General features: G+C 66.5%; 53 protein-coding genes, 1 tRNA gene and 1 pseudogene (2 of these 55 cut by a window edge). 37 read left to right on the forward strand and 18 right to left on the reverse strand.

Going from position 1 to position 57,494, the window contains the following annotated elements; all coding sequences use genetic code 11:
* The 5 genes in view from SK854_RS14180 to SK854_RS14200 are tightly spaced (each overlapping or abutting the next) and all read left to right on the forward strand, a layout consistent with a single transcriptional unit that may run on beyond the window.
* Positions 1-311: the end of an SAF domain-containing protein gene (locus tag SK854_RS14180; protein WP_319975537.1), read on the forward strand. The gene continues 400 nt to the left of window position 1, outside the view; only the last 311 of its 711 coding nucleotides appear in the window; the start codon falls outside the window, past its left edge; it ends in the stop codon at positions 309-311.
* The gene (locus SK854_RS14185) at positions 311-1,153 is read left to right on the forward strand and encodes a chromosome partitioning protein (RefSeq protein ID WP_319975538.1); all 843 of its coding nucleotides are present in this window, start codon (positions 311-313) and stop codon (positions 1,151-1,153) included. The genes SK854_RS14180 and SK854_RS14185 overlap by 1 nt, the downstream gene beginning before the upstream one ends.
* Positions 1,150-2,601, forward strand: a complete 1,452-nt coding sequence (locus SK854_RS14190; protein ID WP_319975539.1) for a CpaF family protein — start codon at positions 1,150-1,152, stop codon at positions 2,599-2,601. Before SK854_RS14185 ends, SK854_RS14190 begins: the two co-directional genes overlap by 4 nt.
* Entirely contained in the window at positions 2,598-3,521 is a 924-nt protein-coding gene (locus SK854_RS14195) for a type II secretion system F family protein (RefSeq protein WP_319975540.1), read from the forward strand. The genes SK854_RS14190 and SK854_RS14195 overlap by 4 nt, the downstream gene beginning before the upstream one ends.
* Positions 3,518-4,411: a type II secretion system F family protein gene (locus SK854_RS14200; protein ID WP_319975541.1), complete on the forward strand. Its 894-nt coding sequence runs from the start codon at positions 3,518-3,520 to the stop codon at positions 4,409-4,411. The genes SK854_RS14195 and SK854_RS14200 overlap by 4 nt, the downstream gene beginning before the upstream one ends.
* A 71-nt stretch (positions 4,412-4,482) precedes the next feature.
* Here the strand turns inward: SK854_RS14200 and SK854_RS14205 are convergent, their stop codons facing one another.
* The 3 genes from SK854_RS14205 to SK854_RS14215 form a co-directional block, all read right to left on the reverse strand.
* The gene (locus SK854_RS14205; RefSeq protein ID WP_319975542.1) at positions 4,483-5,802 is read right to left on the reverse strand and encodes a hypothetical protein; all 1,320 of its coding nucleotides are present in this window, start codon (positions 5,800-5,802) and stop codon (positions 4,483-4,485) included.
* Positions 5,803-6,185: 383 nt separating this feature from the next.
* The gene (locus SK854_RS14210) at positions 6,186-6,506 is read right to left on the reverse strand and encodes a helix-turn-helix domain-containing protein (RefSeq protein WP_319975543.1); all 321 of its coding nucleotides are present in this window, start codon (positions 6,504-6,506) and stop codon (positions 6,186-6,188) included.
* A gap of 4 nt (positions 6,507-6,510) precedes the next feature.
* Positions 6,511-7,596, reverse strand: coding sequence for a tyrosine-type recombinase/integrase (locus SK854_RS14215; RefSeq protein ID WP_319975544.1), 1,086 nt, complete (start codon positions 7,594-7,596; stop codon positions 6,511-6,513).
* Positions 7,597-7,805: 209 nt separating this feature from the next.
* On the opposite strand from SK854_RS14215, the gene SK854_RS14220 reads away from it, so the two are divergent.
* From SK854_RS14220 to SK854_RS14305, 18 genes are all read left to right on the forward strand, one after another.
* Positions 7,806-7,991 (forward strand): hypothetical protein, encoded by a 186-nt coding sequence (locus tag SK854_RS14220; RefSeq protein WP_319975545.1) that lies wholly within the window; start codon positions 7,806-7,808, stop codon positions 7,989-7,991.
* 215 nt (positions 7,992-8,206) lie between these two features.
* Positions 8,207-8,875: a TnsA-like heteromeric transposase endonuclease subunit gene (locus SK854_RS14225; protein WP_319975546.1), complete on the forward strand. Its 669-nt coding sequence runs from the start codon at positions 8,207-8,209 to the stop codon at positions 8,873-8,875.
* Positions 8,872-11,043 carry a Mu transposase C-terminal domain-containing protein gene (locus SK854_RS14230; RefSeq protein WP_319975547.1) on the forward strand — a complete coding sequence of 724 codons (2,172 nt, stop codon included), beginning with the start codon at positions 8,872-8,874 and terminating at the stop codon, positions 11,041-11,043. Before SK854_RS14225 ends, SK854_RS14230 begins: the two co-directional genes overlap by 4 nt.
* Positions 11,040-12,203, forward strand: a complete 1,164-nt coding sequence (locus SK854_RS14235; protein WP_319975548.1) for an ATP-binding protein — start codon at positions 11,040-11,042, stop codon at positions 12,201-12,203. Before SK854_RS14230 ends, SK854_RS14235 begins: the two co-directional genes overlap by 4 nt.
* Before the next feature lie 409 nt (positions 12,204-12,612).
* Positions 12,613-14,964: a LysR family transcriptional regulator gene (locus tag SK854_RS14240; RefSeq protein WP_319975549.1), complete on the forward strand. Its 2,352-nt coding sequence runs from the start codon at positions 12,613-12,615 to the stop codon at positions 14,962-14,964.
* A 171-nt stretch (positions 14,965-15,135) separates the two neighbouring features.
* Positions 15,136-15,576 carry a TadE/TadG family type IV pilus assembly protein gene (locus SK854_RS14245; protein WP_319975550.1) on the forward strand — a complete coding sequence of 147 codons (441 nt, stop codon included), beginning with the start codon at positions 15,136-15,138 and terminating at the stop codon, positions 15,574-15,576.
* Entirely contained in the window at positions 15,573-16,067 is a 495-nt protein-coding gene (locus SK854_RS14250) for a TadE/TadG family type IV pilus assembly protein (protein WP_319975551.1), read from the forward strand. Before SK854_RS14245 ends, SK854_RS14250 begins: the two co-directional genes overlap by 4 nt.
* A gap of 29 nt (positions 16,068-16,096) precedes the next feature.
* Complete coding sequence (locus SK854_RS14255) at positions 16,097-16,519, forward strand: pilus assembly protein TadG-related protein (RefSeq protein ID WP_406601777.1); 423 nt, start codon at positions 16,097-16,099, stop codon at positions 16,517-16,519.
* A 52-nt stretch (positions 16,520-16,571) separates the two neighbouring features.
* The gene (locus SK854_RS14260; RefSeq protein ID WP_319975553.1) at positions 16,572-17,009 is read left to right on the forward strand and encodes a hypothetical protein; all 438 of its coding nucleotides are present in this window, start codon (positions 16,572-16,574) and stop codon (positions 17,007-17,009) included.
* A 100-nt stretch (positions 17,010-17,109) separates the two neighbouring features.
* On the forward strand, positions 17,110-20,037 hold the full coding sequence (locus SK854_RS14265) for a hypothetical protein (RefSeq protein ID WP_319975554.1): 2,928 nt from the start codon (positions 17,110-17,112) through the stop codon (positions 20,035-20,037).
* A 1,895-nt stretch (positions 20,038-21,932) separates the two neighbouring features.
* Positions 21,933-22,322, forward strand: a complete 390-nt coding sequence (locus SK854_RS14270; RefSeq protein ID WP_319975555.1) for a hypothetical protein — start codon at positions 21,933-21,935, stop codon at positions 22,320-22,322.
* A 14-nt stretch (positions 22,323-22,336) separates the two neighbouring features.
* The gene (locus SK854_RS14275) at positions 22,337-22,624 is read left to right on the forward strand and encodes a hypothetical protein (protein ID WP_319975556.1); all 288 of its coding nucleotides are present in this window, start codon (positions 22,337-22,339) and stop codon (positions 22,622-22,624) included.
* Positions 22,625-22,679: 55 nt separating this feature from the next.
* Positions 22,680-23,453, forward strand: a complete 774-nt coding sequence (locus SK854_RS14280) for a DUF7178 family protein (protein WP_319975557.1) — start codon at positions 22,680-22,682, stop codon at positions 23,451-23,453.
* A 546-nt stretch (positions 23,454-23,999) separates the two neighbouring features.
* Positions 24,000-24,872, forward strand: coding sequence for a hypothetical protein (locus SK854_RS14285; protein ID WP_319975558.1), 873 nt, complete (start codon positions 24,000-24,002; stop codon positions 24,870-24,872).
* A 120-nt stretch (positions 24,873-24,992) separates the two neighbouring features.
* Positions 24,993-25,421, forward strand: a complete 429-nt coding sequence (locus SK854_RS14290; protein WP_319975559.1) for a hypothetical protein — start codon at positions 24,993-24,995, stop codon at positions 25,419-25,421.
* A 144-nt stretch (positions 25,422-25,565) separates the two neighbouring features.
* Positions 25,566-26,153 (forward strand): hypothetical protein, encoded by a 588-nt coding sequence (locus tag SK854_RS14295; protein ID WP_319975560.1) that lies wholly within the window; start codon positions 25,566-25,568, stop codon positions 26,151-26,153.
* 30 nt (positions 26,154-26,183) lie between these two features.
* Positions 26,184-26,741: a hypothetical protein gene (locus SK854_RS14300; protein ID WP_319975561.1), complete on the forward strand. Its 558-nt coding sequence runs from the start codon at positions 26,184-26,186 to the stop codon at positions 26,739-26,741.
* 5 nt (positions 26,742-26,746) lie between these two features.
* Positions 26,747-27,562: a hypothetical protein gene (locus SK854_RS14305; RefSeq protein WP_319975562.1), complete on the forward strand. Its 816-nt coding sequence runs from the start codon at positions 26,747-26,749 to the stop codon at positions 27,560-27,562.
* On the opposite strand, the gene SK854_RS14310 is transcribed toward SK854_RS14305, so the two are convergent.
* Positions 27,559-28,185: a hypothetical protein gene (locus SK854_RS14310; RefSeq protein WP_319975563.1), complete on the reverse strand. Its 627-nt coding sequence runs from the start codon at positions 28,183-28,185 to the stop codon at positions 27,559-27,561. The two genes, SK854_RS14305 and SK854_RS14310, sit on opposite strands and share 4 nt — an antisense overlap.
* A gap of 32 nt (positions 28,186-28,217) precedes the next feature.
* On the opposite strand from SK854_RS14310, the gene SK854_RS14315 reads away from it, so the two are divergent.
* The 4 genes from SK854_RS14315 to SK854_RS14330 all read left to right on the forward strand — a co-directional run bounded on the left by SK854_RS14315 (position 28,218) and on the right by SK854_RS14330 (position 31,205).
* A complete protein-coding gene (locus tag SK854_RS14315) occupies positions 28,218-29,018 on the forward strand; it encodes a hypothetical protein (RefSeq protein ID WP_319975564.1) in 801 nt (266 codons plus the stop codon).
* 67 nt (positions 29,019-29,085) lie between these two features.
* Entirely contained in the window at positions 29,086-29,967 is an 882-nt protein-coding gene (dprA, locus tag SK854_RS14320; protein WP_319975565.1) for a DNA-processing protein DprA, read from the forward strand.
* The gene (locus tag SK854_RS14325) at positions 29,964-30,731 is read left to right on the forward strand and encodes a M48 family metallopeptidase (protein WP_319975566.1); all 768 of its coding nucleotides are present in this window, start codon (positions 29,964-29,966) and stop codon (positions 30,729-30,731) included. Before dprA ends, SK854_RS14325 begins: the two co-directional genes overlap by 4 nt.
* Positions 30,732-30,926: 195 nt before the next feature.
* The gene (locus tag SK854_RS14330; RefSeq protein WP_319975567.1) at positions 30,927-31,205 is read left to right on the forward strand and encodes a hypothetical protein; all 279 of its coding nucleotides are present in this window, start codon (positions 30,927-30,929) and stop codon (positions 31,203-31,205) included.
* A gap of 63 nt (positions 31,206-31,268) precedes the next feature.
* On the opposite strand, the gene SK854_RS14335 is transcribed toward SK854_RS14330, so the two are convergent.
* The 10 genes from SK854_RS14335 to SK854_RS14380 all read right to left on the reverse strand — a co-directional run bounded on the left by SK854_RS14335 (position 31,269) and on the right by SK854_RS14380 (position 43,779).
* A complete protein-coding gene (locus tag SK854_RS14335) occupies positions 31,269-32,198 on the reverse strand; it encodes a M23 family metallopeptidase (protein ID WP_319975568.1) in 930 nt (309 codons plus the stop codon).
* Positions 32,199-32,468: 270 nt separating this feature from the next.
* A complete protein-coding gene (locus tag SK854_RS14340; RefSeq protein WP_319975569.1) occupies positions 32,469-32,594 on the reverse strand; it encodes a hypothetical protein in 126 nt (41 codons plus the stop codon).
* A gap of 3 nt (positions 32,595-32,597) precedes the next feature.
* The gene (locus SK854_RS14345; protein WP_406601774.1) at positions 32,598-33,638 is read right to left on the reverse strand and encodes a replication-relaxation family protein; all 1,041 of its coding nucleotides are present in this window, start codon (positions 33,636-33,638) and stop codon (positions 32,598-32,600) included.
* 112 nt (positions 33,639-33,750) lie between these two features.
* Positions 33,751-36,282, reverse strand: coding sequence for a type IV secretory system conjugative DNA transfer family protein (locus SK854_RS14350; RefSeq protein WP_406601775.1), 2,532 nt, complete (start codon positions 36,280-36,282; stop codon positions 33,751-33,753).
* A gap of 52 nt (positions 36,283-36,334) precedes the next feature.
* Positions 36,335-37,171 (reverse strand): GP88 family protein, encoded by an 837-nt coding sequence (locus tag SK854_RS14355; RefSeq protein ID WP_319975571.1) that lies wholly within the window; start codon positions 37,169-37,171, stop codon positions 36,335-36,337.
* A 63-nt stretch (positions 37,172-37,234) separates the two neighbouring features.
* Positions 37,235-39,139, reverse strand: a complete 1,905-nt coding sequence (locus SK854_RS14360) for a VirB4 family type IV secretion system protein (RefSeq protein ID WP_319975572.1) — start codon at positions 39,137-39,139, stop codon at positions 37,235-37,237.
* Positions 39,136-40,320: a PrgI family protein gene (locus SK854_RS14365; RefSeq protein WP_319975573.1), complete on the reverse strand. Its 1,185-nt coding sequence runs from the start codon at positions 40,318-40,320 to the stop codon at positions 39,136-39,138. Before SK854_RS14365 ends, SK854_RS14360 begins: the two co-directional genes overlap by 4 nt.
* Positions 40,317-41,804, reverse strand: a complete 1,488-nt coding sequence (locus SK854_RS14370) for a hypothetical protein (RefSeq protein WP_319975574.1) — start codon at positions 41,802-41,804, stop codon at positions 40,317-40,319. The genes SK854_RS14365 and SK854_RS14370 overlap by 4 nt, the downstream gene beginning before the upstream one ends.
* A gap of 503 nt (positions 41,805-42,307) precedes the next feature.
* Positions 42,308-42,811 carry a pilin gene (locus SK854_RS14375; RefSeq protein WP_319975575.1) on the reverse strand — a complete coding sequence of 168 codons (504 nt, stop codon included), beginning with the start codon at positions 42,809-42,811 and terminating at the stop codon, positions 42,308-42,310.
* Complete coding sequence (locus SK854_RS14380; RefSeq protein ID WP_319975576.1) at positions 42,802-43,779, reverse strand: hypothetical protein; 978 nt, start codon at positions 43,777-43,779, stop codon at positions 42,802-42,804. The genes SK854_RS14375 and SK854_RS14380 overlap by 10 nt, the downstream gene beginning before the upstream one ends.
* 526 nt (positions 43,780-44,305) lie before the next feature.
* On the opposite strand from SK854_RS14380, the gene SK854_RS14385 reads away from it, so the two are divergent.
* From SK854_RS14385 to SK854_RS14405, 5 genes are all read left to right on the forward strand, one after another.
* Positions 44,306-45,286: a hypothetical protein gene (locus tag SK854_RS14385; RefSeq protein ID WP_319975577.1), complete on the forward strand. Its 981-nt coding sequence runs from the start codon at positions 44,306-44,308 to the stop codon at positions 45,284-45,286.
* Positions 45,279-46,229 carry a DNA methylase gene (locus tag SK854_RS14390; RefSeq protein WP_319975578.1) on the forward strand — a complete coding sequence of 317 codons (951 nt, stop codon included), beginning with the start codon at positions 45,279-45,281 and terminating at the stop codon, positions 46,227-46,229. Before SK854_RS14385 ends, SK854_RS14390 begins: the two co-directional genes overlap by 8 nt.
* A gap of 101 nt (positions 46,230-46,330) precedes the next feature.
* Entirely contained in the window at positions 46,331-47,035 is a 705-nt protein-coding gene (locus SK854_RS14395) for a recombinase family protein (protein WP_319975579.1), read from the forward strand.
* Positions 47,032-47,553, forward strand: a complete 522-nt coding sequence (locus tag SK854_RS14400) for a VUT family protein (protein WP_319975580.1) — start codon at positions 47,032-47,034, stop codon at positions 47,551-47,553. Before SK854_RS14395 ends, SK854_RS14400 begins: the two co-directional genes overlap by 4 nt.
* Positions 47,550-48,362, forward strand: coding sequence for a deazapurine DNA modification protein DpdA family protein (locus SK854_RS14405; RefSeq protein ID WP_319975581.1), 813 nt, complete (start codon positions 47,550-47,552; stop codon positions 48,360-48,362). Before SK854_RS14400 ends, SK854_RS14405 begins: the two co-directional genes overlap by 4 nt.
* Positions 48,363-48,366: 4 nt before the next feature.
* Here the strand turns inward: SK854_RS14405 and SK854_RS14410 are convergent, their stop codons facing one another.
* Positions 48,367-48,714 (reverse strand): helix-turn-helix domain-containing protein, encoded by a 348-nt coding sequence (locus SK854_RS14410; protein ID WP_319975582.1) that lies wholly within the window; start codon positions 48,712-48,714, stop codon positions 48,367-48,369.
* Between the two features lie 159 nt (positions 48,715-48,873).
* Between SK854_RS14410 and SK854_RS14415 the strand changes: the two genes are divergently transcribed.
* The 3 genes and pseudogenes from SK854_RS14415 to SK854_RS48235 form a co-directional block, all read left to right on the forward strand.
* Positions 48,874-49,326 carry a hypothetical protein gene (locus SK854_RS14415; RefSeq protein WP_319975583.1) on the forward strand — a complete coding sequence of 151 codons (453 nt, stop codon included), beginning with the start codon at positions 48,874-48,876 and terminating at the stop codon, positions 49,324-49,326.
* A gap of 55 nt (positions 49,327-49,381) precedes the next feature.
* A complete protein-coding gene (locus SK854_RS14420; RefSeq protein ID WP_319975584.1) occupies positions 49,382-49,516 on the forward strand; it encodes a hypothetical protein in 135 nt (44 codons plus the stop codon).
* Positions 49,468-50,481: pseudogene (locus SK854_RS48235) on the forward strand (recombinase family protein); the annotation flags it as partial. The gene SK854_RS14420 and the pseudogene SK854_RS48235, both read left to right, overlap by 49 nt.
* Positions 50,482-50,547: 66 nt before the next feature.
* Here the strand turns inward: SK854_RS48235 and SK854_RS14430 are convergent.
* Both SK854_RS14430 and SK854_RS14435 read right to left on the reverse strand, forming a co-directional pair.
* Positions 50,548-51,300 (reverse strand): hypothetical protein, encoded by a 753-nt coding sequence (locus SK854_RS14430; protein ID WP_319975586.1) that lies wholly within the window; start codon positions 51,298-51,300, stop codon positions 50,548-50,550.
* A gap of 19 nt (positions 51,301-51,319) precedes the next feature.
* Positions 51,320-51,391 (reverse strand) — tRNA-Arg (locus SK854_RS14435).
* 149 nt (positions 51,392-51,540) lie between these two features.
* On the opposite strand from SK854_RS14435, the gene SK854_RS14440 reads away from it, so the two are divergent.
* Complete coding sequence (locus tag SK854_RS14440; RefSeq protein WP_319975587.1) at positions 51,541-52,449, forward strand: cation diffusion facilitator family transporter; 909 nt, start codon at positions 51,541-51,543, stop codon at positions 52,447-52,449.
* A 262-nt stretch (positions 52,450-52,711) separates the two neighbouring features.
* On the opposite strand, the gene SK854_RS14445 is transcribed toward SK854_RS14440, so the two are convergent.
* On the reverse strand, positions 52,712-56,941 hold the full coding sequence (locus SK854_RS14445) for a GH92 family glycosyl hydrolase (RefSeq protein WP_319975588.1): 4,230 nt from the start codon (positions 56,939-56,941) through the stop codon (positions 52,712-52,714).
* Between the two features lie 151 nt (positions 56,942-57,092).
* On the opposite strand from SK854_RS14445, the gene SK854_RS14450 reads away from it, so the two are divergent.
* A protein-coding gene (locus SK854_RS14450) for an ROK family transcriptional regulator (protein WP_319975589.1) crosses the window boundary here: on the forward strand, positions 57,093-57,494 show its start. Its footprint extends 768 nt past the window's final position; 402 of the gene's 1,170 nt are visible here — the first part of the coding sequence; the start codon lies at positions 57,093-57,095; the stop codon falls past the right edge of the window.

Here is a 57,494-nt window from a genome sequence, read left to right on the forward strand (position 1 = left end):
CACCGCTGATTCCCGTACCTGGCAAGGCCATCGCCGCTGTGGGACTCAAGCCTGGTCAGTTTCCACCTGACCTGTCACCCGGAACCACGGTGACGGTGCTGACCACGCAGGGGCAGAACACGACACCCAGAACGGCAACGGAAACCGGGCAGACATCGTCGTGGACCGCAGTGGTGGCTGGCGTCGCGACGCGCGAGACAGAACAGACCACCGTGGTGTCCCTGCAACTGCCCGAATCGGACGCACGCGCCCTGGCTGCTGCCCCAGCAGGTCAGCTGAGTCTGGTCGTGATCGCGGGAGGAGTCCGCTAATGCTCATCGCCGTTTGCTCACTGAAAGGGTCGCCCGGCGTGACCACCCTGGCCACGGCGCTCGGCGCCCGCTGGCCGGGCCAGGAGAGCCCGATCGTGGTCGAAGTCGACCCAGCCGGCGGTGACCTCATGGCCCGCTTCCGCCTGCGGGACACACCCGGTCTGGTCAGCCTGGCTGCAGCAACCCGTCGCCGCGGCGGTGCCGACCCCAACCTGGTTGCCCAGCACACCCAGCTCCTGCCTGGGGGACTGCGGGTGGTGCTCGGACCGGTTGGTGCTGAACAGGCTCGCGCGGCCCTCGGCGTCCTGGCGTCGGGTCCGTTGTCGCCGCTGCGCCGCGCCGCTGACCAGCCTGGCAATACGGTCATCGCCGATTGCGGTCGGGTAGACCCAGACTCCCCGGTGCTCGCGATCATCCGCAGCGCTGACGTGATGCTGCTCGTCGCTCGTCCTCACGATGACGAGCTCGCACACGTCGCACTCAAGTTGCAAACTGCCCAGCAGTGGTCGCGCCGCCCGTGCTTCGTCCTGGTTGGAGACGGCTACCCAACCGCAGAGGTGTCCCAGACCCTTCGCATCCCCGTCATGGCTCGTGTGCCTCGCGATAACAAGGGTGCAGCTACGTTGTGCGGCCAGAGCATTAGCCGCCGTACCCCCAGCAAGTCCGCGCTGGGACGTGCTGCCGCCAAGATCGCGCTCAACGTCCACGTGAACTCACAACCGCCGATCCACCACGGCACCCAAGCATCGCAACTGCGGCCGGCACGTCCAGGAGAACTCGCCTCGAGTGCCGTCCCGCAGCCGCTCGCGCCGAGCTCCGGCAACGGGGTGGTGGCACCATGACCCGCTCCGAGCTCGGCGATCCACGCCTGACCGGATCTGCCAACGGCACCGGCCCGAACCTGCTCACGACACAACACATGCCCGGACCCGCGCAGGTTCCCTACCAGCCGATCGATGGGACCGCGGCCATCGAACGACTGCGCCAGCACCTGCGGCATGAGCTCTCTTCCCAGCTCACTCAACGCATTCGTGCTGACGAGTCCGCCGGCCGGCCACCGATCGACGGCCCGCACCGCCGTCAGCTCGCCCAGACAATCCTGACCGACGCTGCCGAGGCACACGCTCAGGCTGAACTCCGCAACTCCGCCACCGGCGGAATGCTCGTGCCGCCCGACGTCGAGCAGCGGCTGATCAACCAGGTTCTCGACGAAGTCTTCGGTCTGGCTGGACTGGAGCCGCTGCTGGCCGACACCGACATCGAGAACATCAACATCAACGGCGACCGAGTCTTCGTCAAGCGCGCTGACGGTCGACGCCATCGATTGCCTCCGGTAGTGGGATCCGATACCGAGCTGATCGAGCTCATCCGCGACCTGGCCACCCGCAGCGGCGTCGAGGAACGGCGCTTCGACCGCGGCAGCCCGATCGTGAACTTCCAGCTTCCCGGCGGAGAGCGCGTCTCGGCCGTCATGGCGGTGACCACACGGCCATCGGTGAGCATCCGCCGTCACCGGTTCACCACGGTCACGCTCGCCGAGCTGCGGGGGAACGGCACCCTCGACCTCGCCCTGGAGAGCTTCCTGGCGGCACTTGTGCGAGCCAAGCGCAACATCCTGGTCACCGGCGGTACGGCCATCGGCAAGACCACCTTGCTACGCGGCCTCGCATCGGCCATCCCGCCGTGGGAGCGACTGATCACCATCGAGGACGTCTTCGAGCTCGGCCTCGACGAAGATGCCGATGCGCATCCCGACGTGGTGGCACTGCAAGCACGCGAACCGAACATCGAAGGCCAGGGCGCGATCTCGCTGTCCGACCTGGTGTGGCAGTCCCTGCGAATGTCGCCGGACCGGGTCATCGTCGGCGAGGTCCGCGGCCCCGAGGTCATCCCGCTGACCAACGCAATGTCCATGGGCAACGACGGCAGCATGGGCACCCTGCACAGCAGCTCAAGCCAGGGCGCCTTCACCAAGCTCGCCGCCTATGCAGTGCAAGGACCTGAACGGCTGCCGATGGAGGCAACCAACCTGCTGGTGGCCGCCGCCCTGCACTTCGTGGTGCACCTCGAGAAGCCACGCGACGACTCGAGCAAACGCGTCGTCTCCTCCATCCGCGAAGTAGTCGGAGCCGACGGCGCCCAGATCATCAGCAACGAGGTCTGGCGACCAGGCCCAGATCTGCGCGCGGTGCCAGGTGCTCCGCTGCGCACCGACACCCTCGACCTGCTCGTCGAGCTCGGCTACGACCCAGACTTGTTCGAGCGGCGCGACGGGTGGTGGACACCGTGACCGCGACCGCTGCCCTGTTCGGCTTGCTCGGCGCCAGCGCAGCCGCAGGTGTCTTGCTCATCGTGGCAGGGCTGCGTGGCCGCTCTGTGGGCCCGGCTACCTCGTCGCGGCTGAGCGTCTGGCTCGCTGCGCGCCCCGACCGCAAGCAAGTCGGCTGGCTGGCCGTGGCTGTCCTCGCCGGCCTGGCTGTCGGCGCGGTCACCGGGTGGGTGATCGGTGCTGTCCTGACCGCGTTCGCAGTCGTCGGCCTACCGCGGATCCTCGGCTCGAACATCGACCACAAGCACCACCTCGAACGCATCGAGGCGATCGCAGGGTGGACCGAGATGCTGCGCGACACCCTTGTGGCCGCTGCAGGTCTGGAACAGGCCATCCTCGCTACCGCCCCAGCCTGTCCCGTGGCCATCCGCGACGAGATCACCGAGCTCGCCGTCCGGCTGGAGCGCGGCGAACGCCTCGCACCCTCCCTGCGTCATCTCGCCGGCCAGCTGCACGATCCAACGGCCGACCTGGTGATCTCCGCGCTCGTTCTCGCCGCAGAGCACCAGGCCCGCCAGCTGGCCGACCTGCTTGGTGAACTCGCGAGCGAGGCACGCGAACAAGCGTCGATGCGGATGCGCGTCGAAGCCGGCCGCGCCCGCACTCGAACCAGTGTGCGCGTCATCGTGATCACCACGCTGTCCTTCGCCGTCGGTTTGGTGCTGCTCAACCGTGGCTATCTCGCGCCGTACGACTCCGCGTTCGGGCAAATCATGCTGCTGCTCGTAGGCGCGCTGTTCGCTACCGCTTTCGCTTGGCTGGCCAGGATTGCGCGCCTGCGCGGATCCGAGAGGTTTCTGACCGAGCTGGGAGCGATCCGACAGCACGACACCGAGGTGGACGTTGACGACCTGCTCATCGGCAAGGGGGCGCCGTCATGATCAGCACGTTGCTGTGGGGAGCTGGGCTTGGTGTCGGATTGTGGGCGTTGGCGATCTATGCCTTCCCGCCGCGGCCGCCGCTGCGAGCCCTGGTCGACCGGTTGCAGACGATGCCCGCGCCGCCACCGATCCTCGCCGCGGACTCCGCCGGATGGGCTCTGCGCGTTGGCCGCCCGTTCGTCAAGCCGTTGAGCATGCTCGGATTGCCCAACCGCAAGCTGCGCAACGACCTAGCGGTCACCGGAAAGGGCATTGAGCACCATCTCGCCGAGAAGGCCACATTGGCGCTGACGGGGCTGCTGCTGCCGACTCTGGTCTACCTGATCTTCACCGTGGCTGACGTAGGGCTCGGTTGGGAGGTACCGGCCGTCGCGAGTCTCGTTCTTGCCCTTGGCGGCTTCCTGTTCCCAGACCTCAGCGTTCGACAGGAGGCCGAGCGACGCCGCTCTACCTTCCGCCATGCATTGTCGGCCTACCTCAACCTGATCCGGGTCCTGCTGGCAGGTGGTGCGGGAGTCGACGGCGCGTTGTCCGATGCGGTCGGCATCGGCAAAGGATGGGCATTCCAGCAGCTTCGTCGCGCACTGGTCACTGCCAAGCTAACCCGAACTACGCCTTGGTCCGTGCTCGGACAGCTCGGCACTGAACTCGATGTGCACCAGCTGTCCGAGCTGGCTGCGTCGGTGAGCCTCGCCGGGACCGAAGGAGCTCGCGTGCGCCTCAGCCTCACAGCCAAAGCGGCCGCGCTCCGCACGCGTGAACTCACTGACGCTGAAGGAGAAGGTCAAGCCGCTACCGAGCGGATGAGTCTGCCCGTAGTGATCCTTTTCGGGGCCTTCTTGATCTTCATCGGATTCCCAGCACTGGCAAGCGTGCTGGGAGGGCTCTGAAACCCCCGTGAGTTCACGAATTCTGAAGCCTTGGTCACCACGAACCGAAGGACGGAGGTGCTGAAATGATCCTACGAGAACCCTTGGGTTGCCGAACTGGCGGTGCGGCTGGAGACCGTGCGGACGTAGCGTTCGGCACCTTGGGTCGTGATACCGAAGAAGTCACTGAGCCGTCGGGCGTCTCCGTCGGTCACTGCTGCTTCGTACAGGATGCGGTCCTGGCGGATGGCGTCAGCGGATACGCCGATTGTATTGCTGACCCAGGTTGGCGTGACACTGCATGTTCTGACGCCAGTGTGCCCGTTGATGAACAAGTGCGGGTTGACGGTGGTGGGCCATCGTCGTGCGCGTTCGTTCAGCCAATTGGCGATCTTCTCTCGGGCTTGTGGTGCCAAGGGAACAACTCTTCGTCCGATATGGACTTGATGGTCGCGAAGGTCTGTCAGCAGGAGGCTGCACAACTCGTGGGGCCACAGGGCATGGAACGCGATGAGAGCTGCGAGGGCTTCACGAACCGGTTTGCCGGAGGTGAGCGCCTCGCGGACTTTGGCAAGCTCCATGGGCAGGGGTTCGCTTTCCTGCACCACGATGCGAGGCAGCCGCGTCGCCGGATTACTGAAGATGACCTGCTTGCTCTTGAGGATCCGGAACAGATCGCGTACGCCGGACAAGGTTCGCCGCTGATCTTTTGGGCTGGCAGGAAGGGCATCGAGGATCGCCTGCCGGCCGACTTCGCGAAGCGACAGGTATCCGGCCTCGGCCCAGGAGTTGAGGATCGTGCCGAGGCTGGCGATGTGGCGGCGAAGTGTTGGTTCGCCGGTTGGGTTGTAGCGAGGCGGTGTGGCGGTCCCGTGCCTGCGAATGGTGAACCACTGGCTGAACTCGTGCGCCATCTGTTCGGGCAGTCGTGCGGCGTGTTGGGCGAAGAAGCCGTCCAAAGCGGGTTGTCGGTCGTCGTCGAGCATTCCGGCGGAGGCGAGGACTTCCAGGACCGACTTGAGGTTGTTGAGCTCCCGTCCTCTCGTGACCGCGCTGACGTCACTGGCTGGAATTGCTGCCCCGGGAGTGTCCTGCAGGGCGAGCAGAATTCGGATAGCGCCGCGGGTGTTGACGATGAGGCCTTGCCCCCAGCCGAAGCTCGTAGCGTGGCCGAGAAGAACGTTGTCCAGTGCGGCTTCCAAGTCCGGCAGTGGCGGGACGAGTGGGCAACGCCGTGTTCGTGGATGCCGCCGCAGCAGGTCGAACAGCGTCAGCTGGCGGTGAGCTACCGGGTATCGCGCGGGCCACTTTCCTTGCGGGGCGGGTTCAGCGACAGGGTCGGGGCGCTTCTCGCGGAACAGGTCGGCGATGAACAACTGCTGGCCATTCCGGTTGGCGTCACGAACATCCATGCTCTCGTGCGCGGGCCGGACCAGATGGGCCTGTCGGCAGCACAATCGGCAGTAGCCGCGGGCATTGACAACGACCAACCGCCTGCAGGATGGGCACGGCTCCGCCGGTTCAGGAAGCCGTTTGTGCCAGCCGTGGCAGCCCTGACAGAGTCCACCGTAGGTACGAGTGACGCCCCAGGCCAGGCAGTCCCGGCACGACTCGACAACGGGCGCCTGCCGGTGGCAGTGCCGACACAGATTGCCGGCGTAGTAGTTGTCAGTCGAGCCGCATCGCTTGCAACGCGGCGGCCTCTTCCACACACGCGGAACGCAGTCGTAGCAGCATTCCCTGCCGTAGTAAGGGATCGGACGCACACCGCAGCGGGCGCATTGCCGCACCTTGGTCATGCCGGTGGTGTTGTCCGGTTGCGGCCAAGCCGGGGACGAACGACAGCCACACCGTCCGCGGTCGCGTGCGTGCGCTGGGTAGGACGCCGGGCGACGACTTTCCCGGGTTCGCAGATCAGCAGGTCCGAGGGCTGGCAGTTCAGGACCGTGCAGATGATGTCGAGGTCGTCGAGTCTGATGCTGGTTGGGGTGCCGGTCCACAGGCCGGACATCTTGCCCGCGCTGATCTCCAGGCCAGCCTCGGCCAGCTGCCGTCTGAGTTCGGTGGACTTCCAGATCCCGCGTTCGGCGGCCTTGAGTCGCAGGTTCCACTGCACCGGTTCACTCCTGTTCGCCAGCGAGACGCGCCGCCACACGCTGGTTGGCGGCGTCCCATGCTTGTTCGATGTGCTCGGCCTGGACGTGGATGTAGCGAGTGGTGGTCGACAACCATTCGTGGCCGAGCAGGTCCTGAATCGCCTTGAGGTCCAGGCCACGCGCGTAGAGCGACGACGCGCAGAAGTGCCTCAGTCCGTGTGGCGTGAGCTTGCCCTCCCAGGCAGGGAGCCAGCAGCACACCGCGCCGGCCAGTCCGGAACGCAGCGCGTCGTCTCCGGCCCGGCGACACCGTCCGGTATCGCGGTCGCGTCGTTCGCTGGGCAACAGCGGCGCGTCAGGATCGGCCCAGTCATCGCCGAATTGATGGCGAATGTCCATGAGCCACCACGACATCAAGGCATCAACGGAGTTGATCGCAGGCACCAGGCGAGTCTTGGGGCCGCGCCCGTGGCTGCCCTTGCCGAACCGCACGTGCAGCTTTCCGTACTCACCCAGATCTGGCCGCCAGTCACGAATGTCGAGCATCACGGTCTCCTGGATCCGCAGCCCGGCCCTCCGCCACAGCGACGCCGCAAAATAGTCACGCGCCGCGGGCAGGAACTTACGGGTCTCCATGAGACTGGCGGCCCACGCACTGAACAAGGCGTCGACTTCGGACTCCGACGGCGGTACCCGACCAGCGCCGTACTCGGTGCGGGACGGCCGGTTGTGCTCGTCGATCGGCTGGCAGACCACATGACCGGTCAGCAGATGGATTTCGGCTTGGTATCGGGAGATCAGGAAGTCGAAATAGCCCGCCAGCGACAGCGCTTTGTGTCGCACAGTGGACTTCGCCGAGCCGCGTTCGCGCCGGAGATACACGAGGTATCGATCAGCGTCGGCTGGCTGAGCTGTCCACACTGGACGGCTGACGAACCGAATGAAGTCGAACACGACCGCGCGTTCGGCAGAGACATAGCTGTCGGTCAGGCCGGCACCGACCATCGCCAGCACGTACTGGTCGACGAGTTCCTGCTCGAAGTCCTCAAGCTCCTGCGGCGTCCGAAGCCGTTGGGAGGACCCGAGCGAGCGCACTACCGCCAGCGCCACAGGCACCTCACTTCATCGGAGACGACCAACCATCGCAATCTCCGACATACCTTCAGGATTCGCGACCGGACGTCAACATATCCACGCGATCGAGTGAACCCACCACCACCTGCAAGGCAGGCAAACCAACAAGTTCCGCCCGCGAACGAACTCGCGGGTTTCCCGATGCGCGGTGATCTGTCGAGATAGGACTTTCTAGGGAGAAGAAGATGTTTACAGAGGTTCAAATTCTAGTCGCGCACATCCGGGTCGGGGTGGAGCGGCTACGGAACGACGACCGCGGTTACTCGACCGAAGCGGTTGTAGTGACCGCACTGCTGGTCTCACTTGCTCTCGCCGCCATCGCCGTCCTAGCGGTGAAGGCCATCCAGAAAGCCAACAGCATCAACCTGTAGGCCGGTGATCACCATGCCTCACAGCAACCGCCGAATCGTGTAGGGAGTCAACGAAGTTGGCGGTTGGTCCGTGCATTTGGCGGTCGGGTGGCGGTTAGTCGTCAAGTTGGCGGTCGGCGGGCGTGTTTCCGAGGCATCTCGGATGCGTGGTCGCAGCATCGCGCCTCATGGATACCGGACATGTTCGGCTGAGGTTCAAGGATCACTCGGGTTCTGTGCAGGAGACGGAGCTGGCGATGGTGCGGACAACAGAGCTGGTGGCGGGTCGCCCCTGGCGGGTGTTCCGCTGGCATCGGGGTCAAGCGCACTACTCGGGTTGGCATTGGTCGGCAACGATGGGACGGCATGTCGTGTACGAGAGCCGTTTGGAGCTGGCGCGCTTGCTGCTGGCGGATTTCGATCCGCGGGTGGTTTCGATTGCGGCGCAACCGTTTCACGTGACCGGACGCTCGGACGGCCGGACACGCCGGCACGTCCCGGACTTCCTTCTGGTGGACCGCAGCGGTGTGGTGACGGTCGTGAACGTGAAACCGGCCGAGCTGTTGGGTGACCCGAAGGTCTCCGAGGCGTTGGCGTGGGCTGGCAGCGTGTTCGCGGGACGAGGCTGGGTTCACGAGGTGTGGTCCGAGGTTGACGAGGCAGTGTTGGCCAACGTGCGGTTCCTGGCCGGGTATCGGCACCGTGAACGAGTCTCCGCCGACCTGGTCGCCCGCATCGAGGGTGCAGTCGAGGAACCGGTGAGCCTGGGTGCGTTGGAAGCGGCCTTGCCGCACCAGTTCTGTGAGGTCCGTCCGGCAGTGCTGCATCTGCTCTGGCGAGGCACATTGCGTGCGGACTTGTCGGTTCCGTTGTCGGGTTCGACGGTGCTGGAGCGTGCCGCATGAGTGGACAACGGGCCTGGACGGTCACGCTGCGGGACGGCACCCGGCTGATGCATGACGGCGAGATCTACACCGTGTCGGCAATGGACTCCGACAGCGTGGTGCTGCGCGGACATCGTGGCCGCAGCATCCGGGTACGCACCGCAACGCTACTCGGCGATCCGAGTACTCGGCTCCTCGACGCGCGGGACGACGTGCCGGAGGCGATCGGGTCGCTGCTGGACGATCTGACCGATGTCGAGCAACAGCAACTGGATGCTCGGTTGGGGCACGTCCGCGAACTGCTGACCGGGTACGTCTCCGGTCACGCGGAGACCGCCGCGGCCGGTGAGCCTCGCCCTGGCTATGACCCGTCGCTGCCGCTGAAAGACCGCTACACGGCCAAGGCCGCCGAGATCGGCACTGGGGTGCGCACCCTGGAACGGTGGATGGCAGCGTTCCGCGAATCCGGACCGGCAGGGCTGGTGGACCGCCGCTGCACACGCGCCGCCGATGTTCTGTCCGGTGTGGACGAGCGCTGGCTGGCGATGTGCCGGATCGTGCTGGCCGAGCACACCGAGGCCTCCCGGCCGACCAAGAATCTGGTCCTGGCACGGGTGGCTGCCCGGCTGGACGCCGAACACGGGACGGGCGTGGTGCGGGCACCGGCGATCAAGAAGTCCCGCGCGGTGCTCACGGAACTGACCCGCGGCACGAACGCGTTTACCGGCTCCACCAAGGGAAAGCGTTCGATCGCGGACCGCCCGCAGGGAGTGTATGGGCGGTTGCGGGCGAGTCGGCCGGGCGAGTATGTGCTGCTGGACACCACACCGTTGGACGTGTTCGCGATGGAGCCACTGACCCTGCGCTGGGTGGGGGTAGAACTCACGGTCGCGATGGACCTGTATTCCCGGTCGATCACCGGGATGAGGCTGTCCCCGGTGTCGACCAAGGCTGTTGATGCCGCGGTCGTGTTGTTCGAGACCCTGCGCCCGGCCTCGCGGCGGTCCACCGGATCCGGGTTGTTGCCCTACGCCGGGCTGCCGGACGTTGTGGTGCTGGACGCGGACAATGCCTGGCTCGACCCGCAGACACGCGTGGCCCGTGGGGCGGGGCTGCCGGAGGTGGCCGCGGAGACAGTGGTGGTGGACCACGGCAAGATCTACCTGTCCGAGCATCTGATGGCTGTGTGTGAGCGGCTGGGGATCTCGGTGCAGCCTGCCCGGCCACTGACCCCGACGGACAAGGCCGCGGTCGAGCGGTTCTTCCGCACGCTGCGGGACGGACTGCTGGCCGCGCTGCCCGGCTACAAGGGGCCCGACATCTACAGCCGGGGTGCGGATCCGGAGGGCTGCGCCTACTTCTTCCTCGATGAGCTGGAGCAGGTGATCCGGGAGTGGATCACCGGGATCTACCACCACCGGCGGCATGGCGGGCTGGTCGAACCGCGGGTGCCCGGCCTGGACCTGTCCCCGGCCGAGATGTTCGACGCGGGTCTGGCTCGCGCTGGGCGGTTGCGCATCCCCGCGCATCCCGGGCTGGCATTCGACTTCCTGCCGGTGGCATGGCGCACGATCCAGCACTATGGGGTTGAGGTGCATGGGTTGCGCTACAACGGGCCGGCGCTGACCGGCTACCGCAACCGCACCAGCCCGTTCACCGGTGCCCACGCGGGCAAGTGGCCGGTGCGCTACGACCCCGACGACGCATCGAGGATCTACTTCCAGGATCCCGCCGACCACGTCTGGCACGAACTGGCGTGGGAACACGCCGACGCGTTCGGCACGCCGTTCTCGGCCGAGACCGTGGCCTACGCCCGGCGTCTGGCACTGGTCTCAGGGCGTCACGTCGACCCGCGCCGGTCGCTGGCCGAGCTGCTGGACCGGTGGGACGCGGGATTGGTGCGCCACCCCGCGGAGCGGCGGATGGCCGTGCGGGCTTGCCAGCAGCGCCAGGCTCAACTCACCGACTCCACAATGGATAGTGGCGTGGCTGAGGTGGTCGAGGTGGTGGCGCTGCCCACCGTGGCGGCCATCACCGCCGCCAGCCAGCCCACCCCTGCGGACGGGAAGTCGGTGCCGCCAGGTGGGGACGACGACATGGTCGACGAGCTGGATCTCGACGACACCGCAGACGACACCACTGTTGACGACGAGACGTTTTACGCCGACGCGCTGGGGGTGCTGCGATGAGCCGCGAACAAACCCTGAGCGCATCGGCGCTGCAGGAACGGGACTGGAATCCGTGCAGCAAGCAAGGCTGGTTCGCCTTCGCTGACGCCGAGGCCCGGACCCGGCCGCCGGCGCACACCACTGAGCAGCTCGCGGCCATGCCGCGCGCGGCGCGGCTGCGCCATGATCACGCCCGCGCGCTCTGGCACGCCAACCTCGGCCCGATCCGCACCCCGGCAGTCGACGCGATCTTCGAGGAACTGGACGAGATCGTGGGCAGCAACCGCCAGGACGGCGACAAGGTCAAGCCCGCCGCGGTGCTGGATGCCCTGCCCGGCTTGGGAAAGACCACTGCGGCGATGGCGTTCGGGCGCGTGTTCCACCGCGACCAGATCGACCTGCACGGCCCCGAGGGTGCCACGCACGACGGATCATGGCAGCGCATCCCGGTGATCTATCTCGGCCTGACCTCCAACACCACCATGCGCAGCCTGAACGCGATGCTCTGCCGGTTCTTCGGCCTGCCTGGGGTCGACCGGGGCAGCGCCACCCTCCTGGCACACCGGGCCGCGGACTGCGTCGCCCACTGCAAGACCCGGCTGATCATCGTCGATGACGTGCACTTCCTGGACGTCAACCGCCGCGACGGCCGCGAGGTCGCCAACCACTTCAAATGGCTGGCCAACACCTTCCCGGTGACCTTCCTGTTCGTCGGCGTCGGGCTGCGCGCCCGCGGCCTTCTTGACGAGGGCCTGTCCGGCACCGATGCCGCCTTCTCACAAACCGCCCGCCGCTGGAACGTGCTGTCCCTGGCCCCGTTCGAGATCAGCACCGCCACGGGACGGCGCACCTGGCGACAATTGCTGCTCGGCATCGAACGCGAACTCGTACTCGCCCACACCCACCGCGGCATGCTCGCCAACGACCTGAGCGACTACTTGTTCGCGCGCAGCACCGGACACTTCGCCTCACTGATGTCGCTGATCAGCCGCGGTTGCTACCGGGCGATCAAAACCGGCACCGAAACCCTCACCGGCGGCCTGCTCGACGCCGTGCGCATCGATCAGGCCGCTGAAACCGCCCGCGGCGAACTCCACGCCGCTATCGAAGCCGGGCTGTTGTCCACCCGCCCACGAGCAGGGCACGCAACCCCGCGCACCCAGAAGGAGGGAGCGGCATGAGCTCGTCCACGCGCTTCGGCTATCAACTCGACTGGACTGCTCCGTCGGACGACCGCTCACCAGGTGACGGCTTGGCCATCAGCTCCCGATACGCCTCCAGCGACTCGAGCGCTCGTCTCGCATCCGTGGCCGCCAAGTGCTTGGCGTTCAGGACTCTCGGAGATCTGCGATGGTCTTCCTTTAAGTCATCCACAACTAATCTGGCGACGAGTCCACGCAATAAATTTGAATACTGCTCGATCTCTTTAGACTCCATCTTGTCAAAGATGTCCGACGTGAGAAACACGGTAGTTACTCCAATAATTAATTGGCCGCCCGGAATTGGCGAGGCGGGAACAGTACGCCGCCGCGAGGCACATGGGAAGAGCCTGTTGTCTGCGCCCCGCTTGAGGTTGTCCGGGGAGGCGCCATGATCACCCGGATTCCGTTCACCCTCGCCCCGCTGCCCGGTGAACCCTTCGGACTGTGGTGGCACACCTACGCACTTCGCCTGGGTGTCACCCGCGCCGAACTTGCCCACGCCGCCGGCATTCCTTCCGGCATGCCGCCCGGACCTGAGCATGCGGTGGCGATCGCCGCCGCGGCCGGGCTCACCGCCGACGAGGTGAACGGGATGTTCGCCACCTGCCGGCCCTGCCCGCCCGAGCACGTCCTGCGGGTCTGGGCACCTCAACTCTCCAGCCGATTCTGTCCCGGTTGCCTGGCCGACGGCACACCCTGGCAGGACGCGTGGGCACTCCCGCTGCGCTTCTACTGCCCGGCTCACGACCAGCCGCTGGCCGAGCGTTGTCCCGCCTGCGGCACGACGCCACCCAGCCGCAGGACACCGGCCGGCATCGCCCTCACCTCGTCGTCCTGCCCGTTCTGCGACCACGACCTCACCGCCACCGGCCGGCATCACGCCAGCCACGACGGGGAGCCCTCCGCGGCCGCTCAGAAGCTGATCACGACCACGCTGTCGCGGATGCGCGACCCGGCGGCCACCGCGCGCGAACGTGAACGGGCACAAGAACAGCTGACCGATGTCACGCTCATTGCCCTGCACTTCACCCAAGACGATGTCGCCACACAGCGCGGCTTCAACCATCGGCTGCCCGACGCGACCGCGTTCACCACCGCCGTCGGAATTCTGACCGCACCATCGGCCGGCAGTGGGCAGGACCCACTGGCCCGGCTGGTCACACGATGCTCCCGAGGCCCACGATCGCGTGCGGTCCCGTTCTCCTGGCGGACCGCCAGTCCAGCGCTGATCACCCGCATCGCCCGAGCCCGCGACACATCCCTGACCCCGATCGAACGCATCCGTTACGCCACAACCCTTCCCGCCGACACTGCACGCCCACGCGGACGCACCGATCCCGCGCTCACCCGCGCACGCCGCCTGCCAGACCAACTCTGGCCGGTCTGGACAATCCGGCTGGTCGACGATGACGGCCTCGACGGCTCCGCCTTCCGCGCCGCACTGATCGTCGCGTTGCTGCTGCCGCACAGCAATCTGCAGCTCAAGGAACTCACTCCGCTGCTGCCGCACCAGCCAGAACCCGCCCATGTCACTCACCAACTCCGCCGCCTCACCGCCATCACGCGAGGTGATGCCGCACTGCGGATCCTCACCGAACTCGGACTCGCCCTCGACCAGCACGACATTCCGATCGACTACGCCCGTCGGCGCCACCTGGTCGCTGACATCGACCTCATCGACAAACCGACCTGGACCCGGTACTGCCGCGACGCCGGTCTACGCAGCGGTGGGCAACGCCGCCTGGGCCTGGCCCGACGCTATCTCTACGAGCTACTCACCGCCGGCAACCTGGCCGCCGCACCTGAGCCCTACCGGCTTCCCGAAGGGGCACCACGGGCAGACTTCGTCGAGTTCTGCGCCAGCCTGCCCGTTCACCTCGTCGCGGCACTGACCGCACACGCCGAAGAAACGCTCACCGCAGCGGGCATCAGCGACGAACCCCTGACATGGCACCCGCCCGTCAACTGGACCACGGTCACCGAATGGCCAGGCGCGGACCCCGAACACACCGATCCGGGCCCGATCCACGAAGCCGTGCTGACCCAGTGGTCCTCCGCACCCCACAACCATTGGGCACCAACACACATCATCGCCGACACACTCGGGATCTCCAGCCACCACCTGCGATACGTGCTGCGCCAGCACCCGATCGACCACGCTCCCTACCGCCAGCACCGATCCGGAGCCATCATCCCGATGCCGCGCGGCGGCTGCACCATCGGATATCGAGCCGATCCACACCCCGACGATCCCACACGGATCTTCCTCGTCGACCCGGACTGGCTGCGCGAGCAATACACCACCTGGAACCGTTCACTCACCGACATCGCGAACGAGATCGGGTGCCGCAAAGCGACTCTGCGGGCTTTTGCTGAGGCACAAGGCATCCCACGACGCCCGCGCAGCGGAGGCACCGACTGCATCACCACCGGCACGATCGCCGGCCACCCAGCCGACATGCCCTACTTACTCCGGAAATCCCTGATAGGACGGCAATCCCGCCATCGCCTCGAGCGGTTCCTCGCCATGACCCACTACCCGAGCCTGAACCAGGCAGCCAGCGCACTCGGCGTTCACCAGTGCACCCTCACCTCCCAGCTACAGCTCCTCGAACGCGCCTGCGGCGGACTGCTGTTCCACCGACTCCCACACCCACAGCCAATCGGACCGCTGACACCCCTCGGAGAACAACTATGCCAACAAGCACGCGAACACCTCGACCACGCCCTCAACACATAAGAAGCCGCAACCATGATCGCAGAAAGCGCCAACTCCGATGCCTCAACGCAACCTTGCCGGACGACAACCGATCAACATCAGCGATCGTTTCCCAGGAACCAACCGCCAAGAACGCGGCCCCAACCGCCAACTCCACAGAATCCCTACAGAACCGGTCGAAGGACGCTGGGCGTGCGTTCAGCCTGGATGTACGCGCGACGCGGCTTACATCGACTGCGGGCCGATCAGTGTGGGGCTGGCACGGTAGAACTCGTCATCGCCATGCCGCTGCTGCTCCTGCTGCTCCTGCTTGGCGCACAGTTCGCGCTCTACATGCACGCCACGCATATTGCTCAAGCCGCTGCCGCACAAGCTCTGTCTACGACGCGCGTCTCAGGCGGTAGCACTGCAGCTGGGTACACCAAGGGACAGCAGATTCTCTCCCAACTGGGGAGCGGTCCCTTGAGGGAGGCATCGATGGAGATCCAACGTGGACCGACCCGAGCGTCCGTGACAGTGACTGGAACGGTGATCGCCTTGATCCCGCTCACCACCTTCTCGGTGCAAGCCGAAGCTGTTGGTCCCGTGGAGAAATTCATTCCACCGACCGGTGACGAGGTGTCAGCACCATGACCGAACTCGTTTACCAATCAGCGTTCGCCCGTGTAACACATACCGGGTTCGCAGTGCTTCGGCGGGACGTGCGAGGCTCCGCCGCAGTTGAGCTCACTCTCGTGGCGCCACTGCTGACCCTGCTGTTGTTGCTCGTCGTGCTCTGCGGTCGACTGGCTGAGACCAAACTGCGGATCAACGATGTCGCGCATCAAGCGGCTCGTGCCGCAACCCTCGCTCGGACATCATCGCAAGCAGTCGCCAACGCCGAAGCCACTGCCAACGCCGCGCTGGCCTCCGCAGGGATCAGCTGTCAGGCGCTGTCGGTGTCCACTGACGTGAATGGCTTCAAGCCTGGATCCACGGTGACCGTGACAGTGTCCTGCAGCGTCGGCCTCAGTGACCTCACAGCGCTGGGCGTGCCGGGCACCAGGACCTTCCACTCCAGCTTCTCCTCCCTGGTCGATGTATGGCGCGGCACGCCGTCACTCAACCGCACTGGAGAGGTCTGATGAAGCCAATCACGTTGGTGCGCAAGCGAATGGGCCGGTTGCACGAAGACGAGCACGGCAGGGTGACAGCTTTCGTCGTCATCGTCGCCGTCGCGGCACTCTTGTTCGCCGGCCTCGTACTCGACGGCGGACTTGCTTTGGCAGCAAAGGTTCGAGCGATCGGTGAGGCCCAGGAGGCCGCACGGGCAGGAGCTCAAGAGATCGACCTGGCCGCCTACCGCGCGGACGGAAGTCTGCGCTTGGCAGCGCAAGAGGCCAGCGCAGCTGCCCGCAACTATCTCACCGCCGCTGGGCACAGCGGCACCGTGTCGGTCAATGGCAACACGATCAACGTCACGGTCACCATCAACGAGCGAACCCAACTTCTCGGACTCGCTGGCGTCGGATCGATCACGGTCACCGGAGGCGGGCAAGCCCAGCCGCAACGCGGTATATCCGGAGTTCTCCCATAACCCGGCTCGCTGCTCGAACCAAGCGCAAGCATCAACGCAGAAGGAGGCCACGATGCCTACTACAGAGGAGATCCAGCGTCGCGTCGAGGAAGCTGATGCCGCCCGCGGCGCCAAGCGGTCCGCAACAGCTGCGAGGGTCGGCGACCTCGCCAAGCGACGGGCCGCCGTCGCCGAGCAGTTGGCTGGCATCGACCGAGAACTCGGCGACGTAATCGCTGAGTCGAGCGATGTCATCGAGATCGACGAGCTGGCACGGTTCACTGACGTTCCGGCCGCGGATCTCACGCAGTGGCTCAACAGCCGGAAGACGACTCGTCCGAAGCGCAAGCGGGCGACCACCGGTACGTCCACCGCGAAGAGCGATGTGCGCCAGGGCGTTACCACGACGGACACTTCGTCGACGAGCCAACTGCCCACGTCGACAGAGCGCGCGCCAAGCCAGGCCGACGCCCTGCAAGCCTCCGCGCGTGTCCCCGCAGAGGTGGCATGACAGACGCCTCCGCTTCTTGTGGCGCACAGCTTTGAACGTACCCACACGGAAGTGATCGGCGAGCGATAGAACCCCTTCCTACCGAGGAATCGAGCACGTCGTGACCGCACACGCCACTCGTCGGAAGCCGACTCGGCACCACAACACTTGCCGCCGGGCTGGCTGGACACCGGCTGCGGCGTGGCAGTCTGTCGTCCGGATCATCCGCGGAATCCTTGCGGCTCTCGTCCTCGCGGCTCTCGTCATCGGCCTTCCGTGGGTTCTCGCGCACTTCGTGGGCTGGCCCCTGCCCGACCACATGCCGACCTGGGACGAAATCCAGGCGACACTGCTCAACCCGATGAGCCCCCAGCTCCTCCTCAATTGCCTCGCGGTGCTGTGCTGGATCGTCTGGTTCTTCTTCACACTCGACGTCCTCCGCTGTGCAATCGATGCCGCGCGAGGCGTCACCTGGCCACAAGTCCGTCCGCCGGGCCCGCTGCACGGGATTGCCGCCGCGTTGATCGGCAGCATCGTGCTCACTTTGCTCGGCAACCGCACCCCCTACACCGCGACGGCGCCGGCGGTGGCCACCCTGACGAACGGGCTCGCGCCAGTCGCTGTCACTGCACCGCTGACTCCAGGCGTGACTGCCACCTCCGCCGAGACAGCGGCGGCCGTCACAGCGCAGACGACCTTGGTGATCGACCGAGCAGCACCGGCACCGCCAGGCATGGTTCAGGCCAGTGAGGAAGTCCGGCTCCCGCGGTATGGGATCTACGACAGCCTGTGGCGCGTTGCTGAACGCATCTACGGCCCCGGAGGCGGCCCCCGCTGGCCCGAGCTGTTCCAACTCAACCGCGGCGTCGAGCAGACAGACGGCCGCGCACTGACCAACCCTAACCTCGTGCGTCCTGGCTGGAAGATCACTGCTTACATTCCCGCACCGTCCGACGTACATCAACCGGACGAACACCAGCCGCAGGTTCCAACCGAGCAGCCGGCGCCGCCGACGAGTACGCCACGTTCAACGCAATCCCCACCGACACCGGGCGAGGCTGATCGGGCAGACGAACTCGGTGCTGGCCAAGCGGAACCAGGGCTGAACCTGACTACTGGCGCCTTCGTCAGTCTCGGCCTGGCCGCGGCGATCACCGCAGCTGTCACGGCTGCCCGCCTGTGGCGCCGTCGCCGCTACCGCATCGGCAGTGGCGACCGCGCCGACCTGCAGCGCACCATCGCGCCCGTGGTCCGCGCCCTACGCGCCGCACATCAACCCGACGGCGAGGGGCACGCCTCAGGACCGATTGACGACATGGAGTTCGTCGACCTCGCGCCCGTTCCGCCACGCATCCACATCACCGCTGCCGGACGCGTCGAACCCGTCGATGAACCGGCACCAGTTTCGGCACGGGTCGGCGTGCGCGGCGGACGCGAGCTCGCACTCAACCTCGCCAGCGCCCGTGGACTTGGCCTGACCGGGCCCGGCGCGATGGCCGCTGCCCGCGCGCTGCTGCTGCACCGGCTCACCGCGCCTGGGCAACCAACCAGCGCTCACTGCGTGATCGTTCCGACCAGTGATCTGCTGCTCGTCTTCGATGGCACAAGCGTCGAGAAGCTTCCATCCACTGTTCTGGTGGTCGACTCCCTCGACGCCGCCCTCGAAGAGATGGAAACTGCTCTGCTCACCCGGACCCGCCACGTCATCGACGAGGCCGCCTCACTGACCACCTTCGGCTCGCTCGTGCTACTCGCCAGCCCTGCCCCGCACGCTGAGCGCCGCCTGCAGGCTGTCCTGGACAACGGCTCTGCCCTCGGCTTGGCCGGCATCCTGCTCGGCCAGTGGAGGCCAGGTGCGACCGTCCGGACTCGCGATGACGGCACCGTCAGCGCGACCAGTCCCGGCCTCGGCACCGCCCTTGCCGACACGCGGCTCTTCACCCTGCCAGCCATCGACGCGAACGACTTGCTGCGCGTGCTCCGCGACGCTGAAGGCCCCGATCTTCGGGTACCGAGCCACGATCGCGGCATGGTGAACAACGAGATCCAGCTCCCGGACACCGTCCACGGCGCCACACCGTCAGCACCAGGCCAGGACGATCTTCAGGCCGCGCCCGCCCCTCTCGAGCAGACACCGACGGCCAAACCGACCGGATGCGACGAGGACCTGGTCACCGAGAACGAGGACGCCGGGACTGCAAGAGCTCCGTCATCGCGAGCCGACGAACATCACCAATCCGCCAACGACGAGCTGGCATCACCGCGGCTGCCGCTGGCTGTTCGTGTCCTGGGTCGTGTCCAGCTCATCCTGCACGACTACGGCGAGCGCGAGCTCGACAGCGCGCTCACCCCCAAACAGCGTGAAGTGCTTCTCTGCCTCGCTCTGCACCCTGAGGGCGTGCGGCGTGAAGCTCTCAACGACGCCGTATGGCCCGACAGCAAGCCGCCACGGCCGTACAACAGCTTCCACAACACACTCTCGCTACTACGTCGCGCCCTGGGCAGCGCTACCGACGGCGCGTTGACCGATCTCGTCGTCAACGACGATGGCCGTTACCAACTCAATCCCGAGCTGGTAACGGTCGACCTCTGGCAACTCCAGGATGCCCTTCAGGCTCCCCGACTTGCCGACCGCGACGCGCAGGCTCGGCTGACCAAGGCAGTCGAGCTCTACCTAGGCGACCTCGCAGAAGACCTGACAGCGTCCTGGGTGGAGCCCTTCCGGGAATCCGTCCGCCGCGACGTACTTGATGCACTCGGCGCCTTGATCCGCGCTTTGAGCGACAGCGAGCCCGAAACCGCACTCGCGTTGCTCGAGCGCACTCGCAAGCTCGATCGCTACAACGAGAGCATCTATCGCGACATCATCCGGATCCAGGGCCGGCTCGGTCAGCACGCCGCCGTCCCGCGCACCCTCGCACTGCTGACGACGACCCTTGAGGACATCGGTCAGTGCCCAGGTAGCGACACCCTCAACCTCGCCGAGTTCCTCCAACGCCGGAGCAATACTCGACGGCCGGCCTCTCGCGGCAATCCTGCGGCCAGCTGATGCGGGGCGACCTCTGGACGGCAGATCCGCCGCCGGAGTAAGCAATAGGTGACCGACCGCGATAATGTCTTTTCCGCGAGCCTGCCCAACAGGCCTGCCAGGTCCATCCGTCGCAACGCCCGAGCCAAGGCATGGCTCTGAATCCTTCGCTCGTTACCCTTCCACGGATCGAACGTGGTCATACCTTGAGTGATGGGTATAGAGCTCGCTATATTTCAGCGGACCGCACTCAATGCCATTGAATGTGCATCAGTCGCTCACGTGTCGGCCAGGTGACGGAGATCCCGCGACCGCTGCGTGCTAATAGATCAACAGCGCGCCTTGTGCGTCTCACAGAGCGTCCTGTCGAGCTACCGATACACGGTCCGATCTACCTACCTGTTAGAGCGGTAGCCCCCTGAGCTGCAGAAGTGCCTGCTCAACAGGTCTGATACCCCTACCGATGCAACGCCCGACTCGGTCGCCGGCAGGCATATGAACAGTCGATTTGGGTGGGTGGTCGCCTGCCGTTGTTCTTGACTCCGTGGTCGCCTTGACTGCGATGGTCACCATCTTCCTCGTACCCCACTTTCCGCCGGCCGAGCCCTGCCCGCACGCCTCTCTCGCTCGTTCGGCTCGCTCACGCTCAGGCCTCTGTCTCGCCGTGGTCAACTGCGCCCGAAATGCCGTCGAGCTTCAATCTGATTTCAATTGCCGTGAGCGTATTGACAGGCGCGATTTCAATGTTCCTCAACCGCCGTCATTCTTGAGGTTTCACGGATGAATTGTGTTGACTGAGATTCGAGCCTATCGAGTTCCGTGCAAGTCCCGATCTAAGCAATTCTGCCAACTGAAATCCGAAAGACTCTTGGATCGAACGAGCTGCCCGGTCGCGGGTCGTGTCGCTGGGCTCCGTCGTGCCGGTCGCGGGTCGTGTCGCTGGGCTCCGTCGTGCCGGTCGCGGGTCGTGTCGCTGGGCTCCGTCGTGCCGGTCGCGGGTCGTGTCGCTGGGCTCCGTCGTGCCGGTCGCGGGTCGTGTCGCTGGGCTCCGTCGTGCCGGTCGCGGGTCGTCCTATGCCGTTCTTCCAAGTGGGCACACAAGGCGTTGCCCCCCGTATGTGCATGGCGGTTGAGCTGCGCAGATCCAAGATCAGGTCACGGCAAGGTCACGACAAGGGGTATCCCTCTTGCGGACTGTCCTACTGAGGTGTCTAATAGACACGTCAGTAGGACAGTCCGCCGAGGGGGCGACGAGGACCGGGGCACGGAGCCCTGCGAGTCGATCACCACGGTGTCTTTCCTAACGACAACAACCATAAGTCCCGCATAGCGCGGGCAGCGGCTTGGGCCGCGCGGACAGCAGCGAATCCGTGCAGAGCAGCGTGAAGAACGACGCGTAGCCAAACGCGCATTTCTAGTCTGGAATGCGTAGTAACTGCGCTTGCAGCTTCACTACGTAAAGCTCTTGCTATAGAGCGGAGTAGCGCGCATAAATGGCATGCCTGCCATAGGTGTGTCCCCAAGATAAGTCAATGGTGGTCTAGCACCGACAAACGTCGCAGTGCCTGGGCGTTCGGGGTTGTATTAGGCGGTTGCCGACATTGGGTTTTCTCTGGCCGGAGAGCATTGCTCTCGCCTGCCCATAGCACGCTAAACCCTTACGGGCATGGTTCCCTGCATTGCGCACTAGACATAACGGCTTATTCAGCAGAGATCAAAAGATTCAAGGAATGTGCTATCGAGACGCGCAATCCGTACCACGTGAGCAGTGTCGTATTGCCCGGATACAGGATGTGTCCCCTTTGCGGAAATCTCACAACGGTGAGGGTTGCGCGTTTCGATACCAGCCCACAACTGGCCTGAATCACTGTCGGTCAACCACTTTATGTACACGAAACGGAGTACCCGCCATGCCTATGACTCTGATCGATTGGTCCGCCCGTATTAGCGCCATGGCGGACGCTCTGTCCGTTCCGGACGGCGGATTCTCTGTCGATCCTAGCGATGGTTCAGACGTTCGTACCGGCTACGCGGTAGCCGTACACCCGGAACACGAACACATTTTCGACGGTCGCGTCACTAGTAATGACCTTCACGAATACATCGCGCGTGCAAAAGACGCTCTCACGCTACCCGGTCGCGTTCTCGGGGGTTGGTGCGACCCTGACACCGGCCGTGTCTACCTGGACGTTTCCGTCGTCACTGCCGACTTGTCTGAAGCAATGACGCTCGCGCGAGCAACGGCGCAGGTCGCGATTTTCGACTTTTCCGCCATGGTATCCGTTCCGGTCGCGGTTGCCGCGTGAATCGAGGGGGAATCGTGAGCGCAGTCATCGTAATGATCAGCGACGGCCAAGCGCGACGTATCGCGTCCGATTGGCATGGCGGTATGTCATCCGCACTGTATTCCCTGGCCTCATCCGGGGCGGTTGACCTTGACCGCGCCCGAGACGAGATCTCGCGCGAATTGCAGAATCTGGACGTCGGAGAGATTCGGCGCGAGTTGCTCGCGCTCGACAAATACGTACGAACGGCCGGCGAACGTACCGCCGTAGCGGAATGGTTCCGCTTCTGGGACGAGTCGCCGGTGAGCGTGAATCACACGTAAGGACCTGATAGCAATGCTCACCCCCAGTGATCACCCATGGTTCCAGGCTCACCCCGTGAGCCACGAAAACATCGTGTGGCACTGGGAACAGGCCACACCCGACGAAATGGCCCAAGGCATGCGTTGGTATATCGACGCGCACCACGTGGCAACCGTCATCGCCAACGGTAACGCCCATCTCGGCGCCGGAATGCTCGCGATCTACTCGCCACAACAGGGATGGATCGGAAACATTCTCAATGCCGCTCGCGTGCTCCGCGAGGGGCAAGGGATCGGCGGACCTGGATCCGGCATATTCGCGTCCACTTCGCAGAAACGCGCGGCCACTCGGTTGCTGTCCGGCGAACGATACGAAGACATTCTCGCCGGTCCGAAGATCCGCGATTTCGCGCACCTGATTGAGCACGGCGGAGACAGAGACCCCGGAGACCCGCGCGTTGTCATCGATCGGCACGCGCTGTCTGTCGCGCACGGTCGCGCACTCAGTTCAGACGAGTACGGCTCGGCACCCCTGAAAGGGTTCAAGCGCCAAGACGGTTCGATCAGTCGCCGGCACTACGACTACGTGGTGAGTCAGTACCACCGTGCCGCGGAAATGATCTCCGCCATCTCTGGTGACCGGGTTTCGGCACATCAGGTACAGGCCGTGACGTGGCTTGTCCGCCAACGGCTGAACCAGCAAGCCGAACAGCAGCGCGGCCCCAACCGCCTTGACAAGGGCCGCAACCAGGCGCGCGCAAATTCGGAACAAGCCTGGCAAGCCTTCCGAACCAACCACTTTCCCGAGCTGGCGAAATGCCCCGGCACCGGCTACCAGGCGGCTGCCTAATGGCTGGTCTCGCAGCGAAAGGCGCATTAATGGAAACAGGTGTGAAACACACGTGCGGCGGACCTGTCTTCGGGCGAAAGACGCCCGGATGCCCCCGCTGTGATCAGCTTCTCGCCGGTGTCCAACCTGTCGAATGGGCAGGAACGCGCAGCAGGAAAGACCGCGCGCGAGACGAACGGCAAGACCGACTCGCGCGCCGAACGCATTTCGCACCCGGCGGGCCACATGCTACCGGCAAATGTGGGTCAGTCTGCACCTTCGGAGACTGGTGACCAGTCGCACCCGACTCATTGACGTCGCGCGATCAGCCGCCTACCCGCAGGCTCGCGAAATGAGGACCTGAGAAATGAGCACAACGCAAACCAATCGCGTCCGAATGACCGTGATTCGACCGGGTGGCCTCGTCTTCATTGACTCGACGCCATACGCCCGAACACCGACGTCGACTACTTCCTTCACGAACTCGACCGTGTGCTCGCCGAACAGTGACTGACCTCGTCAACACCTCCGGAATTCATCACCCGCCCGACGAAAGCGAATACAGCCATGACCGACGACCACTCGACCACCGTCGACACGCTGCGCGCGGAGCTCGAACGGGAACGCGCACGCGCCGATTCCTTCGAAGCGATCAACCGGGTGCAGGCCGCCAGCCTCGCCGAGCTGGCCAAGCGCGCGGCGAACCTCCGGTGCCAGGTTGCCGACCTGGCCGACGACGCCCTGAGCTCGAAACCCATGTCGGTACAGGGTTTGCGCAATGTCACCGGCCGGATGAACGGCTTGGCGGAGGCCCTGAGCTGTTCGGCACACGGCTACGCGGGCGCACGCACGACGGACATGCTGTACCCGACCGTTGACGATGATCTCCGCGCGCACAAGTGGACGCCGCGCCCCGACCGGGGCCTGGACGGCACGTTGCCGCCGATCCCGATCACCGAGATGGGCGACCGTCGGGGCTACGCCCGCGGCTGGCACCGGGGCCCGCAGTGGATCACGTTGTGGTTCACCGGACCGACCGCCGTGGCGTACGGGGACTGCAGCGACCACGGCCGGCTCAACAACATCGACGCCATGCGAGCCGTGATCACCTCCGCCCGGTCGTTGTCCGCTTCGGCGCTGGCCGAGTGGGTCACGGCACGGCAGGAAGCACACAAAGTGCCGTTCGACGCCCCGTATGGCCGTGTGTTCGCACACCTCCAGGCCGGTCCGTGGTCCGCGATCGACATCGACCGATGCGACGAATTCGGAGTCCGCACGCCCACCGGCACCGGCAACACCTCCGTGTGGATCTGCCCGAGCGACCCCGATTTCCGGCTCTACGTCTGGGGAATCGGCAACGAACCCGCCCACGTCCGCTACTGGGCCGGCCCCGTGGTCGACATGGCCCACCTCGTCCAGATCACCGGTCAGTACCGCTGACAGGTGATCACCGGATTCGCCCCCACCCACGAGGTCCAACGGCGGGTGTCGGCTGCGCGCTGGTCGACACCCGCCGAATCCACCGACGCGTTCATCACGTCCCGAAGGAGACGCCGTCCCATGACCGACACCACGCACACCCACACCCACACCGTCGTGACATTGCCGGTAAACGGATGCGACTCCCGCGACGGCACGGCGACCCTGACTCAGATCGTGGACGCGACCGGTGGCCACACCGTCCACATCGTCACCATCGACGAACGTGCCGCCGAGTGCTACGGCATTCGCCAGCCTGTCAGCGTGGTCGGTGGCCTCGTTCGCACTCGCGGCCGATGGTCACCCACCGCCTACCGCGACCGTGCGCACCTCCTCGACGGAGGTGGACTCGTCTACTTCCTGCCGAACGCCTCGAGCCGAGTCCGCGCGGTCCGCGCGTTGCTGCGCTGGTGGTTCGTGGTCGCCCGTCGCGCCCGCGATGGCGCCGATCCGCGCCATCTCGACCCGTGCCAGGAGTCGCCTGCGTCTCGCCGATGGCTGCTGGCCTAACCGCATCACCCTGTCCCCATCTCGCCCACCGCGACGGTCGACGTCCCTTGATTCGGTCCGGCCGTGCCGCCGGACCGACCGGGCGAGGCGACCTCACGGTCACTCTGCCGCGCCCATCTCCGGCCAGAAAGGACCGACACCGCCATGACCACTTCCTCAACCGCCGCCATCGCGGACGTCCTCGACTGCGGCCACACCGCCACGCCGGACCCCGCCGGGATCGGGACCGGTCGCGTGATCGACCCGCACACCGGCGCCACGAGCTGCTACCTGTGCTCGGACGAACACGAGCGCGACGCGATGACTCGCGCGAACACATTCGTCGCCTACGTGTCCACCGACGGCGACGCACTGACCACTTGGCCCGGCGGCTACCTCGCCACCATCGATCCGGCCGACACCTGCCAGACCGGCCGACGCACCTACACCCCGTCCGGCGGAACGTGGACCCGGCATGTCTGGCACGCCACCGACGTCGACGGAGGCCGCTGGACCGGCGTCAACGGCGGCCCCGGCCTGATCATCCGCGTGCACCGGCTACGCGCGTGCACCTGGCAAACCGAGTTCGGCAACGGCGGCGCCCCGCGCTACTGCCACCGCCGCGCCACCCGAGCCGGCCAGGGCGGCGCCTTCGACCTCTACTGCCGCAGCCACGCCCGCCAGGTGTTCGACCTCTACGGCTGGACCACGACCGGCCTTCCACCCGGCGCGCTTGCCGAGGTTCGCGCGTGAACCACGCCACCACAAGGAAAGGAGTGCTTTGTGTCCGTGAAGTTCTACGACCGCCTTGACCTGTCACGGGCCCACCTGGACGACGTGCTCACGGTGCCCGCAAACCGCGCCAAAGCGCTCGACGTGGCACGGGAACGCCACTTCCCGCGCCGGTCGCTCACCCGCGCGACCAACCGCATGGGCTTCTGGGTCTACGTCTTCCAACTCGGCGCCGATGTCCAACTCGGCACGGTCACCCTGGCCGGCGCTCAGCCTGGCGCCAAGAACGTGGTCACGCTGGCGGTCCGCCAGCGTGACCACTACACCACCCCCGGCATGCCGCTGACCGAGGTGGCCGGCCTGCTGGCCGCGATCGCCGACGACTACCCGCAGACCGCCTTGACCGCGCTGCTGGCCGACAGCCTCACCAAGGTGCTCGACCTGTGGACCGACGCCCGCCGCAACGGCCGGCCCACGATCGACATCCGCGACCTCGACCGCGCCATCACCAGCGAACTCGCCCCCGCCATCAGCGCATGGCGCGCCGGCGACGCCTTCCCACGCCCACGCCTGGCCGACACAGCCTGGTCTGAACCCGTTCCGAGGTGAACACCATGCCCATCAACGACCCCACGACCGCAACCCCGTCCGAGATCGACGAAGAGCTCGCCAGGCTCGACATCGAGCACGCCAAGGCCAACGACACCTTCAACAGGCTCACCGCCCGCGCCCAGGGCCTGGTGAACGACGGCATGGCCGAGTACACAACCGAGTTGCGGTCCCGGATCGAACAGGCTCGCCAGACCATCGCCGAGTGCGAGACAGCGGCACGACCTCTTGAAGCAGAATTCGAACGCCGGGGCGGCTGGACCCGCGCCTGGCTGGTCCTCAACACCGGTGGCCACGTGCACCGCACCACCGCCTGCCGCACCTGCTTCCCGTCCACGCGGTTCGCCTGGCTCACTCAGCTCTCCGGCCACGACGAAGCCGAGATCGTCGAGCAGGCCGGCAAGGCCGCGTGCACCGAGTGCTACCCCAGCGCACCGGTCGACGTCCGCAACCGGCCCAGCCGGATCAAGACCCCCGAGCAACTCGCGCGGGAAGCGGAGAAAGCCGAACGCGCTAAGGCCAAAGCCGCAAAGGCGATCACCGCGCCGGACGGAACACCGCTGCGTACCAAGCAATACGGGCAGATCGAGACCGAGTTCACCGCGCGGCGCTCCTACATCGAGGCGCTGTCCTACGCCCGGCTCCTTACGAAGCGCAACGTGGCGTTTCACCGCAACGCCATCGCCGAGTACCACGAGGATGCGCAGCTCATCCTGGCCGCGCTCGCCGCCAAACACAGCCGGACCGTGGACGACCTGCGCGCCGAACTGGCGCCCAAGGTCGAAGCCAAGTGGAACCGCGAACACAGCAACTGGGGTTAGTCGCTCCCATCAGGCAACCCGTTCTCACGAAAGGGCTTCAACCGATGATTTTGGTCGAAACGCTGGAAGACCTGCTTTACAGCTACCTCGAAGATCCCGCCCGGCCCGGCTCGGCCGTCGGCAAGGTCAACGCGCAAGACCTGGTCAGCCACGTCGTACAGCACCTTGCCGAGCGCGGTGTCGACGTGGGTTTTCAGGACGGCTCGCGCCTTACCCTGCCAGGCAACACGCCCCGACAGCCGGAACCCGAACGGCACCGCCTTCCCTTGGTACTCCAGGAAAACGACGACGGACACGTCCGCATCTACTGCGACGGTCGCGACTGCGTCTGGTCCTGGCCGCTCTACCAGCACGCGAGCACACAGGCCAACGGCGACACGATCACCAACGCCGTTGAACACGCCATCGGGCGGCACCGCCACTCCTGACCGCTCCGTCAACGAGCGACGCACACCGCGCTGGCCGAAGTAAACCAGCTCGTCGGCATCGCGGTGACGAAGAACGAGGAGATCGCCGGAGCGCCGGTCCGTGATGGCGATCGAGATACCCACCGCCGGCTTTGGCTGCGGCAGGCGCCACTCATCGAAAGCCGGGGTTGCAGCAACGCGGCCTGAACCGCTCACCGAAATTCCGCCTCTCTCGAAGGGACACCGCCATGGCTCGGTTCGACCTGCACCCTGCGCACATCGACGGACTCATCAACGCCGGACTGCAATTCGGCTTGATCGGCGTCTTCGACGATCCCACCCCGGTCGGCCAAATGCTGCTTCAGCAGCATCGACCCCATCGCGACATCGAGCAGAAGGACGGTGGGCCGCCGGATTACGTCGCGACGGTGACAGACCGCGCGCTGCATCCAGTCGCCGTACTGCGCCTGCTGGACTGCTACGAGTACCAGACCAGCGGCACGATCGGCTGGCACGCCAGCGAGGCGCACGCCTGGACAAACCGTATGCGCGAGAAGGTACTCACCCGGCTGCCCGCCGAGGCCAAAGCCAGCGTGCGCCATGGTGCCGACTACGTCCCGGCCTACCGGCTTCTCGCTGCCTATACCGAAACACCCTGGGGTATCACGGAACTCGACCAGATACCCGGACTCGGGGACGGCGTCATCGAAGTGCCGGTCGTCCGGAAAGGACTGCGCGCGGAGATCCTGACCGGCCCGTTCCACAGCCCGAACAAGGGACTGTCCTCCCGCGTCACCCACGTGACGGTCATCGGCGTCGGGGAGGAGCGGACGCTGCCCGCTTTCGCCGAGATCTTCGAACCCTCCGACAACGCGCCGGGTGTCTACCTGCTGTTCGAGTACGGCCGCTACGTCGCACGCCCCCCCGACGCCCCGCCCGGCAAGTGGTTCATGGCCTCCGGCGCTCACCTCCACACCAGCGATTCCCGTTGGCACGAGCTGATCGGTCACAGCCTGCCCATCCCGCTGCACGACCGCACCGAGCCCTAGCCGGACCAGCGCCGCGGGCGCGAAACCACTTCCGAACCACCAAACCGACCCATCCAGGAGTTTGACCATGCCTTCACGCGATGAACTGCACGCCAGGCTGTTCCTGCTGCGCGCAGCCGAACCACCAGCACCTGCCATCCACCAGTACGTCGCCGTCCACGGGCCGGTCGAAGCCGTCGCACAGATCCGGCACGGCACCGCTCCCGCAGCCGTCGTCAGCGAGATCACCCAGCCCCAAGCCCGGATCGACGATGACCTGCAGGCCCTCGACGACGGCGCCGCGCGCTTGCTCACACCCGAAGACGACGAGTGGCCGTTCGGCCGGCTCACGAGCCTGGCGGCCGGTCATGGAGCTCCGCTCGCGCTGTGGGTGCGCGGCAGCGGCTCGTTGGCCGAGCTCACCAGTCCCGCGGTCACGGTCACAGGCGCCCGTGCGTCCTCGGCGTACGGAAACACCGTGGCCGGGGACATCAGTTACGAGCTCGCTCGCGCCGAGGTGACAGTCGTCAGCGGTGGCGGTCTCGGGGTGGACGAGGCGGCGCACCGTGGCGTGCTGGCCGCCGAGGGCAGGACGATCGTCGTGCTCGCGAACGGTATCGACCGGACCTATCCGCACCAGCACGCCCGGCTCTACCAAACGGTGATCGACCAGAGCGGATTGCTCGTCAGCGAGTACCCGATCGGCACACCGCCGACTCGCATCCGGTTCCATGCGCGATGCCGGTTGCTGGCTGCGCTCAGCGCGGCGACCGTGATCGTCGAAGCCGGGCAGCGCAGCGGCGCACTTGCCGTTGCCCGCGCCGCTGGAGAGCTCGGCCGTCGGGTCTACGGCGTGCCCGGTCCGATCCACTCCGTCACGTCGAAGGGCGTCAACGAGCTGCTGCGCACCGGCTCCGCCACGGTAGTCAGCTCCGTCGAGCACATCGCCTATCGGGAGGGACTGCGATGAACGGCCTAGACCGCTACCAGGCCGGCTTGGCCGGTCTGCAGCTCCCGGACGAATGGCACGTCGACGTAGCGATCCGACCGCGGCGCCGCAGCGTCGGCATCGAGGTCAAGCCTGGCGGCGCCGTCACCGTCCTGATCCCGCCCACGGCCGACCCGAACCAGGTCGCGCGCTTCGTCCGCAGCCGGCGCCGCTGGATCACCGAGAAGGTTGACACAGCGGCACGACTGGCTCCCGACCACTCGGTCAAAGCACTGGTCGACGGCGACGAATTCGACCTGCTCGGCCGGCGCTACCGGCTCCAGTTCGTCGCCGAGCAGCCCGCAGGCATCGGGCAGCTGCCTGCGGCAACGGCGGACCGGATCCTGTACGCGCGCGCAGAGTCACCGGAACAGGTTCGCCGGGCGATCATCGACTGGTACCGGACGGCCGGGCTCGCCTGGGTGAAGCGCGAGGGACGCCAGTACGAGCTGGACGGCCGGATCGAGGGCCTGCGCTACGAGGTACGAGATCTCGGCAGGCGCCGCTGGGGGCTCTACCGCGGCACACCCAAGCACATCACGGCTCTGCACTGGGCGGTCTTCGGCCTGCCCGTGCACCTCGCCGAGTACGTGCTCGTGCATGAACAGGCCCACGCGACGAGGCCAGGCGGTCGCCCCCATGGACCCGCCTGGCAGCGGCGCATGAACCTGTGGATGCCCGACTGGCAGCAGCGCCAGGCAGAACTCGCCGAAGTCGGCCGTCACTGCTGGCTCGGGGATCACTAGGAGCGCGCCGGTGGCTAACTGGCCGTTCCTTGACATCAAGCCAGTTGCAAGTGCTGGCGAGGGCGACGTCAGCCTAATCCGACGTCGCCCTCGCTGATGTCCTCACAGACGGAATGATAGACATGTCTGATAGACACACGCAGCCGACGATTTGTCGTCGCGTACGACACGACGCCACGCGAGGGAGACTGCCTGATGAGCGACCCCGAGGAAGTCCTTCAGCTTCGGGCCAGCAGGGCCGAGGTCGAGGGGATCAAGAAGGAACTCGAAGCCGCCCGAGCTCAGCAGGCCGAACTCGAAGAGAAGATCAACGGGCTGCTCGCAAAGCAGCGAGAGGCTCGTAAGAAGCGCCGCAAGGTTGTGCTCGCCGCGGACGCTGCCGGAGTGCCCCGTTTGAGGATCTCCAAGGAAGTCGGCATGCAGCGCAGCAACGTGTACAAACTCCTCGAAGGCGACGACAGCGACGAAGCCTAGGCGCCGTCGTAGCCGGTCGAATCCCGACCAGCGGGCGGAACTGCGAGCGGCGGTTCGCTGGGCTCATCTGCAGAGCTCGATGCCGTTCTGGTGGTAGAAGTTGACGGGGTCGATGGCTTGGCTGTTGACTTCGATCTGGAAGTGCAGGTGAGGTCCGGTGGATTGGCCTCGGTTGCCGACTTCGGCAATGTGTTGGCCCGCGACCACCCATTGTCCTTTATGGACGAAGTTGCGGTTGTTGTGTCCGTAGGTGGTGATGGTTCCGTCGGGGTGTTGGATGCGGATCCAGAGACCGTATCCGGTGGCGGGACCGGCGTCGATCACCTGGCCGTCGCCGGCTGCGACGATGGTGGTGCCGACGGGCGCGGCAATGTCCAGCCCGTGGTGGAACCCTCCGTCGCGCGGCCCGAATCCGGAGCTGCAATGTCCCGTTGTGGGAACCGTCCATTCTCCAGTGGTGGCGGAGCAGGTGGCGTTGTGGACGGCGGCGACGATGATCCGCGCGGCGAGCTCGTGCCGGGCGTAGGCGTCGGGGAAGCCCGAGCGCTGGACGGTTTGCGCGGCGTTGGTCAGGCTCATCGCCTGCCATCCAGGCACCGCGAGCAGATGCTGGTAGAACTGGGTGGCGCTGTAGGTGGGGGTCATGATCTGTGCTGGGGTGCCCCAACCTTGAGACGGACGTTGCTGAAAGAGTCCGAGGCTGTCGCGGTCGCCGTAGTCGAGGTTGCGCAGCCCGGACTCCTGCATCGCGGTGGCGATGGCGATCACCCAGCCTCGGGTGGGGACGTTCATCTGCTTGCCGACTGCAACGATCGTGGCGGCGTTGGCCATCTGATCGGGGTCATAGCCGGCGACATCCGTTGTTGTGGAGCCGACTGCGGCGCAGTCCGTGCGGTTGCTGTCGCCGAACAGGCCTGCGATGCCGCCAACCACGGCAGCGACGAGCACGACAAGCAGGAGGAACGCGACCGCTGCGATGATGGTGATCTTCATTGTGGACATGCGTGATCGACCTCCCCGTGTGGACGACAGCGAGGGGTGTTCACCGAGGTGAGGAGAGTGGGCGCGCCGGCACCGCCGATGCAGCACGGAAGGTGAGCGGTTTCGGAGTTGCCTCAGCGGCGGCCTTGCCAGGCCAGGTGAGGCCGCGAGGTGATGGGCAACGGCACGACCGTCCGTATCGCTCAAGCCAGGACGTCAAGAAGCGCGTTGGTAATCAGCCTGTCGACCCGTGCGGTTTCGGTTGCGCCAATGGCGATGCGTTTACGCGGGGTCGGTTGTCGGTCGGTTCCTGGCGCGGATCGTGCGGCGCAGGCTGGTGCGCGCCGCGGCCAAGTCATCCTCAAGCTCGGTGATGGCTATCACTGCGACGGCGACGGCGTTCTTCATGGTTCACTTCCCGCGCGGAAAGTGGTTGTTCGAGGGCCTCGGAGGAAGCGGATTCGGCGCGGTCAGCTCGGTCGCCTGCTCCTGCGGTGTCGGCGAGGACTGCGTGGCGAGCGTTTCGAGCTGTGGCCAGACTCGGACTAGCTCGGCGAGCCGTAGCCGGCCATGTGCGCGAGCCGACTTATCGACGACTGGTAGCCACCGGCGAACGGCGGGACTGCTCGCGTCTGCGACGCCGGTGAGGTCTGCGGCGCTGGTCGCGACCGGCACCAGTGCTGGGCGGTCCAACTGGAGCAGAGCGTCAGCGAGCGCTCGGCGTGCGCTGGTTTCTCGGCGATTGCTTGGCAGCCACACGAGGACGGGTGTGGTGATTCCTGTTGCAGTGGCGAGCTTTTCGTAGCCGTAGAGCTTGCTCGCAAGTCGGCCGAGATCCTCGGTGCCGAAGTCGAACTCAAGGAAGAACTCGACTTGTTGACCGTCTTCGTGCCAGCGGCCGTAGGCGTCAGGGCGAACCATGTCACCGAAGAGTCGGCCACAGCGCAGTTCGGACCACCACGCGGTCAGCCGCCCGCGCGCGTCCGACTGGCGGCTGAGTGCGACGAGAGCGGTGAAGAAGCCGTTGACCCCCACGGTGTGTGCCAGGCGCAGAGAGTGGGCGATGCCGATGGCGTCCTCGTGGCGGTAGCCGAGTTGCCTGGGGTCCAGACCGTCCTCATACGCGAGGGCAACCGCGCCGGCGACATCGAGCACATAGTGCATGGGCGCGGTGCCGGAGCTGACGAACGGCTGGAAGCGGTCGACAACCCGCCACTTGAACAGATCGAGCAGGCGATGGTTGGCCGCGCGCATGGTCGGATAGCAGAGCTCGACGATCTGTGATGTAGTGAAGACCTTGTGCTCGTGCAGCATCCGGGCCAGCCACCGGTCCCGGACGGTGAGTCGTCCAGCGAGCTGGGCGTGGTGCTCGCCGGTGGCCGCGGCCCTCGGAGTTGGGCGCTGAGGCATGTGACCGCGCAGCTCCCGCTGGGGCGTGGGATTCGAAATCACGGGGCAGGAACCTCCCAAGCGCGGAGCGAATGAGGTCAGCGCAGGTGGCTAGCGGCAGCCAGCACGCGCCACGAGAATCCCGCATCTGCTGAGGATGAAAGGGATTGATCGATCAGGCCGCACGCCTCGGATCCACAGTGGACTTAGTGGGCAGCTCGGCGACGGTGGTCGGGTTCGCGATCAGTGGGCGAGTGTTGACCCTGGCGGCTTTGCGGATTGCCTTGGCGCGTCCGGGAATCGCGGGCCGGAGTTTCTCGGTGACCGCGGTGAAGGGCGGCGCTTCCTCGCCGCCCAGGACGAGGCGGGCGGCGACGTGATAGACGCCGAGGTTGGACAGGTCGTGATCTGACAACCGCGGCTGGGTGTGCCGCGCGAGCCGCTTGGCGTCCTCGGGTGAGGCGTTGAAGAAGATCTTCGATCGGGCGTTGGTGCTGATGCCCTCTTCCAGCTCTTTCGGCAACTGACCGAGGTATTGGTGGGCCAGAGTCATCGAGAGCCGGTAGCCGCGGGCCTCGGCGAGCATGTCCTCCATCGGGTAGGCCAAGTTCAAGAAGTTGTGGCACTCGTCGATGTACAGGGCGCAGTCGCGGCGCTTGCGTTGCGGGACGCGGGCGCGGCGGGTGGCGGCCTGCCAGGTGCGGGCGACGACGATCGAGCCGACCAGGCGCGCGGTCTCCATGCCCAGCGCGTCGCGAGCGATGCGCACCAGGCAGATGCCACCGGTGTTGAGCACCTCGTCCATGTCTACTGTGGATTCCCCGCTTGCGATGGCGGCGCGGACGAAGGGTCGCAACAGGAATCCGCGGACCTTGTTCATCAGCGGCGCGATCACCTGTGCGCGGCTGGCTTCGGACAGGTCGTCGTACCAGGACCAGAAGCCCTTGAGTACCTCGTCGTCGATCTGGTCGCACGCCCGAGCACGGTATGCGGGAACGGTCAGCAGCTTGGGCAGGTCGATCAGGGTCGGGGTGCCGGGCATCGCGGTCAGGGTGAGCAGGCCGGCGCGCAGGATGTCGTCGGTACGCGGCCCCCACGAGGAGGAGTAGATCCGGGAGAAGATGCTGACGAGGTTGTCGACCGCTCGGGCCTTGTCCGCACCCTCCAACGGGTTGAGCACCGGCGGACGGGCTCGGGAGTCGGCATCGAAGAGCACGACCTTCTCGCCGAGTTCCTCGGGCAGACGCATCAGGATGTCTGAGACGAGGTCGCCCTTCGGGTCGACCACGACCACGCCGCGGCCGGCCTCGGCGTCGGCGAGGATCATGCGCGCCATCAGCTCGGACTTGCCGGAGCCGGTGGCACCGAGGATGTGCATGTGGTGGCGGGCGTCGGCGATGTGGAGGCCGACCGGGCGGGCGTGGCCGGAGTCGGACAGCCCGATGGGTTTAATCTGCTCGCCGGTCGCGGCGATGCCCGGTGGGGGTGGCACGGCCTTGGCGCCAGCTCGCTGCAGGCCGGGCGTGGAGTCGTCGATCGGCAGGTGGGCGATCGCGGCGAGCTCCGGGATGGACAGCAGGTCGCCCTTGCCCAGCCGCCGGTCGGCGAGCGCAGGGATCGGGTGGCGGAGCCGGGCCCGTCGGTAGTGGTTGTGCTCGGAGTAGGCGGCGAATGCCGAGGCAATCGCGTGTCCGCGGCCCCGCAACACTTCCCGCACCGCCTGGACTTCGCCAGGGGCGGGGTTGTCGGAGACGGTGGTGGCCACGGCGTAGCGGATGCGGGTCTCGAACTGGTTTTCCCTCAGCTTCTCGACGATGGCGCGGTCCTGCGCTGAGTAGGCCAGGCTGGTCTGCCGATCCAGCCCTGGTGTCCGCGTGCTGGTCGATGGCTTCGGCGTCTTGCCGGGTGTGATGACGTCGAGCAGTCGGCCGATCAGGTGGACCGAGCTACCGCTGTGTACGCGGCGGGCGGCCCGACGGGCTTTGGTCACCCGGTGGCCGGCGACCGGCCGGGCGAGGATCTGCACGCAGGCCCGCTCGTGCGGGCCGAGCCCGACCGGTGCGCCGAGAAGAGCGCGGATCGGGTCGGCCGGGTGCTCGGTGCGGATGGGCAGCGCCTCGGGTAGTGCCAGGCGTAGCTCGCCTCCGACGGCTTCGATCCGTCGACCCGCAGGCGCGGTGGTCGGGATCGGGGGTTTGGCGGGGGTAGTGCGGGTGTGTGCGCCGGGCCAGGCGGCCTCGATGGCGCGTTCGACCATGCCAGGTGGCACGAGGCCAGGCACCCAGAAACGGATCTGCACGCCGTCGCCGGTGAACGTCAGCTCGACCGCCAAGTGCGGCTGACCGCCGAACCGGCGCAACCAGCCGGGCCGCAGCAGCCCGACCAGGTTGGACCACACGGTGACCGCACCCGCCGGGTCGACCGTCGGCGGCGCCAGCACTGTGATCAGCCGGGCGTCGGTGATCAGGCGCTCGTGGTAGCGGCGGCGCCATCGCCACCGCGTGATCACCAGTGCGGTCACCGCGATTGCGAGCACCGGCCCGGCGATCGGGCCCCAGGTGAGGGCCAAGTCGCGCAAGGAGGTCAGCACATGCTGGAAGGCGCCCAGCGGGTCACGCAGGTAGTCGGTCACCGGCGAGGCGTGCGTATCTACCGTCTGCGCGCCACGCGAAGCGGCGAGGGATGTCGGGTTGATCATCCAGTACATCGGGACCTCCCATCAAAGAAGCGAGCGACAGCGGGGTGAGTCGGGCGACGGGTCAGGCCGCTTGCGACTGGTCGGTCTGAGTGCCTTCGGCTGCGGTTCGCGGCGAGTCGTGGCGCGTGTTGTCGACGACCAGACGCAGGAGCCGGCGATCCCGGCGTGCGTTGCGTTCGGCGTCGATCTCGGCCTGCCATTCGGAGAATCGGCGCCCGGCCAACCGCTTGAGGTAGGCGGGAATGCGGTTGGCCGGAACACCCACCAGCCGCGGTCCGAGCACTGCGAGCAGATCGCTGGCCTCCTGGGAGGCCCATCCAGCTGCCGCGACGGCGGCCTCGTTCGGAAACACGTCCGCTACGCGATCGGCGGCCGGATTCAGGGCAGCATCCTGTGTCCCGCCATACGAAAAGACCCACAGGAAGTTCGATGGCGGGTTCGGCTCGACGAGCCTGCGAAACTTCTCGACCTCCTTGCTGTAGGCGTAGAAGTTCGTGTCCGAGCAAGCTCGGCAGATGCGCATCCATGCCTCGACGTAGGCATCAGAGAAGAAGTCGCCGCTGTCGTGGATCCGGATCCACGCGCCACGAAACTTCGCTGCGCCCAGTTCAGCGACCATGGCGGTCTCCCAGCCGGCCAGGTCATCGAGCACGAACATCAAGTTCGCTTGGTGCTTCGCGCGGACGACTGGCCAGGTGTAGGTGCCGTGCCGGGCGTAGCACGCCTGCGCGCAGACTCCCGCGCTCGGACAGGTGTTGTAGGTGCGGCCGTCCGGCAGGCGCCCAGCCCAGGCGGGCAACGACCAGTTCCACACGCCGATCTGGCGCATTTCGCGGTTCTGTGTGAGAAGCCGGCTCGGGCGGCGAACCGTCGCCGGCATGGGCAGTGGTGCAGACATGGGTGTCCCCCTGGATGCGATTCGGTAGCAGCGACTTGGTGCGCTGTGTGGCGCGTTGGGCTCTCAGGCCGCGTCGAGGTCGATCTGAGACGCCTCACCGTCGAACGAGTCGGCGATGCCGCTCGGGGCGTCCGCGTCGAGTTCGACGAAGGCGTTCGCGATTCCTGACGAGTTGTCGGAATACTCGACGGTTTCTGCGGGATTTGAGGTCACCAGGTAGTGCTCCGCGGGCGATGCAATGGCCTGGAAGGCCACACGCTGAGTCCCAGTTGACAGCAGCCCCTGACCGCGGTCAGCGGAGAGCAGGAACTGCCTTTCGCCCATCGAGAGGTCGAAGGTGCGGGTGATCTCGTCGATCGCTTGCGAGGCCTGCCGTAGCAGGATCTGCGTAGCGGCGTTGGCCACGACGGCTTTGCCGAGGTCCGAGCCCAGCACGTCGGCCGTGTCCTGCGTGGCGACCGTGAGGCCCGCCCACTGCTTGCGGCTGGCCTTGGCCATACGGAACAGGAACTCGGCCCCGGCGGGCTCCTTCATCAGCAGCCAAGCCTCGTCGACCACCACGAGACGTGGCCGACGGATGGCGGGATTGCTGACCTGCCGCCACACCGCGTCCAACGTGAGCAGCGTGCCGATGGGCTTGAGTTCGTCGGCGAGATCCCTCAGCGAGAACACCACAAGGTGCCCCTCGGGACGCGTCGATGTCGGCCCGGAGAACAGGCCGGAGAACGCGCCGGCGACGTACGGGTGCAACCGGGCCGCCAGCTCGACGCCAGCCGCGTCACCGGCCTCGGTGAGGACCCCGGCGAGGTCGGCGAGCAGCGGCGCCGGACGGGTCCACGTGCGTGGGTCGGAGGTGATGCCGACCCTCTGGTAGGTCGCGGTGATGGCCCGGTCCAGCGCGGCGCGTTCACCCGCGGCGAGCTCGCTTCCCAGCAACACAGAGATGACGGTGTGCAGGAACAGTGATCGGCGGATGAGGGCGTCACGGGGTGCGGTGCGACGCCCGTCCGGGCGGGTGTGGATCGGCAGGTCCATCGGGTTGAGCCGCACGTGTTCGGCGCCGAGGTGGACGTAGGTGCCGCCGACCGCGTTGGCGAGGCGGGCGTACTCGTCTTCCGGGTCGATGACGTGGATCTCGATTCCGCGGTACAGCGACCGCAGCAGCTCGAGCTTGACCAAGTACGACTTGCCCGCGCCGGAGCGGCCGAGGATCACCGAGTTGTGGTTGTCCAAGGCGAACCGGTCGTGGTGCACGAGCCCTTGGGAACCAACGTTGAAGCCGTAGAGCACCCCGCTGGGGGCGCCGACTGAAGTCGGGTCCGGCGGTGGCAGGTCCGGTGAGGTGAACGGGAACGCCGCGCTCAACGCCGAAGTGTCGAAGGTGCGGCGCATCCCGACCAGATCCAGGCCCATCGGCAGGGTGGTGATCCAGCCCTGCAGGCTGCGGTACGTGGTCGGCTTGGCGTCCAGCAGCAGCGACGCTGCCAGCGCCCGGACCGCCGCGACCTCGTCACCAAGAGCCTCTTCGGTCGGAGCGTGCACCGTGAGATAGAGGCCGAACCGGTAGAGCTTGCCTTCGCCACGGGCGACCCGAGCGGACAGGTCGTAGGCATCCTCGGTAGCGGCTTCGACTTGTGGGTCGAGCAGCCGACCCTTGTCGCTGGTGTGGCGCCGTCCGGACTCCAGTTTGGACAGCTGCTTCTTCAGGCGGCTTGCTGCCGTAACCGGGTCGATCGGCTCGATGTGTAGCGACACGTCGACCCGGCCTGGGTAAGTGAGCAGGGGCTGGAGCCACCCCGGATGCACCTCGCGGGGGTAGCCGGTAATTGCGAACGAGGCGACCCAGTCACCCCCGACCTCCAATGCTCGAGGACGGATCGAGATGGCGTCCGGCGTGAACGCCCCAGCTCGTCCGGGCACCGGTCCGGCAGGCGAGCGACGTGCGCGGCGCGTGGACTTGGTCCTCATCGGCCGTACCTCCCCTCGAAGTCGTCGCGGTCGTCCGTGTCGTCCCACTCGTCATCTGCTTCGTCCGGGAACTGCTCTGTGGTGGTGGGGACGGGGCGGCCGAACGCGCTGGGGTTCCAGTTCTCCTCGGGTGCAGTCGTGATGACTTCGTCCGATGCGGCCAGCGCCCTGGATGGCGGGATCAGTGAGTCGGGGTTGCAGGCGGCGGCCAGCACCGCGGTGGCCTGCCCGGCATCCAGGGGAGTCACGGCGATCCCGGTCGGGGACAGCAGCTCGACTGCTTCCCCGAGCCGTCGCACCAGCCGTGCTTCGGCAGCGCGCCGCGCGGCGTCGTCAACCGGACCCGCTTGCCTGGCGGCTCTACGCCGCGAGGTGAAGCCGGACAGCGGCGAGGCGCCGCCGAGCCCGTCGGTCGGTGTGGTGGTGTGCAGCGGTTCGCGGAGGATGAGCAGTACCTGCCGGCGCAATAGATCGGTCGCCCGGCGGAGCTGATCGAGGTAGTCGGCGTGCTCACGCGCCGCAGCTTCCAGCGCTGGGTGCGGCAGACTGCAGGCCTGCTCGCGGAGTTCGGCGATCTGCCCGGACAGGTCGAGTCGTTCGGTGCGCACCAGCACCTGTACCGGGGCGGTGAGGCTGTGCAGGTACCGCCCGAACGAGGCCACGAGACTCTCTTGCTCGGTGGGCGTACGCAGCCCGAAGTTGACCGTCGAGCAGACGGCGACTACGGCGACGCCGTCCTTGCCGAGGTCGATAACGCCCGTCGTGCTGACCGCCTCGGCTGGCAGTCGCAACGCGGTCGGCGAGACCGATGTGGCAGCACCCAGGCCGCCGCGATCCGTGCCATTGATGGCGTGGGCAGTGAGCCACTCTGGGGCGGGCTGGATCCCTTCCGGCGCGGCCACGCGATGCTTCGGACTCAGCTGCTGGCGCAGCGCCGCGAGGGCCAGTTGGTCCAGCGACAGCCCGTCACGCTGCCCGAGGGCGAGCACCGCGGCCGATGCGCCAACCGGGATCGCGATGACTAGAAACACCGGCAGCGGAACGAATGCCCGCGCGGCAAGGTAGACGCCGTAGAGCACCAGCCCGACGACAGCGAGGATGGCCAACTGACGCGCCGTGAGGTTGCCCAGCACGCGGTCCTCACGATCGACGTCGGCGGGAATCCGGACAGGTTGGCTCATGGCCGCCCACCCCTTTCAGATGTGTCGTTACCTGGTGCGGGCGGGCGCGACGGCGCCTGGAAGTGCACGGGTGCAGGGGTGTGAGTGCGAGCTCGTCGACCGTGGCCGCCGAGGTCGGGAACGGCCTGCCGGAACACCGTCGGGACTGGCGCGCCGGTGGCTCGAATCGGCGCCACCTCCGGCGTGGCGGCGGCTGGACGGAACTGCAACTCGGCAGGCACGGCCGCGGTGCGTAGCCGGGGAGCCGTAGCCGCGGTGCGGGTGCTGGGCGGGGCCGGCCGGAACACAGGTGCACTGGGACGGCCGATCGGACGAGGCAGCGACTCGGCGCGTCCGGGCGGGGGAGTCGGTGGGCGGAACTCGGGGACCGCTGTGCTGCCCGTTGGGTTCCAGCTGGCGATGTCGTGGGTGGGCACCTGGGGAGCGGCCTGCTGGAACCGCAAGTGCTGCTGGCCGGACACAGTGCGGCGGTGTGCGAGTTCGCGGGCACGCTGTTGCTGGAGGCGCCGCGCGACCGCCTCAGGGGTGTAGATGCCTCCGACGCCGCCCCACTCCCGGATCGGCGCGGGCCACCGCGGTTCAGGCGCTGACCGGCCACCACCAGTGCCACCAGATGCGGTTGCCGCAGCGGTCCTCATGGCGAAGCGCCCACCGAGCAGACCCATGGTCTTGCCGAAGACGAACGCGTACGCCAGACCGCCCAGGAACGACCGGCGCCCGCCACCGATCCGGACTTGGTGCATGACCCAGGTCGGGATCTTCACCAGAATCCACACCAGGGCGATCAGGACAATGAGATTGATGAACCCGTTCTGGTTGGGAATGCCGAAGAACGTGAAACCGCCAGGCTGCAGGAAGACCTTCAGCGCGCAGATCAGCGCCAGGCTCTGTCCAATCTGGATTCCGAGCACACCAGCTCCGGCGCGCCAGAACCATTGCGCTACGCCTTCGGTCTGCGGCAGGCCGTGGCACATCAGCGCAAGGGGTGCGCCGGCCAGCAGAAGCACCGTGAGCGCGACCCGCACGACGTAGCCGATGAGAAGCCCGACCAGCAGGATGGTCAGCACCAGCGACAGGAACCCGGCAAACATCCCGCCGTCGAGCAGGGATCGCGTCACCATGGCGACGAACAGCTCGCTGATCGCTTGGCCGGAGGCCTGCGGGTCGAGGCTGTCGCCGAGCACCGCGACCGAGGCAGCGTTCGCGAAGCGGATCGCCTGGTCGCCGAGAAACAGACTCAGGTTCGCGGCCAGGAAACCGATGACGATGCGGGGTCCGATCTCCCGGATCGAGTACCGGGACTGCACGCTCCCGTGGCTCATCACGACGATTCCGGCGAGCAGGACGAGCAACGAGTAGACGGCCACCATGAATAGCCGGGACTGCTCCCAGATCTCGCCGATCCGCGGTAGCTGGTCCAACGTCGGTGTGGACAGCAACGTGCTGCCAACGAAGCGCAACAGCATGTTGAGCGACTCGCCCACGAGGCGGTTGATGAACGCGTTGATGCCCTCGCCGACGCAGGCCGTCGGGTTGGTGAAACCACACTCCCCACCGGACGATCCGGTCGGAGGAACAGTCGGGAGAGGTGCCGTCGGCGACGTCGACGGCGAGGTGGACGGTTGTGGTAGGCAACCCGGCGGGAGTGGCTTGCCGGACTGCGGTGGTGGGCATACCAGAGACGTGGTCGGAGTTGGTGTGTTCGGCCGGCACGGCGCGGGAGGCTGGGGACCCGAGCACGGGTCGACAGGCGTCGACGGCGTCGGTGCGCTCGGAGTGGTCGGTTGTGCCGACGCGGTCAGCGTGAACGCGCAGCCAAGGACGACCAGTAGTCCGGCGAGCAGCATCCACACCGCACGCTGCCGACGACGACCGGACCGCGCGGCGGTCCGCCGATCGGCGACGGCCGATGCAGCCTGCGACACAGGGCTCGCGCCCGACAGGGTGTGCTCGGCATTGGGGATGGTGCGGTGGATGCCCGTCATCGCTAGGCCCCCACGAATCCTTTGAGGACTTCGATGACGAGCGGTGTCGACAGCGCGCCCAGGTAGCCCCAGCAGGCCGACCGGAACGCCGTCTTCGCCTTCTCGATCTCGCCCGGATCCCCGGCGCCGGTCATCCGCCGTACGAACGCGATGGACAGAAACACCGTCGCGAGGGCGGCCAAGATGCCCATGATCCAGTTGCGGATGTTGGTCAGCACCTGATCCACAGACGCGACCAGTGCCACCGTGTGGACGGTCTCGGCCTGCGCGGAGGACGCCGACAGCAGGAACGCGAGAATCAGCAATTGGCCAGCGACCAGGAGAAGTCGGGGTCGTTGTGTACCGTCACGGCGACGGTCAGACATCGGAGTGCTGTCGAGCGACGTGCACTCGGTCTCGGTGACTGCGGTCGGTGCGCCGGCGATTGTCGGCGAGATCGAGCGGCAGCTGGTTTGGTGCGCATGTGGCCGGTCCGCCACCTTGGCCGTGAGCGAAATCAGGCGCATGGGGTCACCTCCGAAGGTCGGGCTGAGCGCGGGTGTGTCCCGCAGCCCTGAACTCCGGATTTCGCGTCCGTTTTGGACACGCGACTCTGAACTTTCTTCGCCGATTCGATATCAGAGACGGACACGGATAGTGACGACCGCGGCAAGTCGCGGGCGGGTGTAACTGGGCGCGCTAGCGCCACCGCGAGGGCCACCTGGTCGGTCAGCTGGTCGGTCGGGTCGGTGTCGATGGCGTCGTCGCGCAGGTAGGCGGCGAGTCGGAGTTCGGCGCGTTTACGTGTCTTGTAGACCGCCCACTCGCCGAGTTCGTGCTGTGCCGCCCAGTCCGCGATCGGCACCTCGTCCAACCGGGTCGCGCCGATCAACGCGGCCTCGGTCTGGGACAGGACTCCGTCCGCGACCGCTCGAGCCAAGACGAGATCTGGGTGACCCCACGGCGCGCGCGGCGGGGTCGAACGGAAACCTGGTGCGACCGGAGTCGGACCCGACAGCGCCTCGGTGAGCGCGTGGTAACCAGACCGGTATGCGGCCCACCGCAGCCGAAGCATGATCCGCGGCGGACGCAGATCAATGGTCGACAACGCGGTCAGGAAACCGCGCAGAACCTCGGCATGAACGTCGGCCGGATCGCCTGCGAAGCGGTCGGACAGCCTGGCCGCGACGGAGGTCAATGCGGGCAGCGCGACCCCGACCGCGGCGACCGTCCAGGTCGCACCTTCAACGCGGGAGCGCAGCACCAGATGGGCCCACACCGCGTCCCGCGTCGCCTGCGGACACCGACGTGCCAGGAGCCGGTCGCGCACCTCATCCAGCGCGATATTCCGGTCAGGCAGACCCGGAAAGAGCCTCCCGTTCAGCGACACCGGATGTGGCCCAGCCACCAGCCAGGTAAAGGTGTCTCGCGCAATATCCAGCGAGTTGGGAGCTGCGGCGTCGCCGCAGTGACGGAAAACGGATTGTGCTGCCATGTTGTGTCTCCCGGAGCGTTGATGCGAACAACAACGCTAGGAAGCCACACCGGATACCACGGAAATACCACGTCGCTACTAGTTTTCAACTATGAAAGGCTCGAAAGGCTACTACGTCACTACTATTTCGGCCCGCACGGGCAGCTCGTCAAGATCCGCAAAGCGGTCGTGGTGGTCAGGAGCAACGGCATGCACTAGTAGCCGCTGATCTGGTGTTATAGGTGTCGGCTAGTAGTGGCCTAGTAGTCCGAGCGCGCCGCAGGCGGCAACAGGTCAAGATCTACTTTGAGCTGACCCAAAGAATCTTGAGAAATCTGGCCGCAGGGTGCATGGCACGGTCCCGTGGTAGGCGGAAGCTGTAAGTCTGTGCTTGAGATCGGCGAAACAGACACATCGTCGCTGCGGCGGGCTATCGCATGTGCGGAAGAGTTCAAAGAAGTTTGTCGGGCGTGTCCAAAACCGGGTCGAAAAACGGAGTTAAGGGGTGACAGAACAAGCAGCATCGACCCACCAGAGGAGACCGGCGATGCCCCCGACATACGGCAACGACTCCACGGGAGATCGCTCCCCAGAGCAGGACTCGGTCGACACGCCAGTTGTGCCGATCGCGCTGCCGCGGAAGCGGCGAACAGCCCGCCGACGGCGCCTGCACCTCACCTTGCGCCACCCTCGTCCCAGCAGCGTCTGGTTGTGCGCTCAAGACGAGTTGCGTGAAGGTACTGGGCTGATCGCCCACTGGCTTCTGACCGCGGTCATCAAGACCGTCACCACCTACAGCCAGCCCGGTCAGCGAGTGCTGCTGCTCGACTCCGCGGCGTTCACCGCCACGCCTGCCTCGTCGTCGGTGACCGGACTGCCCAACCGGTCTCGGCGCAGCCCCTACGTCGGCCTGCTCGAAGCCGGCTGGACCGTGGTCCGACTCGGCCGCAGCGTCCAGACCCACACTGCGGTCGAGCACCCCAACCGACTCGACGACGCTCCCGGCACATCAGCCGGGTCGGAGTCCGGATCCGGACTACCTGCCACTGGTCCGTCTACCGACCGCCCCGCCGAGTCGCCGTCCGATCATCGCCACGGATCGGACCTGGAGGAGTCCGGACACGATCCGGACCTCTTCGACCTCATCATCACCGCGGCCGAGCCGAGCACCCTGGGCCGGGTTCGCCCAATGGACTGGGCCGGTCTGCTCACCCCGACCGGCACCCTCGCGATTGTCACCTACCGTGACTGTTCCCGTGGTCGACTCGCCGACCCCGCCGGAGCACTCGTGTGGGCGGCACGTCACGCCGGGCTCCGCTACACCGACCGCATCGCTCTCCTGCGCGTACCTGTCCGCCACAGCGCGCTGACCGTCACGAGCACGGCCATGCGCGATCGCTCGCACACCTCAGCGGCTGCGCCGACGACATCCGTCCGGCACGCCCAAGTACACGACGACTTGCTGGTCTTCACACGCCACACCGCACCGCGTAACGCCGTCGACGGCGAGGAGACCTCCGATGCCTGACCGTCCAATGTCGGCGTCGCAGTTCCCCTCGACATCGGGGGAGGAGCCGCCGAACCTGTCAATGTCCGTGTGGCCAACCGGCCAGCGAGACCTCGCGACACAACTGCGCGACGCCGACTGTGTGCGCGGCACCGATACCGACATCGACCTGATCCCGCCCGCGATCGCCGCCCAGGCGATCGCCACCTACAGCCTCCCCGGCGACCTCGTCCTGGACCCAGACTGCGGGGCCGGCGTCGTTCTGGTGAAGGCGCTGCAGGCCGGCCGTCACGCGCTCGGTCTGACCACCAGTTCTGGATGGTGGACGCTCGCCCGAGCCAACATCACCGCCACCAAAGCCGCAGGCGCTTGGCGCGACGGGTCCGTCCTAGACGCGTACCCGACGCTACTGGCGACCATCCGCGCCGCCGGACTCGTCGGGCGAGTCGGACTTGTCCTGACCGCCCTGCGCACCCCGGCCGACGACCCAGGCGAGCACGCGGTCGGTCCGGACCGCGACCCCACCGTGGCCATCGACGAACTCGCCGCGACGCTCGCCTACTGCGAGCCGCTGCTGCGTTCCGGCGGGCACCTCGTCGTGGTCGCCCGACCCCGCCGAAACGCGGACGGCTCCCTGGTCGATCTGACCACTCCGCTGATCGCAGCGGGCACCTCAGCCGGACTGGCGCCGGTCGACCGATGCATCGCGCTCATCGCGGGACTGCGCGGCAGCCGACTCGTCACGCGCGCCTCGCTCGCCGACCGGCGCGCCGTCGCTCGAGCGCGAGCCAACGGAGCGCCCGTCGCGCTCCCCGCGCACCACGAGGTGCTCGTGTTCCAGCTCGCACACGACGCCGAACTCGCCGCCGCAGCGGCCGAAGGCCGATGGCCGACCAAACACAAGACCGCCACTCGGTCCGCAGTCAATGGCGTCGACTACCTCGGCTGGAGGCGAGCGGCATGACCACCCGCCTGTACTGCCGCGAGTGCGGCTGGCACCCCGTGTTCCGACGCAGGCGCACCGCACTGCGTGCCGCAGCTCGTCACGATTGCGCCGGTGCACCGGTGGCCGAGACCATCCACACTTGGTGGACACGGCTGTGGGCAGCCCTGTGGACAGCCCTGTGGACAGGTCGGCCGGGCGGCGCTCCCGGGACCATCGACGACTCAACAGGCAATGGCACGACTGGTACCGACGAGCTGCGGGATGTCCACGGTAACCGCATCCAATGGGCCGTACTCGCCGCGCACCACGCCGAGACCACCCGCCGATCCCGTCAGGCCATGGTCGAACTGGTCCGCGCCGGCTACCAGATCGGACCACCGCCCTACGGCTACCGCGCTCTGCGCATCCGCGTCACCGCCCCAACCGGGCATAGCAAGCTCCGTGCGGTTCTCGTCCCGGACTGGCAGACCGCCGCAGTAGTCAGACAGATCTTCAGCTGGCGCGTCGACCATGACCTGAAGTTCGCCACCATCGCCAGGCGACTTAACGGCGACCCGCGCCAGTATCCGACCCCGGCGTCGACCGGGCAGTGGACCGCCAAAGCAGTCCGGCGCATCGTCACCAACGTCAAGTACACCGGGCGCCAGGTCTGGGCCCGCACCGTTGCCGGACGCCCGGCTCCAATAGAGCAGTGGGTCACGTCGGCACCGAAGGTGCACGAGCCGCTGGTCGATGAGCGCATCTTCCGCCGGGCGCAGCCAGGCGCTGCCGAACCTTCGACAGGCGTAGCCGACCCGGCCGATGGCCGACCGAGTGCGGCATGACCGCTCACCGGTGGAACCTCGCCGCGACGGTCTTGTTCGCCGGCTACGCGGCGACGATCGCCTCGGCGAACTGGGCCTCCACACTTTGGCCAGCGGTCGCTGTAGCGGGCTTGCGGATTCCAACCGGAGCGTTCATCGCCGGGCTCGTGTTCACCGTCCGGGACCTTCTGCAGGACGCCGTTGGTACTCGGACAACGCTGCTCGCGATCGCTCTCGGCGCGGCGTTGTCCGGACTGATCGCCTCGCCCAGGATTGCTCTCGCCAGCGCGGTGGCATTCGCCGTCTCCGAACTGGTCGACCTCGCCGTCTACACCCCGCTGCGACGTCGAGGCCACATCGCCGCGGTGGGCATGTCGAACGGACTTGGGCTGCTCGTCGATAGCCTGCTGTTCCTGCCGCTCGCCTTCGGCTCGCTGGCCTACCTTCCAGGACAACTCGTCGGGAAGACAGCCACCACCGTCCTCGCGATCGTCGTACTCGCCGGCGCCCGCACACACCAGAGGGCGGTGCCAGCGTGAGGTTCTTCCTCGGCATCCACCAGCCCATCTGGCTGACCCGTGTGCGCGACATTCCGCTCCTGGTGTCGCACCGACGGCTCGGGCACCGCCGTACCCTGCCCAGGGCCATCACCGAATGGGCGCTCGACTCAGGCGGTTCCACCGAGCTCCAACTGCATGCCGGGTGGCTCACCGGCGAGCACGCCTACATCCGGTCCGTTCGTCGGTACGCCGACGAGATCGGTCGGCTTCGCTGGGCGGCACCGCAGGACTGGATGTGCGAGGAGCGCATCCTCAACTGCACTGGTCTGACTGTGCGCGAACACCAGCTGCGCACCGTTCGGAACTTCGTCCGGCTGAGGGAGTTGGCACCTGACCTACCGTGGGTGCCGGTGTTGCAAGGCTGGACCCTTGCCGATTACGAGCGGTGCTGCGACCTCTACGGCTTGGCCGATGTCGACCTGCCGGCTGAACCTCTGGTTGGCGTCGGGACGGTTTGCCGACGACAGAGCAGCATCGACGTTGAGCGCATCGTGCGAGTGCTCGCCGCCAGGGACCTGAAGCTGCACGGCTTCGGGGTCAAGACCGCCGGGTTGGGTCGCTATGCCGATGCTCTGTCCAGTTCGGACTCGATGGCCTGGAGCAAGCGCGGCCGATACGTCAAGGGATGCGGTCCGAGTCATCGCACCGAATCGAACTGCCTGAACTTCGCGCTGAGCTGGCATCGGCAGATCCAGTCCGCGGTGAGCGAGGTTCGGTCACCCCTGGGCGGCGTGCAGCCAGGCTGTGTGACGGCCGCAGCATGCGGGCCGTTGTCTCGTCGGTCGTGAGCGGCTACGTCTTGCTGTCGGAGTCCGTGTCGTTCGGCTCGGTCAGCGACACGTCGTGCGGAACGTCGATCCCGAACAGCTCGTTCGGCGTGCACCTCAGTGTTGTGCAGAGCGCCTGGAGGGTTCTCACCTTCACCTGGGCCGGCGGCTTCTTGATCAGATCGGAAGCCGACTGGAGCGAGATCTCGAAACCGGCGTGCTGGGCGAGGAGATCGCGGAGTTCTGTCGGGGTCCAGACATTGCGGCTGGCCATGACCTTCCGCAGCCGCCACTCGATCTGCACCTGCAGCCGTCCCTGTTCGTCGCGCCCGGACTCGCGGCACCGCTTGCCGCGTCGCGCCTCAGTCTCCATGACGACTGGGGGAGGCGAGGTCCCGCATATCCGGCGTGTCCAGCCAACAGTGGACCGAATCAGGTGACATGCGATGAGATCAGGTAAAACACGCTCAACTAAGGTGCTACCTTATTTGAGGTCGATACTGCCCGCCTGGCAGCGCGGAAAGGAGTTGAGATGATTCGACCTGCAACCCCAGACCTCGCTGACAAGCGACTGGCGTTCTGGGGCTACACGAACCGCCGGGGCGCGGACGCGGCCCTGGATCTGGTGCGGCAGTTACGGCGATGTGAAGACTCGTGCGACGGGCGCCTCAGCATCACCCACTTCTTCTACGAGCTACCGATAGAGGTCGACGGCGGAGTGGTCGAAGCTGTCCGTGACGCTGGTGGTCCCTCGCGCTACGACGGCGGTTGGGACGCTCTGGCGGACGCGCTGCCTGCCGACGGCAAGGGTTTCGAAGCGATCGTCTGTGCAGGGTTCGACCGCATCAGCCGCAGTGCGGACCGGTTCTTCGCAAGGCAGCAACAGGCCTCTGCTCACGGGGTGGCGTTGCTCTCGGCTGACACACGAGCATTTGGTCGGGACGTCGAGGACTTCGGATATGCGGTGTGGTGCACCAGTGGATGACTTGCGCAAACGAGACGCGGATTCTGGGCGTCTCACTGCGGACGAGGCTCCCGAGATGGTCTTCGACATCCGCCGCGCTGAAGGCGCCGAGGCAGATCAGCTTCGTCTGGAACAAGCCAGAGTGTTGAAGGAGGTGACCGAATGGCTGGCCCAGCAGCGATCCGAGAGTGGGCAGGATCGCGCCGCGTAGACCGCACGCATCCGCACTCAGGGGCAGTCGGAGACGTCGAGCCCTCATTCATCCGAGTCGCGTTCGTCGGGCGGACCTCGACCTACGACCAGCAGGACCCGACCTTGTCGATTCCGCGGCAACTGCGGACGTGCCACGGCGCGCTGCCGGACAACGCGGTCATCGTCGCGCACTTCTACGACATCGAGTCCGGTCGCAAGGACCTCTCCGACCGTGGGCGCGGCAACGCGCACGAGCTGTTCCAGATTCCGGTCCCTCGGGACGGAGGTATTCAGGACCTGCTCGACGAGGCCGTTCGGCCAGACCGTCGCTTCGACGTTGTGATCGCCGAGGACATCTCTCGTGTGAGTCGCCGGTCGTACACCTCGACGGAGATCGAGCATCGGCTGGAGACGGCCGGCGTCATGCTCGTCTGCGCCGACGAACCGTTCCGTCTCGACGCCAAGGGACGCCGCGCCAAGACCTCGACCCAGGTCCTGACGCGGAGGGTCAAGCAGGGCGTGGCCGAGTGGTACGTCATTGAGATGCTCGGCAAGGCGTGGGACGGCTTCGAGACCCACACCGAGCAGGGCTACAACGTCGGCAAAGCCTGCTACGGCTACCTCGCGAAGAAGATTCCGCACCCGGTTCCCGCCAAGCGGGCCAAGGGCCTCAAGAAGACGCGGCTGGACGTTCACCCGGTCGAAGGCCCCGTCGTCCGGAAGTCGTTCGGATGGCGGATCGCGGAACGGCTCGGCTACCAGGCCATCGCCGACCGGCTCAACGAAGACCTCGTCACCAATCCGCCGCCGACTCCCGTCGACCCGGACAACGCGGTCGGCATGTGGACCTATTCGAACGTTCGCGACATGCTCACCAACCCGAAGCACACCGGGCACATGGTCTGGAACCGCCGGGCTCGAAAGGGTGGCGGGAAGAACCGGATGAACCCGGTCTCGGAGTGGGTCTGGTCGCCCGAGCCGACACACGAGGCGAACATCGACCTGGAGACCTTCGTCCAGGCTCAGCAGGTCGCGGAACAACGCGAGCGGTCACGCACCGCGAGCAAGAGTCGCGATCCGCAGGCCAAGCGGACCTACAGGCTGCGCAGCTACATCTTCTGCGTGCTCTGCAAGCGTCGCCTCTACGGCAAGACGAAGCATCAGCACGCCTACTACGTCTGTGCGCCGAAGAAGGCTTGGGTTCCAGAGGGGCACCCTCCCTCGACCTACTGGGTCCGCGAGGACGGCATGGTGAAGGGGCTCACCGAGTTCCTCGCGAACCAGGTCTTCGGGCAGTACCGGCGCCAACTGCTGTCCGCCAGCCTCAAGGAACTCGACGAGAACGCGAAGAAGGATCGCAAGACCAAGATCACCGCGCTGCGCCGAGCGATCACCGAGGCCGAGACCAAGCGGAAGAACCTCGTCCGCAACCTGGAGCTGACCGATGTCGACCAGGACTTCGTTCGAGACGTCAACGAGCGGAGGGCGGAGCTTCAAGGCGAGATCGAGGGGCTGCGACCTCAGCTGGCCAAGGCGGAGGACGAGGTGCAGCACGCACCGAATCCAGGTCTGCTCGACTTCCTGCCCGTCACGCCGGTCGAGCTGGCCGAGTTGCCGGACGAACTCTCGCGGAAGCTGTTCGAGGCCCTCCGACTGGAGATCCACTACGACTACGTGTCCCGCAGCGCCACCTGCCGGGTGACGCTCCTCGGCGACACGATCGAGGCCGTCTCGAAGACCATTCAAGAGGCGGTCGTCATCCCGTTCCCGAAACAGAAAGGCCCCACCATGGATGAACTCCACGGCGGGACCGTCTGTGTAGTGCCCCCGGCAGGATTCGAACCTGCGCTCCCGCCTCCGGAGGGCGGTGCTCTATCCCCTGAGCTACGGGGGCCGTAGCTACGTGAAAGATCCTAGCGCATCCGTGCGACTGTGTTTCACACCCACCCCCAGCGGTGGTGGAGCGTGGCCTTCGTCACCAGCCCGTGGGACTGGGAATATCCCGGATTGCACTCATGCGCATGTCGCTATATGTTCCGAAGCATGGGTCATGGCCACGGACACGGATCGGCGTCGGCGAGCGGGCAGCACGCCGGCAAGCTGTGGATCGCGTTCGGCATCGGTGCGGTCTTCATGGTGGTGGAGTTCGTCGTGGGGTTCGCGACGTCCTCGCTCGCGCTGATCTCCGATGCCGCGCACATGCTCACCGACGTGCTCGGGGTCGGGATGGCGCTGGCCGCGATCATGGTGGCCAGGCGGGCCAAGGCCGGGAAGAACCGCACGTTCGGGTTCTACCGGGCCGAGGTGCTGGCGGCGCTGGCCAACGCCGTTCTGCTGTTCGGGGTGGCGGGCTACGTGATCTACGAGGCCGTCGGGCGGTTTCAGGACCCGCCGAACGTGCCCGGCTGGCCGGTGTTGATCGCTGCCACGCTCGGACTGGCGGCGAACCTCGTCAGCTTCAGCGTCCTCAAGGAGGGCGCGAAGGAGAGCATCAACGTCAAGGGTGCGTATCTGGAGGTGCTCGCCGACCTGATCGGGTCGGTGGGTGTGCTGATCTCGGCGCTGGTCATGATCACGACGGGCTGGAAGTACGCGGACCCGATCATGGGTGTGCTGATCGGCGTGTGGGTGTTGCCGCGGACGTACAACCTCGCCAAGAACGCGCTGCACATCCTGTTCCAGCACGCGCCGGAGCGGTTGGACGTCACCGAGATGCAGAAGGCGCTCAACCAGCTTCCCGGGGTCACCGAGGCGCACGACCTGCACGTGTGGACGCTCACCAGCGGTATGGAGGTGGCTTCTGCTCACCTCACGACCGCGGAGAACGCCGACCACGAGAACGTGCTCAAGGCCGCTCAGTCGTTGCTGGCGACCAGGTATCACATCGAGCACGCGACGCTGCAGGTCGAGGGTGGCTCGTCAGCGCAGCGGTGCCGGGAGCTTTCGTGGTGAGCCCGGCAGGTCGCGGATCCCGTCCTTAGTGGACTGCGTGCCGGTTCGTGACGGAACGACCGGGTTGCGGGGTTGTGGCACCGCGACCCACACTCGGCCTCGTTCGAACGGCACCACAGGAGCCTCCCCAGTCACTGCTGACGAATCGTCAAGATCTCATCGAAGTATGTCTTAAAGGGATAGATCCTTTCAGGTGAACGGGAAAGGCCGCGTTCCGTGACGGAACGCGGCCTTTCTCGGTAGAACGAAGGTCAGTTACGCGTTACAGCCCAGCGCACTGTCCTGCCTTCGGCCCCTTCACGTCGTTCGCGAAGCCGTTGTTCGACGGGACGGGGGTGTTGCCCGTGCAGGACAACGGCCCGCCGACCGAGGTGGCCGCCACCACTGACCTGGTCTTGTTCGAGGTCAGTGACACAGGGCCACCGACCGTCGAGTTCTCGACCGCGACCTCCGTCGACGAACCGTGCACCGACACCGGACCGCCCACGCGAGTGCCCACGAGCACCACGGAGGCCGCGTCCGCCGCCGACAGCGGGCCCTTGATCTCTCCGCCGAAGACGTAGAGCGTCGCGCCCTTCTGCACCGTCACCGGGCCGTTCACCGTCGCACCGTCCACATAGGTCACGCCCTTGACCTGCAGCGGACCGTTGACGGTGCCGGTCACCGTGGTGGTGGCCGCCGGCAGCGGCTTCGACATCAGCTCGAACTCGGCCAGGGCCACGTCGCCGGAGAACTCCAGCCGGTAGAAGTTGTACCGGCCCGGTGAGGCGATCTTGAACGAGCGCGTGTACTGCTGCCACTGGAAGTTCTCGCCGGAACGCTTGTCGACCGTCGACCACGTCTTGCCGTCGTAGGAGCCCTTCAGCTCCCAGGCCGACGGCGACGTGCCCGTCTTGGCGTTGGTCAACGTGTAGAACTCCGCCTTCTCCTTCACGTCCGCGGCCTTGAAGTCGAACGAGCGAACCACCGCGGAGGTCGAGGAGGTGTTGTCCACCAAAGCGCCGACCGAAACGCCCGAGGCCACGTCGCGCAACGGCGTCGGAACCGCGTCACCGGTGGTGATCGAGTCCGGCACGTCGTTGACGCCGGTGCCCCAGGCAGAAGGCTTCGGGCCCATGTCGAAGTCGATCGTGGCGCCGGCCGAGAGCACGTCGTGCGGCAGCGACGTCTTGTTCCACGCCTTGCCGTTGACCTTCACGCCCTGCACGTAGATGTTCTTCGCGTTGTTCTTCGGCGCGTTGATGACGAGCTTCTTGCCGTTCTCCAGCTTGACGGTCGCCTTGGTGAACAGCGGCGAACCGATCGCGTAGGCCGGCTTGCCCATCTGCAACGGGTAGAAGCCCAGCGACGAGAACAGGTACCACGCCGACATCTCGCCGTTGTCCTCGTCACCGGCGTAGCCCTGGCCCTGCTGCGAGCCCACGTACAGGCGCGACAGGATCTCGCGCACCTTCTCCTGGGTGCTGGAGGGCTTGCCCGCGTAGTTGTACATGTACGCGATGTGGTGCGACGGCTGGTTGGAGTGGCCGTACTGGCCCATCCGCACGTCGCGCGCCTCGATCATCTCGTGGATCACGCCGCCGTAGCCGCCGGGGAACTTCGCGGTCTCCGGCAGGGTGAAGAACGAGTCGAGCTTCTGCGCCAGCTTGTCCCGTCCGCCGTACAGGTTCGCGAGACCCTGCCCGTCGTGCGGCACCGTGAACGCCATGTTCCAGCCGTTCGTCTCGGTGTAGTCGTAGCGCCAGTCCTGCGGGTTGTACTTCGCCGGGTCCTCGACCCGCCAGGAGCCGTCGACGTTGCGGTTCTGGAAGAAGTCGATCCGCTTGTCGAACGTCAGCACGTAGTTCTGGGCGCGGTTGAGGAAGTACTCGTACTCCTCCGCGTACCGCTTCTCGCCTGTCTTCTCGTGCAGTGCCTTCGCCATCGACGCGATGCCGAAGTCGTTGACGTAGCCCTCGATCGCCCACGACCACGCCTCGTCCAGCTGATCGTTGCCGGTGTAGCCGAGGAAGATCGACTTGTCCATGCCCTTGCGGCCGACGTTGTTGCTCGGCGGAACGACGGACGCGTTCTTCACCGCGGCGTCGTAGGCGGCCTTGATGTCGAAGTTCGACACGCCCTTGAGGTACGCGTCGGCGAACGCCACGTCGGAGCTCGTGCCGGTCATCAGGTCCGCGTAACCGGGGGAGGACCAGCGCGAGATCCAGCCGCCGTCCTTGTACTGCTGGACGAAGCCCTCGGCCATCTCACCCGCCTGGGACGGGGTGAACAGCGAGTAGGCGGGCCAGGTCGTGCGATAGGTGTCCCAGAACCCGTTGTTGACGTAGACCTTGCCGTCGACGATCTTCGCGCCCGTCTGCGTGGGCGTGCTCGGACCGGTCGCGGGCGCCACCGGGGACGCGTACTTGATCTTGCCGCCGACGTTCTCGAAGCCCGAGTTCGGGTAGAGGTAGAGCCGGTACATGTTGGAGTACATCGTGATCAGCTGCTCTTCGGACGCGCCCTCGACCGAGATGATGCCGAGGATCTTGTCCCACGCGGCCTGCGCGCGGTCGCGCACCGAGTCGAACGTGTCCGAACCGCTGACCTCTTGTTCGAGGTTGGACTTCGCCTGGTCGACGGAGATCAGCGAGGTGGCGATCCGCAGTTCGACGGTCTTGTCGCCGAACGAGAAGTAGCCACCCACGTTGTCGCGGCCCGCGCCGGTCAGCCGGCCGCTCGCCGTGACCGCCTTGTCGACCTTGCCGTAGACGAACAGGCGGGTCGCGCCGGTGGAGAGGCCGCTCTTGACGTCCGAGTAGCCCGTGACGACACCGGAAGCGGCGTCGAGGGTGACACCACCGAGGTTGTTCACGTTGTCGAACACGAGGTTCTTCTGGCCCGTGTCGGCGAACGTGAACCGGAAGACCGCCGCGTGGTCGGTCGGCGCGATCTCGGTCTTCATGCCGTTCTCGAAGGTCACGCCGTAGTAGTGCGCCTTCGCGACCTCGTTGTCGTGCCGGAACGGCAGCGCCCGCAGGGCCCGGTCCTGCGTCGGCGCCTTGTCCGACGGCATGACCTGGAACGTCTGGCGGTCACCCATCCACGGGCTGGGCTCGTGGGACGTCGTGAACGCCTGCAGCGTCGGCAGGTTCTGCGCGTTGTTGCGCTGCGCGTACTCGTACAGCCAGCTCTGCGAACCCGCGTTGGTCATCGGGGTCCAGAAGTTGAAGCCGTGCGGCACCGCGGTCGCCGGGAAGTTGTTGCCCCGCGAGAACGAGCCGTTCGAGTTGGTGCCACGCGTGGTCAGCACGTAGTCGGAAGGCTTCGCGTACTGCTTGGTGACGACGTCGCCGATGCGGATGTCGTCGTACCAGGCGCCGAACTCCGTCGGGCCCTTCGGACCGTCGTAGGCGACCAGGATCCGCTTGATCGTCTTGCCGGCCGCGACGGCGCCGATCGTGGACGCCACCTTGTTCCACTGGTTGGCGTACAGGAACTTGCCCGTGCCCTGGCCCTGCGGCGACAGCGTCGCGCCGTGCTGGTCGACCGCCTTGAGGTCGCTCAGGTACGTGCCGTCGGAGAACGCGAGGTCGACCGACGAGTACGTGCTCGGGTAGTTCAGGTTGTCGGTGATGAAGTCCGGGAAGATCATGTACGACAGCTCGGTCTTGGCGTTGACCGGGACGTTGACGTCGAAGACCTTGTTGTAGCTGTACGCCCGGCCCTCGGTCGTGTGCTTGCCCTGGGCGCGGAACGCCTTCACGCCCGTCCAGCCGACCCGCGACTTGGCCGTGTAGCCGCCAGTGGGGCCGTTGCCGACGACGCTGCGCATGTTCGGTGCCGGGGGCGTCGAGGTGCCGTCGGACAGCTCGACCTCGGCGAGCTGCACGATGTCCGCGCCGTGGTTCGCCGTGATGTCGAGCTTGTAGTGCCGGTACGACGCCGGGGAGGCGATGTCGTAGACCTTGGTCTGGAACCGGTCGGTGAAGTTCTCGCCGGCGCGGGTGTCGAGGACGGTCCAGTTCGTGCCGTCGGCCGAGCCCTGCAGCGTCCAGTCCTTCGGGTCGCGCTCCGGTGCGTCGTTCGCCGAGGCGAGCGAGTACTTCTTGATCGTCTGGGGGCTCGACCCGAAGTCGAAAGTCACCCAGCCGGTCCTGGCGAAGACCAGCCACTTGGTACTGGTGGTGCCGTCGACGAGCTCGTCCTTGCCCTCACCCGAGCCGGAGTTCTCGCCGTTGACCGCCAAGGTCGCTTTGTCGGCGACGTTGCCGGGCAGCCCGGTGCCGCTCGAACCGATCACGCCCGCCGACTTCGGCTTGCCCGACGCGTCGGTCTCGACCGTGTTCGACCACGACGGTTGTGGCTGACCGTCCTCAAAGGACGACGAAAAACCCACTCCTGGCTCCTCTGGTGCGGCGGCCGCGTAGCCGTTGGTGACGCCACACACCAGTGTCGCAGTGATCGCAACGCTCAACAGAGTTCTGGTTCGTCTCTTCCCCAGTTGCCTCATTGCAACCCTTCCGCCGCCCAGCTTGCCCCTTTTGGGTGGGAGCGTTTCGGCACGTGACATCGTTGTCAAGGGAGCGGACAGGAATTGTCGCGCAACCTGTCTCCTCAACAGTTGCGCGCGACGCGAGTGGATCAAGATCTAGAATCGGCCGGTGAGCGACCGCAAGCCGCCAGAGGTGGGTACACCAGCGGGCATGCGCGTGCTCAACCAACGCGCCGTGCTCGACCGGCTGCGCCGTCTGGGTGCGGCCACCCGCCCTCAGATAGCCAAGGACACCGGGCTGTCCAAGCCCACCGTCGGGCAGGCGCTGGTCGATCTCGAACGCCACGCCCTCGTGCGCCCGACCGGCCGCACGACCACCGGTCCTGGCCGCTCCGCGGTGGTCTACGAGCCGAATCCCTCCGCCGGGTACGTGCTGGGCGTCGACATCGGCCGTGAACGGATCCGGGCGGCGCTGGCCGATCTGGGCGGGTCTGTGGTGGCCCGCGTGGACGTGCGCAACCGCAGCCGATCGGCCGCCGCCCTGGTGCGCACCGTGACCGACCTGGCCGAG

The sequence above is a fragment of the Lentzea sokolovensis genome, from assembly GCF_033949975.1.
GTDB classification, from domain to species: Bacteria; Actinomycetota; Actinomycetes; order Mycobacteriales; family Pseudonocardiaceae; genus Lentzea; species Lentzea sokolovensis.

Bases quoted from the DNA above. Each gene is read 5' to 3' on its own strand.
- SK854_RS14400 (WP_319975580.1), top strand. From the start codon at position 47,032: ATGACCGCTCACCGGTGGAACCTCGCCGCGACGGTCTTGTTCGCCGGC.
- SK854_RS14380 (WP_319975576.1), bottom strand. From the start codon at position 43,779: ATGGCAGCACAATCCGTTTTCCGTCACTGCGGCGACGCCGCAGCTCCC.
- SK854_RS14295 (WP_319975560.1), top strand. From the start codon at position 25,566: ATGACCACTTCCTCAACCGCCGCCATCGCGGACGTCCTCGACTGCGGC.
- SK854_RS14250 (WP_319975551.1), top strand. From the start codon at position 15,573: ATGACCGAACTCGTTTACCAATCAGCGTTCGCCCGTGTAACACATACC.
- SK854_RS14255 (WP_406601777.1), top strand. From the start codon at position 16,097: ATGGGCCGGTTGCACGAAGACGAGCACGGCAGGGTGACAGCTTTCGTC.
- dprA (WP_319975565.1), top strand. From the start codon at position 29,086: ATGCCTTCACGCGATGAACTGCACGCCAGGCTGTTCCTGCTGCGCGCA.
- SK854_RS14365 (WP_319975573.1), bottom strand. From the start codon at position 40,320: ATGAGCCAACCTGTCCGGATTCCCGCCGACGTCGATCGTGAGGACCGC.
- SK854_RS14415 (WP_319975583.1), top strand. From the start codon at position 48,874: ATGATTCGACCTGCAACCCCAGACCTCGCTGACAAGCGACTGGCGTTC.
- SK854_RS14375 (WP_319975575.1), bottom strand. From the start codon at position 42,811: ATGCGCCTGATTTCGCTCACGGCCAAGGTGGCGGACCGGCCACATGCG.
- SK854_RS14350 (WP_406601775.1), bottom strand. From the start codon at position 36,282: ATGTACTGGATGATCAACCCGACATCCCTCGCCGCTTCGCGTGGCGCG.
- SK854_RS14440 (WP_319975587.1), top strand. From the start codon at position 51,541: ATGGGTCATGGCCACGGACACGGATCGGCGTCGGCGAGCGGGCAGCAC.
- SK854_RS14330 (WP_319975567.1), top strand. From the start codon at position 30,927: ATGAGCGACCCCGAGGAAGTCCTTCAGCTTCGGGCCAGCAGGGCCGAG.
- SK854_RS14315 (WP_319975564.1), top strand. From the start codon at position 28,218: ATGGCTCGGTTCGACCTGCACCCTGCGCACATCGACGGACTCATCAAC.
- SK854_RS14260 (WP_319975553.1), top strand. From the start codon at position 16,572: ATGCCTACTACAGAGGAGATCCAGCGTCGCGTCGAGGAAGCTGATGCC.
- SK854_RS14190 (WP_319975539.1), top strand. From the start codon at position 1,150: ATGACCCGCTCCGAGCTCGGCGATCCACGCCTGACCGGATCTGCCAAC.
- SK854_RS14390 (WP_319975578.1), top strand. From the start codon at position 45,279: ATGCCTGACCGTCCAATGTCGGCGTCGCAGTTCCCCTCGACATCGGGG.
- SK854_RS14360 (WP_319975572.1), bottom strand. From the start codon at position 39,139: ATGAGGACCAAGTCCACGCGCCGCGCACGTCGCTCGCCTGCCGGACCG.
- SK854_RS14335 (WP_319975568.1), bottom strand. From the start codon at position 32,198: ATGAAGATCACCATCATCGCAGCGGTCGCGTTCCTCCTGCTTGTCGTG.
- SK854_RS14445 (WP_319975588.1), bottom strand. From the start codon at position 56,941: ATGAGGCAACTGGGGAAGAGACGAACCAGAACTCTGTTGAGCGTTGCG.
- SK854_RS14325 (WP_319975566.1), top strand. From the start codon at position 29,964: ATGAACGGCCTAGACCGCTACCAGGCCGGCTTGGCCGGTCTGCAGCTC.
- SK854_RS14185 (WP_319975538.1), top strand. From the start codon at position 311: ATGCTCATCGCCGTTTGCTCACTGAAAGGGTCGCCCGGCGTGACCACC.
- SK854_RS14305 (WP_319975562.1), top strand. From the start codon at position 26,747: ATGCCCATCAACGACCCCACGACCGCAACCCCGTCCGAGATCGACGAA.
- SK854_RS14290 (WP_319975559.1), top strand. From the start codon at position 24,993: ATGACCGACACCACGCACACCCACACCCACACCGTCGTGACATTGCCG.
- SK854_RS14285 (WP_319975558.1), top strand. From the start codon at position 24,000: ATGACCGACGACCACTCGACCACCGTCGACACGCTGCGCGCGGAGCTC.
- SK854_RS14410 (WP_319975582.1), bottom strand. From the start codon at position 48,714: ATGGAGACTGAGGCGCGACGCGGCAAGCGGTGCCGCGAGTCCGGGCGC.
- SK854_RS14385 (WP_319975577.1), top strand. From the start codon at position 44,306: ATGCCCCCGACATACGGCAACGACTCCACGGGAGATCGCTCCCCAGAG.
- SK854_RS14230 (WP_319975547.1), top strand. From the start codon at position 8,872: ATGAGTGGACAACGGGCCTGGACGGTCACGCTGCGGGACGGCACCCGG.
- SK854_RS14270 (WP_319975555.1), top strand. From the start codon at position 21,933: ATGACTCTGATCGATTGGTCCGCCCGTATTAGCGCCATGGCGGACGCT.
- SK854_RS14420 (WP_319975584.1), top strand. From the start codon at position 49,382: ATGGTCTTCGACATCCGCCGCGCTGAAGGCGCCGAGGCAGATCAGCTT.
- SK854_RS14205 (WP_319975542.1), bottom strand. From the start codon at position 5,802: ATGGATGTTCGTGACGCCAACCGGAATGGCCAGCAGTTGTTCATCGCC.
- SK854_RS14355 (WP_319975571.1), bottom strand. From the start codon at position 37,171: ATGTCTGCACCACTGCCCATGCCGGCGACGGTTCGCCGCCCGAGCCGG.
- SK854_RS14340 (WP_319975569.1), bottom strand. From the start codon at position 32,594: ATGAAGAACGCCGTCGCCGTCGCAGTGATAGCCATCACCGAGCTTGAG.
- SK854_RS14200 (WP_319975541.1), top strand. From the start codon at position 3,518: ATGATCAGCACGTTGCTGTGGGGAGCTGGGCTTGGTGTCGGATTGTGG.
- SK854_RS14240 (WP_319975549.1), top strand. From the start codon at position 12,613: ATGATCACCCGGATTCCGTTCACCCTCGCCCCGCTGCCCGGTGAACCC.
- SK854_RS14235 (WP_319975548.1), top strand. From the start codon at position 11,040: ATGAGCCGCGAACAAACCCTGAGCGCATCGGCGCTGCAGGAACGGGAC.
- SK854_RS14220 (WP_319975545.1), top strand. From the start codon at position 7,806: ATGTTTACAGAGGTTCAAATTCTAGTCGCGCACATCCGGGTCGGGGTG.